Consider the following 56748-nt stretch of genomic DNA (forward strand, 5'->3'; position numbering starts at 1 on the left):
TTCTCGCGCGAGAGGACGGTTTCACCGAAGCCGTTCTCGAGGGAGTCGAGTGCGACCTTGACTTCGTCGCCCACTCCCACGTCGATTTCACCGGCGTCGTTCCGGAACTGTTCGATCGGCACGATGCCTTCGGACTTCAGGCCCGCGTTGATCACCACCACGTCGTTGCGGACTTCCACGACGACGCCGGTGACGATCGCGCCCGGCTTCAGCTTGGCCAGATGGGTCTGGCTCTGTTCAAACAGTTCGGCAAATGATTCGGTCATTGAAAAATACTCGGTTGATGACACAGACCGGGAGCACCTGAAGATGCACCGCGATCCACCCGTTGTCGGCCGGCGCGGGATTGCGTGTGGCCGTGAGTGTTGTGGTTGTTGAACCGCACGGAGGATTCCGGGCGGACCTTCTGCTGGGCGGGAGCCTAGTCCGCGCGCGCCGGCACCAAAGCCAGCACGCGTTCGACGACGGCATCGATGCCAAGGCCGGTGGTGTCGATGAGGACGGCGTCTTCGGCCGGCCGCAGGGGCGCCACCGCACGCTGGGCGTCACGGGCGTCACGGGCGAGGATCTCGCGCAGCAGACCGTCGATTGTGACGGAAACCCCTTTGTCTTTCAACTGCTTATAGCGCCTTTCCGCCCGTTCGTCGGCACTGGCGGTCAGGAACACCTTGTAAGGAGCATCCGGGAAGATGACGGTCCCCATGTCCCGCCCATCGGCCACCAGTCCCGGCGGCCGGCGAAAAGCCCGCTGGCGCTCCTTCAGAGCGGACCGCACCTCGGGAATGGCCGCAATGGCGGACGCGAGGGCGCCCGTGGTTTCCAGGCGCAGCTCGTCCGTGGCGTCCAGATCGTCCACGATGACCCGGAGGCCCTGCTCCGTTTCGCGGAAACTGACGCTGGTATCGAAGGCACACCGGACCAGGGCGGCAGGATCGGAGATATCCAGATCGGCCCAGCTTGCCGCCACGCCAACCGCGCGGTACAGCGCCCCGGAGTCGAGGTAATGCCAGCCGAGTCGGCCGGCCGCCAGCCGGCTCACCGTCCCCTTGCCCGCCCCGGAGGGGCCATCGATGGTCAGGACGGGTGAGGTATCGGACATGGGGTCTCCTGAGGGGTTTTGGGCGGCATTATGATGTCGACCATCGGGCACGGGACACCTTCGGCGCCATGTTGACGGAGGGCACAGTGCAACCGCTTGATATGCCAATGGAATTGCCGTTAGAATAGCCGGCTTCGTTCCACCCCATACTCTTTTTACGCCGAGGTTCATCTCATGAAGGTCCTGTCCTCCCTGAAGTCGGCGAAGGCCCGTCACCGCGACTGCAAGGTGGTCCGCCGCCGCGGCAAGGTCTTCGTGATCTGCAAATCCAACCCGCGTTTCAAGGCGCGCCAGCGCTGAGGAACGGCACTGCCGGCCACGGCCGGCAATGCATCAAAAGCCGCCTCCGGGCGGTTTTTTGTTGTCCTGCTTTTGTTATAAAAGGCAGATCACCCAGGGGAATCCCACCATGAGCCGTCGCGCCCTCGCACTTCCGTTGATCGCCCTGCTCGGCCTTGCCGGCCCGGCTTTCGCAGACACCCTGCTGATAGAGCGCGCCCAGGAAACGCCCGCGGCGGCGGCCCCGGTGCGTGGACAGACGGCAGCTGACGTCGAAGCCCGCTTCGGCGCTCCGCAACAGAAGCTCGAGCCACGCGGTGGCCAGAAGCGGCAGTGGCCGGTGATCCATCGCTGGGTCTATCCCGGTTTCACGGTCTACTTCGAGAAGAGCCGCGTCATCGACGTGGTGCTGAACAAGGCTACCGCCGAAGAAATCGGCCCCAAGCCCCCCATCCGCTGACCGGCGACTTTCACGCCCCGCAATCCCATGACCGATGCCTATCGCTTTCCCGCGGAATGGGAGCCCCAGTCCGCGATCCTGATCGCTTGGCCGCACGCCGAGACGGACTGGGCCGACCGCCTCGCCGATGTCGAGGAAACCTACGTCGCCCTGGTGGCCGCCATCACCCGCTTCCAGCCGGTGGTGATCTGCGTCGCCGACGACGACCTGCAGACCTATGCCGAAGCGCGACTGCGCTCGGCGCGGGTGGACATGGAACGTGTGCGCTTCGTTCCCGCCGAGTACGACGACACCTGGCTACGCGACTCCGGACCGATCACCTTGCGTGATGGCCACCGGTTCAAATTGCTGGACTTCCGCTTCACAGGGTGGGGCGGCAAGTACGAAGCCACGCGCGACGACCGTCTGGTCGGCGAGCTCTCCGGCCTTCAGTTGTTTCACAACTATTTCGTCCAAAGTATTGATTTTGCTTTGGAAGGCGGTGCCATTGAAACTGATGGCGCGGGCACGCTGCTCACCACATGGCAATGCCTGCATGAGCGTCACCCCGACGCCTCGCGCGCGGAATTGACCGAAAAGCTTGCGCGCTGGCTGAAGCAGGACCGCGTGCTGTGGCTGGACCATGGCTACCTGGAGGGCGACGACACCGACGCCCATATCGACACCCTTGCCCGGTTCGCGCCCGGCAACGCCATCGTTTACCAGGCCTGCGACGACGCGACGGACAGCCACCATGCCGAACTGCAGGCGATGGCCGCCGATATCGCCGCCCTGCGCACCGCCGATGGCCAGCCTTACCGTCCCTTTCCGCTGCCGTGGGCGCAGCCTGTGATGGACAACGACCGTCGCTTGGCAGCGTCTTACGCGAACTACCTGATCATCAACGGCGCCGTGTTGATGCCGGCCTATGGCGATGCCGCCGACAACCAGGCCGCCGCCGTGCTGGCACAGGCCTACCCGGACCGCGAGATCGTGCAGGTGCCATGCCGGGCACTGATCTGGCAGAACGGCAGTCTGCATTGCATCACCATGCAACTGCCGGCAGGGCTGCTCGGCTGAGTCCCGCCATGGCGTCACGGTTCATGGCACCGTGACGTCAGTTGGGCGCAGATTGAACGCTTCGTTTACATCTCGCCCCACACGATGCCGGATAACCACCGTTTCCCATTGATCGAGGAGACGGCCGTGTATTCACGACGCAAGTTCCTGACGACCACTGCGCTGGCCACGGCCGGCCTTGGCCTGGCCGCCTGCCGGGACGCGGCGCAAGCGGGCGGGGTTGGCGCGGCGCCCGCTGTTCCAGCGCCCGAAGCCGTTTCCGGCACGTTGAACACCCGCCTCATCCCGTCGACCAGCGAGCGGGTTCCCGTCATCGGCATGGGCACGTCCGGCAGTTTCGAAGTCGGCCAGAGCGCTGCCGAACTCGATCCATTGCGTGAAGTGCTGAAGCGGTTCTTTGCCGCAGGCGCCACGCTCATCGACACCGCACCCACCTACAGCGTCGCCGAAGATGTCATGGGCGCGCTGCTGGCCGAACAGGGACTCACCACCAAGGCCTGGCTGGCCACCAAACTGTCCGGCGTGACCGGACGCGAGGCCGGCATGGCCCAGTTCGAAGACACGCTGCGCCGGCTGAAGACCGACAAGGTGGCGTTGCTGCAGGTCCACAACCTGGGCGACCTGAAGACCCAGATGGCCGTGGCACGCGAACTGAAGGCACAGGGCAAGGTGAAGTACGTCGGCGTCACGCACTACGTGGAGCGTGCGCAGGAAGAAATCGCGAATGTCGTGCAGGCCGAGAAGCCCGACTTCCTGCAGATCAACTATTCGGTCGCCAGCCGCGGTGCGGAGAAGCGCGTATTGCCACTCGCGCAGGATCTCGGTGTGGCGGTGCTGATCAACCGCGCATTCGAAGACGGCAGGTTGTTCGCGCAGGTGAAGGACAAGCCCGTGCCCCAGGCGCTGGCAGACGCCGGTGTGACCTCGTGGGCGCAGGCGTTCCTCAAGTTCGCATTGAGTCATCCGGCGGTCACGGCGGTGATCCCCGCCACCGGCAAGCCCGACCGCCAGACCGACAATCTCAAGGCCGGTACAGGTCCGGACCTGACGCCTGCGCAGCGTGACGTCCTGATCGCTGCACTGGCCTGAATCGATGACGCCATCCTCCCCGCTTGCGCCGGGCGCCGCGTCACGGTTCGCCGCCCTGTTCAACGTCCGCCCGCACGAAGCACCGGTCGTGATGGCCGGACTGGTGATGTTCTTCCTGTTGTTCGCAGGCTACTTCATGCTGCGGCCGATCCGCGAAACGATGGGCGTCGCAGGAGGCGTGGACAACCTGCAATGGTTGTTCACCGGCACGTTCGTCGCCACGCTGGCGGTGCTCCCGGCCTATGGCTGGATCGCCTCGAAAGTGTCAAGGCGGCGCATCGTGCCCTGGGTGTTCGGCGTGGTCGTGGCCAGCCTGCTCGGCTACGGGGGCGCCATGCTCGCGCGGCCCGACGATGTGTGGCTGGCGCGCACGTTCTACATCTGGGTATCGGTCATCAACCTGCTGATGATCTCGTTGGCATGGAGCGTGCTGGCCGACGTGATGGACAGCCACGAAGCCAAGCGCCTGTTCGCGCTGATCGCCGGTGGCGCCAGCCTGGGCGGCCTGGTGGGCCCCCTGCTGACCACGCTGCTGGTCAAGCCACTGGGGCACGGCGGCCTGATGGTGCTGTCGGCCGTACTGATCGGCGCCAGCGCCGCCACCGCCACCTGGCTGCATCGCTGGCGTGATCGCCATCCGCTGCCAGCCGGCGCCCTGTCTTCGGACCAGCGACGGCGACCACTGGGAGGAAACCCTTTCGCCGGCGCGACAGCTGTGTTCCGCTCGCCCTACCTGATGGGCATCGCGTTCTTCGTGCTGCTGCTGGCGACAGTGACCACGTTCCTCTATTTCGAGCAGGCCAAGCTGGTGGCCGAGCGCTTCGCGGACAAGGAAGAGCAGACGCGGGTGTTCGGCCTGATCGACACGGCCGTGCAGACACTGGCGATCCTCAGCCAGTTGTTCATCACCGGCCGGATCGCACAGCGGCTGGGCGTGGGCGTGTTGCTGGTGGCGGTGCCGATGATCGTCGCCGCAGGCTTCCTCTGGCTGGCGTTGGCGCCGGTGTTCGCGGTTTTCGTGGTCGTGATGGTGGTGCGGCGCGCGGGCGAGTACGCCTTCGTGCGTCCGGGTCGCGAGATGCTCTATACCGTGGTGCCCGCGGAACAGAAGTACAAGGCGAAGAACTTCATCGACACCGTGGTCTACCGCGGCGGCGATGCACTCAGCGGCTGGGTCAAGCGTGCGCTGGATGTCCTGGCCGAACACCCGGCCGCAGCGATGTTCATCGGTGCGGGCGTGGCTGTTGCATGGGCGGTGACCGGCGCGGCGCTCGGACGGCGGCAAACGGAGCTGGAAGCGTCGCGCGACGCCGCCTGAGCCTCGCGTTCACCGGCGGGCAGCCTGCCGTCACGGTGGACGCGGTACCATGCGCCCCTCCCCGTCCATGCCCCTCGACGCACGATGATCAGCACCACCCTGCCCGTTGCCCTGATCCAGGAAAAGAACCACGGCGACGCCGACGCCAACCTGTCGGTGATCGAGGCGCGCGTGGCCGAGGCCGCCAAGCGTGGTGCGAGACTGGTGCTGCTGCAGGAACTGCACAACGGCGCCTATTTCTGCCAGCACGAGTCGGTGCACGAATTCGACCTGGCCGAGCCGATCCCCGGCCCGAGCACGGAGCGCCTGGGTGCGCTGGCGAAGCAGCACGGCGTGGTGCTGGTGTCGTCGCTGTTCGAGCGCCGCGCCGCCGGGCTGTACCACAACACCGCCGTCGTCTACGAAAAGGACGGCAGCATCGCGGGCAAGTACCGCAAGATGCACATCCCGGACGATCCGGGGTTCTACGAGAAGTTCTACTTCACGCCCGGCGACATCGGCTTCACCCCCATCGAAACCTCGGTCGGCCGCCTCGGCGTGCTGGTCTGCTGGGACCAGTGGTACCCCGAAGCCGCGCGCCTGATGGCGCTGGCTGGCGCGGACGTGCTGCTGTACCCGACCGCGATCGGGTGGGATCCGGATGACGGGCAGGCCGAGAAGAACCGCCAGCGCGATGCGTGGGTGTTGAGTCATCGCGGCCACGCCGTCGCCAACGGCCTGCCGGTACTGAGCTGCAATCGCGTCGGCCATGAAGCGTCACCGCTGGGCGCCTCCGGCATCCAGTTCTGGGGCAACAGCCACGTATTGGGTCCGCAAGGCGAGTTCATCGCCGAAGCCGGCACCGAAGCGACCATCCTGATGGCCGAGGTCGACATGGCGCGCAGCGAACACGTGCGCCGCATCTGGCCGTTCCTGCGCGACCGCCGCATCGACGCATACGGCGACCTGCTCAAGCGCTACATCGACTGAGGCCCGCGCGTGCCGCTGACCGTCCGTGACGCCACGCCGGCCGACGTGCCGGCGATCACCGCCCTGTACGCCGCGGAAGTCCGCGACCACGTCAACACCTACGAGTACGACGTACCCGACGAAGCCGAGATGGCGCGCCGCATGCAGGGCGTGCTCGACGCCGGCTATCCCTACCTAGTGGCGGAACTCGACGGCGAGTTCGTCGGCTATGCCTACGCCAGCAGCTACCGCGCGCGCGCGGGCTATCGCAAGACCGTCGAGAACTCCGTCTACGTCCTGCCCGGCCGGCAAGGCCAGGGCATCGGCGCTGCGCTGATGCAGGCACTGATCGACGCCTGCGAGACACGCGGCTACCGGCAGATGATCGCCGTGATCGGCGAACCCACAAACACGGCCTCCATCCGGCTGCACGAGAAGTTCGGCTTCACCCTGGTGGGTGTCTTCCGTGGCATCGCATGGAAGCAGGACCGCTGGCTGGATACCGTGCAGATGCAGCGCACCCTCGGCGCCGGCACCACCGCGCCCCCGCAAGACGAATGACACCATGACCGACACCACGACCGCCCACGCCGACCCGCTGCACGGGCAACCCCACGACATCATCGAGCGCGACGGCGTGCGCTTCACCCTGCTCGGAACAGCGCACGTCTCGCGCGCCAGCGTCGATGCGGTGCGCGCGGCGGTGGCCAGCGGCGACTACGACAGCGTGGCGGTGGAACTGGACGCCGGCCGCCTGCAGTCGTTGACCGATCCCGACACACTGGCGCGGCTGGATCTGGTGAAGGTGGTCCGCGAGGGCAAGACGCACCTGTTCGCCGCGAATCTCGCACTGGCGGCCTACCAGCGGCGCCTGGCCGAACAGCTGGGTGTCGAGCCGGGCGAAGAGCTGAAGGCCGGCGCACTCGACGCACAGGCGCGCGGGCTGCCCGTCCACCTGATCGATCGCGAAGTGGGCCTGACCTTCAAGCGCGCGCTGCAATCGCTGGGCTGGTGGCAGCGCACCAAGGTGGGCGCCGGCATCCTCGCCAGCATGTTCGGTGACGAAGAAGTCGGTGACGACGAAATCGAGAAGCTCAAGCAGGGCGACATGCTGGAGTCGAGCTTCGGCGAGTTCGCCGCCGAAAGCCCTCAGCTGTACCAGGCCATCATCGCGGAGCGCGACCAGTACATGGCCTCCGCATTGCGCCAGGTGGCCGCAGGCAAGCCAGCCGGCGCGGCATTGCCCTACCGCGTCCTCGCCGTGGTCGGTGCCGGCCACCTGCCCGGCCTGGCCCGCCACCTGCAGGACGACACCGCCGACCCGGCCGAGCTGCGCCGTTCGCTCGAAGTCGTCAAACCCAAGTCGCGCGTACCGTGGATGGAACTGGTGATCGGCGTGTTCCTCGTGGGGGGCTTCGCGTGGGGTTTCTGGCAGGGTGGCGTGGACGTCGGTTCGGATCTGCTGCTGCAGTGGGTGCTGGCCACCGGCGTGCTCGGCGCCATCGGCTGTGCGATTGCAGGCGGGCATCCGCTCAGCATTCTCGCGGCCTTCATTTCATCGCCGCTCACCCCGCTGCATCCCGCACTTGCATCGGGTACTGTCAGCGCCTTCGTGGAAGCAACGTTGCGCAAGCCCACCTATGCCGATTTCATGGCGTTGCGCGACGATGTCCAGACGATGCGTGGCTGGTGGAAGAACCGCGTGGCGCGCGTCCTGCTGAACTTCTTCCTCACCAGCCTGGGTACTGCCATCGGCGTGTGGACCGGGGGACTGAGGATGCTCGGCAAACTGGTCGGCTGAGCTGGACTCAGACGAAAAAAGAGCCGGGCAATGCCCGGCTCTTCGCTTTCCGCCTTCTTCATTCCACGTGCAGGGCAGCCACGCTTGCCGCCGCAGGCGCATCGCCACGCCGTTGCTTGGCACGGCCGATCGCACGCGAAGTACCGCTGCGCATGTCGTCCAGGATCGCGTAGATCGTGGGCAGGAACAGCAGGCTGACCACCGTCGAGAACGCCAGGCCACCGGCGATGGCGCGTGCCATCGGAGCGTAAGCCGGGCCGTCGCCCGCCATCTGGGTGTTCGCCATCGCGATGGGGACCATCGCCAGGATTGCCGTGCCCATCGTCATCAGGATGGGCCGCAGGCGCTCGCGACTGCCTTCCACCAGCGCATCCGTGCGCGACATGCCGCGCCGTCGCAGGTTGTTGATGTGCTCGACCATCACGATGCCGTTGTTCACCACCACGCCCATCAGCACCAGGATGCCGATGAAGGACATGATGCCGAACGTGGTACCCGTCAGCGCGAACAGCCAGAACACGCCGAATACCGAGAACAGCACGCCGCTCATGATGGCCGCCGGGAACAGCAGCGATTCGAACACCGCCGCCATGACGATGTAGATCATCACCAGCGCGATCAGCAGGTTGAACATCATCTGCCCCATCGCCTCGTCGTCCTCCTGGAAGGCACTGCCATCGAACGAATAGCTGTAGCCCGCGGGGAACGACATGCCCTCCAGCGCCTCTTCCATGGCCTTGCGCGCGTCCGGCACCGTGACCTTCTCGGCCAGGTTGGCCTGCACGGTCAGCGTGGTCTGGCGGTTGGTGCGCTGGATCTGCGTGGCGGAGGGCGTGATGCCCACGTCGACCAGGCTCAGCAGCGGCACCGTGCGGCCATCCGGCGAACGCACCATGAAGCCGGCCAGATCTTCGGTGCCGTAGTCTTCGGCACCCGCGAAACGCACCCACACCGGCACTTCGGTCTCGCCGCGGCGGAACTCGCGCAACGGCGCGCCACGCAGGGCCAGGCCCACGAAACTCGCCACCTGCTGGGAGGTGAAGCCGAAGGCCGCGGCGCGCTCGCGATCGACGCGCACGTTCAACTCGCTGTTCTGGTCGCCGACATCGACGCGTACGTCGCGCAGTTCCTTGCGCTTGGCGAGGATCGGAATCAGGTCGTCCGCGATCTCCGCCAGGGTCTGGGTCGAGTCACCAACCAGCTGGAACGACACGCTCTGGCCGGGTTGGCCACCGCCACCCTGATTGCCACCGTCGCCACCGATGCCGATGTTGGCGCGGGCCGACTTCGGCAGATCCTTGCGCAGCTGCTCGACGATCGGCTTGGTCTCGCTGGCCTTTTCGGTGTCGAACTTGACCTGGGTTCCACCCCAACCCTGCTCGCTGAAGTACGAATAGATCTGGCTGATCCGGTACTTCTTGCGGTTGGCGTCCAGGAACTGTTCGATCTTGAGGATCTCGGCCGACATCTGCTCCTTGGTGTAGGCGCCCTTCCACTGGTAGTAGAGCTCCGCCTCGCCGCCGCCGTCGTTGCCGAACATGTCGAACTTGGTCATCTTCATGGGCACGAAACTGACCACGATGATGAGCAGGATGCCCAGCACGCTCCAGCCACGGTGTTCCAGCGTCCAGCGCAGGAACCCCGCGTAGCGCTTCTGCATGCGCGGGATGATGCCGGTCTCGCTGCGCACCTGGGGGGGCGTCTTCAACCGGGCCGAGATCATCGGGATCAGGCTGACCGCGACCAGCCACGAAGCCAGCAGCGAGACCGAAATGGTGATCGCGATCTGGCCCAGGTAGATGCTCAGGAAGTTGCGCTCGCCGAACAGGTTGGGCACGAACACGATGCAGTGGCACAGCGTACCCGCCGACAGCGCGATCGCCACGTGGCGGGTGCCGATAATCGACGCCCAGGTGGGATTGTCCGGGTACTTCTCGCGCTCCTGGTAGATGCTCTCGACCACGACCACGGCGTTGTCGACCAGCATGCCGATGGCCAGCAGCAGGCCCATCATCGACAGGATGTTCAGCGTCACGCCGGCGAAGTACATGAAGCCCAGCGTCATCACGAAGCAGATCGGAATCGCCAGCGTCACCATCGACACCGAAGGCCAGTGGCGCAGGAAGAACCACAGCACCACGATCGACAGGACCAGGCCGATCGCGCCGGCTTCCGCCAGTTCCAGCAACGAGGAAGTGACGTTGTCGCCCTGGTTCTCGATGATCTTGACCTGGATGTCGCTCATCTCCGGCTGGGCGCGGATCGATTCGACCTCGGCCAGCGCGTTGCTGGACACCTCGACCAGGTTGGCGTTGCGTTCCTTGAAGATGTCCAGGCCGACGGCGGGCTGGCCGTCCAGCCGGCGACCGTAGTCCATCCGGGCCGGCTTCAGGCGCACATCGGCGATATCGCCGAGTCGCACGTTGCCCGCACCGACGATCAGGTCGCGCAGTTGCTGCAGGTCGGTCAGCTCGCCGACGGGCTGCACGCGCAGGCGCTGCGGGCCGTCGCTGATGACACCCGCGGAGATGGAGAAATTGACCGCCTGCAGCCGTGTCGTCAGATCATTGAGGCTCAGGTTGTGCGCGGTCAGGCGATCCTGGTTGATCGCGATCTCCACTTCGTTGGGCGGAGCTCCCGACACTTCCACGCGGGCTACGCCAGGGATGCGCTCGATGCGACGCTTGAACTCGCGCTCGATCATGTCGTACGCGCCGGTCAGGTCGGTCTTGCTGGCCAGGCGCACCCGGAGCACCGGCTGATCGGTGGTCGAGAACTTGAAGACGAAATAGCGCTGCAGATCGTCCGGCAGGTCGTCGCGGATCGCGTCCAGGCGCTCGCGCGCTTCGGACGCGGCGATGGCGACGTCGCGGTCCCAGTCCGAGAACTGGATGAAGATCTGTGCGCCGTCCGCCTTCGCGTTGGACTCCATCCGCTTGATGCCGGCCATCGTCGACAGCGCTTCCTCGGCCGGTCGCAGCACCGTGCGCTCCACTTCCTCCGGTGTCGAGCCGGTGTATGGCAGGGACACGAAGATGAAGGGCGGCGAGACCTCGGGAAAGGCTTCCAGCGGCAGCCGGATGGCCGCGATCAGGCCGATCACGAACAGCGAGATGAAGAACATCACCGCCGTCACGGGCCGCTTGATGCTGAACTCCGCGACGCTCATGCGGGTTCGCCCTCCCCGACCGGTGGCATTGCCGCACCCTTGCGAGCGCGGCGCCCGCGCTCGAGGTAGTAGTCATCGGCGCGGCGGTCCAGCAGGTCGTAGACGACCGGGATCACCAGCAGGGTCAGCAGCGTCGAGATCAGCAGGCCACCGATCACGGTGATCGCCATCGGCGAGCGCACTTCGGCACCCTCACCCATCGCGATCGCCAGCGGCAGGAAGCCGAACAGCGTGCACAAGGTCGTCATGATGATCGGCCGCAGTCGCGAACGGGCACCCTCGACCAGCGCCTCGCGCTTGGCCACGCCGGCTTCGCGCAACTGGTTGACCTTGTCGATCAGGATGATGGCGTTCTTGGTTACCAGGCCCACCAGCAGGATCAGGCCGATGAACACCACCACCGAGACCGCCGAACCGGTCAGGAACAGGGCGCCCACGGCACCGACCAGCGCCAGCGGAATGGTGAACAGGATGACGAAGGGATGCAGCAGGGATTCGAACTGCGACGCCATCACCAGGTAGACCAGAAAGATCGCCAGGCCGAACGCAAACATCAGCGAGTTGACCGATTCGGCCAGTTCTTCGCCCTGGCCACCGATGTGCATGCCGACGCCGGCGCCCAGCGGATTCTCGGACACCATCTTCTGCACTTCCTGCACCGCGCCGCCCAGGTCGATGTCGCGCAGGTTGGCCGAGACGATCGCCACGCGCACCTGGTCGGCGCGATGGATCTCGCTGGGACCCGTGGTGGCGACAACATCGGCCACGGCCGACAGCGTCACCGGCCGAGCGCTGCCCGGATTGACGATCAGCTGACGGATGCTTTCCAGGGACGCGCGATCGGTTTCGCGGGCGCGCACCAGCACGTCGATCTTGCGGTCACGGAAGCTGTAGCGCGTGGCGACTTCGCCGCGCACCTTCTTGACCACCACGTCGGCGATCTGGCGCGTGGTCAGGCCCAGCGCACCGGCGCGTTCCTGGTCGAAGCGGATCTGGATTTCCGGGAAGCCCTGCTCCACCGTCGACTTGACGTCGGCGTAGTGCGGATTCGCACGCAGCAACGCGGCGAGTTTCTGGCCTGCCTGTTCGATGCCGGCCAGGTCCTGGCCGCGCAGTTCGACTTCCAGTGGCGCCGAGAAGCTGAGCAGCTCGGGACGGCTGAAATCGACCTGGGCACCGGGATGGTCCTTCATGGACGCACGCAGGGCCTCGGTTTCGCGGCTTTCGACGTCCTCGCTGCCACCACCGGCCATCACCACGGTCAGCTTGCCGATGTTCTCGCCGCTCTCGGTGGGATTGGCATCAAGACGGGTACCGCTGCCGCTCACACCGTACAGGGCATGGATGCCCTCGTCCTTGCCGTGCTTGAGCTGCAGTTCGCGGACCAGTGCATCGGTGCGCGCCAGCGGCGTGCCCGGCGGCAGCTTGACCGTCATCTCGAAGCGGTCCTGCGCCAGCTGTGGGATCAGGTCCGCACCCAGCAGCGGCACCAGCAGCATCGCGCCGACGAACGCAGCGGCGGCAAAGCCCAGCACCAGCCAGGGACGACGCAGCGACGCGGGCAACAGGCGCATGTAGCCGGCTTCGGCACGGTTGTAGGGCGCCATCGCCAGGTCGCTGAACTTGCGCATGACCGGGCCGACCACAGCGGCCAGGCCACGCCAGGCGCGGACGACCAGCCAGGCAATGCCGAAGAAGCCGCCGCGGATCGCAGCGCCCACGCCACGGCCGGTGGCTGCCAGCGGCTTCTGCCAGCGCGAATCGGGGCGCCACTGCGGATGCGCCGCTTCGTCGGGGAACGCCAGCGGGGGGCGACCCTTCAACGAACTCAGCATCGGGATCAGCGTCATCGACACCACCAGCGAAATGCCGATGGCGATCGCCACCGTCAATGCCTGGTCGCGGAACAGCTGGCCGGCGATGCCCTGCACGAACACCAGCGGCAGGAACACGGCGATCGTGGTCAGCGTGGACGCCACCACCGCCATGCTGACTTCGCGGGTGCCGACCATCGCGGCCTCGAGGATGCCCAGGCCACGCTCGCGCGCCTTGGCGATGCTCTCCAGCACCACGATCGAATCGTCCACCACCAGGCCCGTCGCCAACGCCAGGCCGCCGAGCGACATCACGTTGAGGCTCAGGTCCAGCTCGCCCATGAAGAAGAACGTGGTGATGATGGAGACCGGCAGCGACAGACTGATCACGAACGTGCTCCAGCCATCGCGCAGGAACAGGAAGATGATCAGGATCGCCAGCACGCCGCCGATCATGGCGTCCTTCTGCACGTCCCAGATCGCGTGTTCGATGAACAGCGACTGGTCGTCGATGACGGTCAGCTCGACATCCGGCGGGGTCTGGTTCTTGATCTGCTCGAGCTTGGCCTTCAGCGCCTGCGCCGTCGCCACCGTATTGGCGTCGCCTTCCTTGTAGATCGCCAGCTCGACGGCTTCGCGGCCGCCAAGGCGGATGATCGCCTCGCGTTCCTTGAAGCCCTGGCGCACGTCGGCGACGTCCTTCAGGCGGACCGGCATGCCGCCGGCGACCGTCGAACTGCCGCCGGACGACGCACTCTGCACGGAGGCGGCCGCCGCCATCGCTTCGGCCGAGCCGGTCGAAGCCGCGATGGCGGCCATCTGTGCCGCCGCCGACGCCGCGGCGTTGTCGCCACCACTCTGGGTGGTGACCAGCATTTCGCGGATTTCGTTGACCGTGGCGAACTGGTTGACGGTGCGCACCAGGTAGCGCTGCGAACCTTCTTCCAACCGGCCGCCGGAGATGTTGATGTTCTCCTGCTGCAGACGCTGGATGACGGTATCGATCGGCAGGTTGAGCTGGGCGAGTTTCTGCTGGTCGATGTCGACCTGGATCTCGTCCTCGAGACCGCCGCCGACCTTGACCGCCGCCACGCCGTCCACGGGCTCCAGCTTCTTCTTCAGATCGTCGTCCGCGTAACGACGCAACTCCGTGAGCAGGCGTACGGCGTCCGCATCATTCTTCGGCTCCTGCTTGTTGGCCAGGGCCAGGCGCAGTATCGGCTCGGTCGACGGATTGAAGCGCAGCAGCACGGGCGCCTTCGCTTCCAGCGGCAATTGCAGCACTTCCATCTTGTCGCGGACTTCCAGGCTGGCCTGGTCCATGTCCGTGCCCCAGGCGAACTCCAGCACCACATCGCTCTGGCCGGTACGCGATACCGACTTCAACTTGCGCAGGTTCTTCACTACGCCGACGGCTTCTTCCACCGGCTCGCTGATGAGGGTTTCGATTTCGGAAGGCGCGGCACCGGTGTACTCGGTGCGCACGGTCAGTGTGGGATAGCTCAGGTCGGGCAGCAGGTTGACCTTCAGCGAGAACAGCGCGATCACGCCGAACAGGAACATCGTGATCCAGAACATCGCCACGGTGACGCGGCGGCGGGTGGAGAACTCGACCAGTCCGCCACCCATGCTGCCATCGCCGCCCGCGTGGGGCTCGTGCTCCCCGGGAACGTGGCCGGGCGCGCTCATTGCTTGGTTCCGGCAGTCTTGGCGTTTTCGGCCTTGGCGGCCACCTTGGCGGGCTCGGCGCCGATCACCTGCACCGCGCTGCCTTCACGCAACGCCACCTTGCCGGCGGTCACCACCTGGTCGCCAGGCTTCAAGCCTTCGCGCACCTCGATCCACTCGCCGTCCACGTAGCCGACCTTGACCGGCACGCGTACCGCCTTGCCATCGCGCACTGCGAACACGGCCGGGTCGCCGTCGTCGAGCAGGGCGACACGCGGCACCACCAGCGCGTCGGCACGCTGGTCGTAGTCGATCTTGATGCGGCCGAACATGCCGGGCTGCAGCACGCCGTCACTGCCGAACGAGCAGACCACGCGGAACGTACCGCTGCCGGAGTCGACGACCGGCGAAATGCGGTCCACCGTGCCCTGGAACACCTTGCCCGGCATTGCATCGACGGCCAGCGCCACCGGCAGGCCCGCCTTCAACTTGGAAAGCTCGCGTTCGGAGACGTTCAAAGTGGCTTCGAGGCGCGACTCGTCGACGATGCGGATGATCGGCGTGTTGATCTGCACGAAGTTGCCGGTCTTGATGGACCGCGACGCCACCACGCCGGAAATCGGCGCGGTCACCGTGGTGTAGGACAGCTCCAGCGCGGCCATGCGGTACATGGCGCGGGCGTTGTCCAGGTCGTACTTGATCTGGTCGACGTCGTTGGCACTGATCATCTGCTGGCCCACCAGCTGCTGCGCGCGGCGGTAGTTGTTCTCCAGCTTGCGCATCTGCGCTTCGGCCTGGGCCACCTGCAGGCGCAGGCGGTCCGGGTCCAGCCGGACCAGCGCCTGGCCGGCACGGACCACCTGTCCCTCCTCCACCATCACCGCCAGCGCGACACCGGAAGTCTTGGCGACCACCTGCGACTCGCCCAGCGCTTCCAGCGCCGCCGTGCCGCTGTAGCTGGCGGCCACCGGCCGGTGGCTGACCTTGGCGATCTCCACGGGAACGGCGTCGGGCTCCTTCGGTGCCTCGCCGTTCTTGGCCTGCGCCTCGGGCGTGGGGCCGCCCCCCTTGCAGGCGGACAGGACCAGCAGGCTGCAGAGGACAGGTACCAGCGCCAGGCGCAGGTAGGAATGACCGGAATTGGGGCGGGGTCGGGACATGGGGCGGTACCGTGGTGGTGGTGTTGTGGTGGTGTTGTATCAAGGTATATCACCCCTGAACGACTTCCATGCGCCGAAGGTCATGGTGACTTGCGTCCGGGCCTGTGCTCGGGAAATGACATTTGCCTCTGGACGAAGCGGCGTGCGGAAGTGCGCATCCCCCTCCGTCGAGGTTGCTGGCCGCGCGCGCCCTCTCTGGCGAACGCGGGAACGTACGCATCGGCGGCAACCATTCGGCGGCACGCGACTTCACGCCACCCACGCGGAAGCACTGTGCTGTGCGCGACATTCGGTCGCAGGCTATACTTGCGTTCAGCCAAGCGCTGCGGTGGTACGTGGCGCGCGCAACCTGAGAGTTTCCCGAGAATGATGCGACTGCTGCCGCTCGCCGCTTGCCTTGCCTTGGCCGCCCTCCCGCTGGCCGCCCTGACCGCCCAACAGGACACTCCTGCCACACCGGCCTCGGTCGAAGCCGCGGCGCCTGCCGCCGCTCCCGCTGCCGCGCCCGCACCGCTGGTCGGCAATGCCGACACCGGCCGCACGCTTACCTACACCTGCCAGGGCTGCCACGGCATCGTGGGTTACAAGAACGCCTACCCGAACTTCCATGTGCCCCGCATCGGTGGCCAGTCGGCCGACTATCTTGCCAATGCGCTGACCGAATACCGCAACGGCAACCGCAAGCACCCCACGATGCAGGCCCAGTCGCAGAGTTTCTCCGACCAGGACATCGCCGACATCGCCGCTTTCCTTTCCACCGTCAAGTAAGCCCACATGCCCAACGCCAAGCACGCCCAGCGTCTAGCCATCGCCCTGTTCGCTGCCCTCGCCCTGGTGGCATGTTCGAAGGTGGAAACGACGGAAACCGCCGCCGAGAATCCCGGCCACGCCAGTGGCGAGCATGGCTCCAGCTCCTCTGCCGGCCTGCCCAAGGGCCACATCGCCAAGGGCGAAGAACTGTCCAAGGCCAAGGGCCAGGCCACCGGCCAGAGCTGCGTGGACTGCCACGGCGCCGAAGGCAACGCGCCGATCGACGACACCTATCCCAAGCTGGGTGGCCAGTACGCGGATTACCTGGCGCACGCGCTGCAGGCGTACCGCAGCGGCGACCGCCAGCATGCGCTGATGACCCCACAGGCTGCCGGCCTGAGCGACCAGGACATCTCCGACCTCGCCGCCTACTTCGGTTCGCGCCCCTCGCAGCTGCGTGACCTGCACGGCGTGCACGAGTAAGTCTTCGCTCCCTCGTCGGGAATGCAGAAACGGAGCCGCAAGGCTCCGTTTTCGTTTGCGACATAAGAAAAAGATCAAGTGCGGGAGCGACGCAAGTCGCGGTGGCAGGTCGCGACGCCTCTTCGCGACTTGCGTCGCTCCCACCCCCGAATCATCCGCGCGATCAACTGTCGGTCGGGATCGGCGTGCGCTTGACCGGAATCTCCGGCGGCGGTCGCGCCTTCGGTGGTTCGGGGAACAGGCTGCCCAGGCCGCAACCACCGCCCAACTGCAGCACCGACACCGTGCACTTGAGCTTCATGTTCGTGCCGGGGATCGAGATTTCCATTTCGCGCACGTTGCGGCGCACCCATTCGGCCAGGAGGGATTCGTTCGGCACCCAGTACTTGTCGAAGGTGGTCGGTTCGTAGTCGTAAGGGGGACGCTGCAGCCATGTGCCCGCCTCCGCCAGCTGCTCGCGTGTCCACTGATCGTTCTCGCCGCCGGGGGCACCGCGCTGAGTGGTGGCATCGCCCGCGCCGCCCGGCACCCGCAGGCTGCCGTCGGCGTTGTAGAGGCCTGGCGCATCGCGACCGTCCGCCGCGCTGTCGCCTGCTGCATTGCGGGTCGAGTTTCCCCAGTCGTCGGTGCCTGCAGGCGTGTTCCATCCGCCGGATTTCGTCGCGGCCGCCGGGCCGGGCGTGGTGGATGCGCGGGAGGGCGTGCCGCGAGACGTAGCAGGCGAAGCAGACGGGTTCGGCGCCGTTGTCCTCGCCGTTGTCGATGCGGTCGTCGCGGAACCCGTGGTGGCAGGAACCGGTGCGGCGGTGGCGGGCATAGGTCTCGGTGCCGGCTCGCGGATCTCGGCTTGCCGCACGCTGCGTTCCCGCGTGGCGATGGGGACGGGCGCCACGTCGCGTGCACGCACCGGCACGCTGCGGACCTGGGGTGCGGGTGCCATCACCTCGCGCTCGCGTACCTGCACTTCACGCGCTGCCACGACAGGCACGTCCACGCCGCGCACAGGCGTGTCCCGGCGTATGACCGGCGCCGCGACCGGTGTGGGGATCTCGCGCACCGGTACGCCCGCCTCGCGCAGGGCCGGCAGGGTGACATCGGGCTGCCGCGGTGTCGGTGGTGGCAGCACGAACGCGCGGGTGGGTTCCGGCACCTCGGTGACCTGCAAGGGCTGGTGCGCAAGTTCGGGCTGTGGAACATGGCGAGACTGGATCTGCGGCATCTCCACCGCAACGTCGGGCAGCGCCGCTTCGGACGGTGGCGGCGAAGCCTCGGACGGCGCAGGCCGTGCCTGGGCCGCCGTGGCCGCCTCCTGCGCCGCGGAGTCGGCCTGCGCCGCCTGCTGCGAACCCGGTTCGGCCGCCTGCGCCTCGCCTCCCGCTTCCTCCGGACTGCCGTCGCCGATGATCTCCAGCCGCACGCGACTGGTGTCGCCGGCTTCCTGTGGCGGTGGCGGAATCTGGACCAGCGCCACCCACATCAGGAACAGGAAGAACAGCAGATGCACGGCACTGCTGGTGAAGCCTGCGAACCAGCGCATCCAGCGCTCTTCGCGTGGCGGAGGTCCCCAGCCCTGGTAGAACAGCGAGCGGAACGCACGCCACCGGCCCAAGGCGGCGGGCACGGCATCGGGAGGGCGGGGTGCGCGCGCCAGGAGCAGCGTGACGACCGCGTCGGCCTTCTCGCGCGTGATGCGGCCCAGCTTCTCGGGAAGCGCCCGCAACCACAGGCCCCAGCCGAACGGCAGGCCGGTGTGGCGTTCAACGATGGGGGCTGCCTTGCGCGACAGCAGCTGCGCGATGACGTCGGTGGCGTTCGTCACCGGCGCTCGGCTCCGTCAGGCGGCGTTGCCGCGGGGGATATACGGCGCTTCGCCGGTCCCGTGATCGGTCGCGTCGCGCACCGCAGTCACGCCGGGCACACGGGCCATCAGCGTCTTCTCGATGCCCTGCTTGAGGGTGACATCGGCCATGCCGCACCCGTGGCAGCCACCGCCGAAGCGCAGCCAGACCACGCCATCGCCGCCTACTTCCTCCACCGCCACACGCCCCTTGTGGGACGCCAGCTGCGGGTTGATCTCGTTGTCCACCACCCAGCGCACGCGTTCAACCATCGAAGCGGAATCACCGGGCGCCTCGCCCTTGATGCGCGGTGCCTTGATGGTGAGCTGCGTGCTTGCGCCCTTCATCACGTAGTCGATCTCGGCGCCGTCCAGCCAGTGCACGCTGCCCGCATCGACATAGAGCGTGAAGCCATCGCAGTCGATGGCCCATTCGTCGCCGGCCAGGTCGCGCGGCTCGGAGAACTCCAGCCGTGCGTCGGCCTGCGCCGTGCCGGGATGGACCGCACTCAGGCGCACGCCAAGGCCGGGCAGCGCCTCGCGTTCGATCAGCTTGCGGAAGTGCGCCTGCGCGCTGTCGGAAATCTGGATCATGCGGGTATTCTAGCCCCCTGCCCGACAGGCATTCACGTTCACCGGCCCGTCGTCGGTCTTTGTTCAGACTGGCCGCAACGCAGGAGAGTCCCCATGTCCGACCTTGTCCCTCTCGCCCGCGCGCACTGCGTGCCGTTGCGTGGCAGCGAGCACCGCCTGCCGCCTGCCCGCGTCGCCGAACTGCTGCCCCTGGTGCCGGGCTGGGAACTGGTGGAAGAAGGCCACGCACTGCTGCGGACATTTCCGTTCGACAACTACTACGAAACCATGGCGTTCGTGAATGCGCTCGCCTTCATCGCTCATGCCGAGGACCATCATCCCGACCTGGGTGTGCATTACAACCGCGCCGTCGTGCGCTACTCCACGCATGACGTCGGCGGCCTGAGCGAGAACGACTTCATCTGCGCGGCCAAGGCCAGCGCCCTGTTGGGAGAATCCTGATGAACCTGCGCAACGCCCGCCTCTGCTTCCTGGTTCCGCTCACCGCGCTTGTGCTGGCGGCATGCACGAAACGGGAAGAAGCGCCTGTACCCACTATCCCGCCCACCGAACTGGCGGCGACCGACACCCCGCCCCCCGTGTATCCGCCCGAAGCCGAATGCAGCAGCGAGGGCGGCACCACCGTGCTGCGCGTGACCATCGAGAAGGATGGCGTGCCATCGCGTGTTTCCCAGGCACAGGGCAGCGGCAACGCCGCCCTCGACAAGGCGGCGCTCGAAGCCGTGCAGACCTGGAAGTTCCGCGCCGCCACGCGCAACGGAAAGCCGGTGAGCCACACCATCACCGTGCCGGTGACGTTCCCGCCCGTGCTGGAAAAGCCGACCCGTTGCTTCGCCCAAGGCAACCCGGGCTGACACAGGCCGAGGTCATGACGATGGAAGGGATCAACGTCTGGGCGGTGCTGGTGGCAGCGGCCTGCAGCTTCCTGTTGGGCGGCATCTGGTACGGACCGCTGTTCGGCAAGGCGTGGAACAAGGCCGCGGGCATGGACCCGCAGAAGCAGGGGCATCCGGCGAAGATCTTTGGCGGCGCGTTCCTGTTTTCCCTGCTCGCAGCCGGCGTGTTCGCATCCTGGATCGGACCGCAGCCGGCGCTGACAACCGCACTCTGCCGCGGCGCGCTGGTCGGTTTCTGCTTCGTGGCGGCCAGCTTCGGCATCAACTATCTGTTCGCGCAGCGTGGGGCGCGGCTCTGGTTGATCGACGCCGGCTACCACACGCTGCAGTTCACCCTGTTCGGCCTCGTCCTCGGCCTCTGGCACTGACGCGATCCGTCAGCCAAGCCGTTCCAGTGCTTCGGCCAGATCCTCGGACAACGGGGCGCTGAGCACATACGGCGTCCTGCCGCCGTCCAGCGCGAACTGCAACGACGCGGCATGCAGGAACAGGCGCTTCAGGCCTGCCTGCTCGCGCAGGCGCTTGTTGACGGCCGGGTCGCCGTACTTGTCGTCGCCCGCCACCGGATGACCGATGTGCTGCGCGTGCACGCGGATCTGGTGGGTGCGGCCGGTCTCGATGCGTACCTCGCAGAACGAATGCCCTCCCCGCCTTTCCAGCACGCGGAAGTGGCTCAACGACGCCTTGCCGTCGCGATGCACCTGCACGTGCCGCTCACCGCCCTGGCGCAGGCCGATGTGCAGCGGCGCGTCCACGCTCATCACACCGTCTGGCATGCGGCCGACCAGCAGCGTCAGGTAGCGCTTCTCGATGGCACGGGTGCCGTCCTCGCTGTCCTCGCGCAGCAGCGCCTGCAGTTCCGACAGCGCCGAGCGCTTCTTCGCGATCACCAGCAGGCCGGACGTATCCCGGTCCAGCCGGTGCACCAGTTCCAGGGACTGGTGGGGCCGCAGCGCGCGCATGGTTTCGATGGCGCCGTGGCTGATGCCGCTGCCCCCGTGGCTGGCCACGCCGGTGGGCTTGTTGATGACCAGCAGCCGCTCATCCTCGAACACGATGGCCGCCTCCATCCGCTTCAGGAAGCCCACGGGGGGCGCGGATTTGTCTCCTGCATCCACGAGACTGACCGGCGGGATCCGTACCTCGTCCCCACCCTCCAGCTTCCGCTCGGCCTTCGCCCGGCCTCCGTTCACCCGCACCTGGCCGCTCCGCACCAGCTTGTAGACCAGGCTGCGTGGAGCGCCCTTCAGCTGGCCGAGCAGGAAGTTGTCCAGCCGCTGCCCGCCCCGGTCCTCCGGCACCGTGACCGTCCGCACGGCGCTCTTGGCACCCGCTGCCGGCTTGTCGGATGGGGGGGTGGGGTTGGAAGCATTCATTCTGTTACACTCGGCGGGCGAGATAAGGGTTTGATTTCGCAGGGAGTTGCAGTTGGGCCAGAAGCCCGTCTCCCCGCGATTCCGGCAAGTGCGCGGCCACCGCCCCAGGGGCGGCCATGTTAGCGGCTGATCGGCAGGCCCGGATACCGCCGGGTACGTGACGGTACCTGTAGCTGAACATGTCCCGCGCGGCGCCACCTCACCAGGGAAGCTGCCGCCGGTCCCGCAACACCTATTAGAAGAAGCGCTCCCGCGGCCTGCCGTGGTGTCGTAGCGCTGGAAACCCGATCTGCCCCGCTGCGCCTGCGCAAGGGGCGGTGCAATGTTCCAGAGGCGAAACTCCATGGCGTTCCGCGCGGTAGCAGCGCGCGAGGAACGCACAATGAAACGCATGTTGATCAACGCCACGCAGGCTGAAGAACTGCGCGTGGCCATCGTCGACGGTCAGACCCTGTACGACATCGATATCGAACAGCCGTCGAAGGAACAGAAGAAGTCCAACATCTACAAGGGCCGCATCACCCGGCTCGAGCCCTCCCTGGAAGCCGCCTTCGTCGATTACGGCGCTGACCGCCATGGCTTCCTGCCGCTGAAGGAAATCTCCCGCGATTACTTCCAGGCCGGCGTCGACCACAACAAGGCCGGCATCCGCGAACTGCTGAAGGAAGGCCAGGAAGTCGTCGTCCAGGTGGACAAGGACGAGCGCGGCAACAAGGGCGCGGCCCTGACCACGTTCATCTCGCTGGCCGGCCGCTACATGGTGCTGATGCCCAACTCGCCCACCGCCGGTGGCGTGTCGCGCCGCATCGAGGGCGACGACCGGGCCGAGCTGAAGAAGGCGATGGACGCCCTGGCCATTCCGGACGACATGGGCGTGATCATCCGCACCGCCGGCGTCGGCCGTGACGCCGAAGAGCTGCAGTGGGACCTGGATTACCTGCTCAGCGTGTGGAAGGCCATCGCCGAAGCGGCGCTGACCAAGCCGGCCCCGTTCCTGATCTACCAGGAAAGCCGCCTGATCGTGCGCGCCCTGCGCGACTACCTGCGCAGCGACGTGGGCGAGATCCTGGTCGATACCGACGAACTGTATGAAACCGCCCGCGAGTTCATGCAGCAGGTCATGCCGCACAACCTGCGCAAGCTGAAGGCGTACAAGGACGACATCCCGCTGTTCAACCGCTTCCAGATCGAATCGCAGATCGAAGGCGCGTACGAACGCAACGTCCGCCTGCCCTCCGGCGGCTCCATCGTGGTCGACCAGACCGAAGCCCTGACCGCCATCGACGTCAACTCGGCGCGCGCCACCAAGGGCGGCGACATCGAAGAGACTGCGTTCCACACCAACATGGAAGCGGCCGAGGAAGTGGCCCGCCAGCTGCGCTTGCGCGACCTGGGCGGCCTGGTGGTGATCGACTTCATCGACATGTCGAGCAACAAGCACCAGCGCGAAGTCGAGAACAAGCTGCAGAACGCGCTCAAGTACGACCGCGCCCGCGTGCAGATCGGCCGCATCTCGCGCTTCGGCCTGCTCGAAATGAGCCGCCAGCGCCTGCGCCCGTCGCTGGGCGAGTCCAGCCAGATCGTCTGCCCGCGCTGCGAAGGCCATGGCCGCATGCGCAGCGTCGAGTCGCTGTCGCTGTCGATCATCCGCGTGGCCGAAGAGCATGCGATGAAGGACAACACCGGGCAGGTGCTGATCCAGGCCCCGCTCGAGATCGCCAACTTCCTGCTCAACGAGAAGCGCAGCGCCCTGCGCGAGATCGAACAGCGCCACGACGCGCCCGTCATCATCGTGGCCGACGAAGCGCTGCACACCCCGCACTACGAAGTCACCCGCATCCGCGAGAACGAGCTGGGCGAAGAAAGCAGCAAGCCCAGCTACCACCGCGGCACCCAGCGCAAGCTGCCTGTGCATGCGTTGACCAAGGCCCAGCTCAACATCCCCGCCGCGCCCGCCGTCACGCACGTGAAGCACGCGCAGCCGGCGCCGGTACGCGAAGAGCGCGAAGCCCCCGTGGCGGCCCCCGCACCGGCTCCGGTCGCCACGCCCGTCGCGGTGGCCGCACCCGCCAGCGGCGGTGTGATCGGCTGGTTCAAGCGACTGCTCGGCGGCAGCGAGGCCACCACGCCCGCACCGCAGGCGCGGCCGCAGCAGGACAACCGCCAGCGCACCGATCGCAACAACGGTCGTCGTGAAAACCGCGACACCCGCGGCCAGCAGAACCAGGGCCGTGGCGGCAAGCAGGACGGTGGCCGCCGCGACGAGCGCGGCAACAAGAGCCAGAACGCGCAGAACGGCAATGCCCAGCAGCAGAAGCCGCGCAACGAACAGCAGGCCCCGAAGCCGCAGAAAGCACAGGGCGGCCAGCAGAACGCGCAGGGCAATGCTCCGCAGCAGAAGGCACCCAGGCAGGCGCAGCCCGGCAAGCAGGAAGGAGCGCGCCAGCCCAACGCACCGCGCACGCCCCAGCAGGAGACGGCCAAATCGGCTGCCCCGGGCGCTGACGATGCCGTGATCGCAACGGCGGCCGTGGCAGCCGTGGTCGAAACCACCCGCGTGGCAGCTGTCGTCGAGCCCGCCCTGGTCTCGTCGATCGACGCACCGGCACTGGACACCGACGTGACGGATAGCCTGGCAACCCCGGCCAACCCGGACGCCGCTGCGGATGCCGGTGATGGTGGCGAAGGTGGCAGCCGCCGCCGTCGCGGCCGTCGTGGCGGTCGCCGCCGCCGTCGTGGCAATGGCGAAGGCGCCGCCGCCGGCGAAGAAGGCCTGTCGGTCGACGACCTCGGCAGCGATGACGAAGCCCCGGTGGCCGACCGTTCGCAGCCCGAGTTCGATTTCGATGACGAAGAGCCGGCCGTCGCCGCTCCCCGTCAGCCGAAGCCCCAGGCCATCGATGCACCGGTACGTGAGCGCACCACGCCGGCTGCCATCGCGCCGGTCGCGGCCGTGGCTGTCATGGCAGACGTCCCGGCGGCCGAGGCGCCCCAGGCGTCGACGCCCGCCCCCGTCGTGGTCGAGGCCGCGCAGGCGGCCGATGTCATCGAGGACGTGAAGGCCCGGGCTGTGCTCGCCCAGCCCGAGGTGACGGCCACGGTGCAGGAAGAAGCACCGGCAGCCGTCGCCATCGTCGAGACGGTGAAGGCCGAGATCGCCGCCGAACCCGTGCCGGCGCTCGAAGCGCCGGTCGTGGTGGCGGAAGCCATCGCAGCGCCCCCCGCCGCAGCCGAGGTCTCGGTGACCGACGTGCGCAGCGAGCCCGTGCAGATCGATCTGGTCGACGCCGTGAACGAAGCCGCCAGCGAACCTGCCGCGCCAGCAGAGGTGGCCGTGGCCACCCCCGCGCCGCAGCAGGCACCGAAACCGGCCAGCATGCCGGCAACGGGTTCGCTGTTCTTCGTCGCCGACGCCGACACACCGCCGTCGGTGACGCGCAGCCTGTTCGAGCCGGTGGTGACGCCGGTCAAGCCGGCAGCGGATGACATCGCCCGCGATGACAAGCAGGACGACGAAACCTCGGAAGAACGCAGCGTCTGACGCGCTGCACGCTCCCGATGAGGTGAAAGCACACTGGCCGCGCAAGCGGCCAGTGTCGTTTCAGGCTCCGCTACGTCGCGGCATCGCAGCCTGGCCTTGAATGACCCACCCGATCTGGCGCGGACCGACCCACCTGATGTCGTCTTCGGCGACTACAACCGTCGTCCCGGCGCACGCTGGGACCCATCTTGACGTTGCTGTGGATACCTCGGCACGCACGGGCAATGGATTCCAGCGTTCGCTGAAATGACGTGGAGAAACAGCGAGGAGTTCCGTCTGCGGTCCGGTTCGTCGGATTGGACGTTCCGGGCGGGTCGGTCAGAGCGCGCGCGACGGATCCATCAGTCCCCACTGCGCCGCCAGGCGCGCCAGGGCGATGTTGTCCTGCACGCCGGTCTTCTCGAACAGCCGCGTCTTGTGCGTGTTCACCGTCTTCGCACTCAGGCTCAGGCGCTTGGCGATCTCTTCCTGGCGCAGGCCCTGCGTCAGCAGCATGGCGACCTCAAGTTCCCGCGGCGACAGCGCATCGAATGGCGACGCATCGCCGCCCACCGTATGCAGGGCGAGGTTCTGCGCCACGTTGCTGCCCAGGTAGCGCTTGCCGCGCGACACGTCGCGCACGGCACGGATCAGTTCGGCCGCATCGCCCGCCTTGCCGAGGTAACCCGACGCACCGGCTTCCAGCAACCGCTTGGGCAACGGGCCATCTTCCAGCACCGACACGATGATCACCCGCACGCCCATGTCGGCACGCACGATGCGTTCGGTCACCTCAAGCCCGCTGTAGCCCGGCAGATGTAGGTCGCACAGCACCACGTCCGGTTTGAGCTGGCGCACCATCGGCAACGCGGCCTCGCCGGTGTCCGCTTCGCCCACCACCTCGATGTCGGTTTCCGTACCGAGGATGAGGCGCATGCCGGTGCGTACGAGCGCATGGTCGTCGATGAGGAAAACGCGGATCGTCATGGGAAACGGTTGCCTTGAAGTACGGATCGAGCGTAGGTGGCCGTCCATCGCCGCGCAATTAACATTCTATCGGTTGTCGGGTCGCTACATGCAGGAAGCCACATTCGGCACACGCATCCGCTGCGGCATACTCCGGCTTTCCCAAAGGAATCCGACATGCCCGGCATCCGTCCGTATCTCCGCGCTGCCCTGTTGCTCTCCCTTGCTGCCATCATGCCCGCCTGGGCCGATGACGGCGTCTCCGATCGCTGGCACACGCAGGTCGGCGATGTCAGCGCGCACGCCGACACCACGGCGCGAGGCGATGCGATCAGCCGACGGCTCGACGCACTGGGCATCGCGTGGAAGCGCGAAGCGTTCGAGCAGGACGGCCAGGCCGGCCACAACCTCGTCGCCGATCTCGGTGGCCCCGACGGTGCGCCGCTGCTGCTGATCGGCGCGCATTACGACCAGGTGGACGTGGGCCATGGTGCGACCGACAACGCCTCGGGCGTGGCGGCCGTGCTGGAACTGGCGCAGGCCCTGAAGGCCAAACCCCTCGCCGGCCATCGCGTGCAGGTCGCGTTCTGGGATCTCGAAGAGAAGGGCCTGCTGGGCTCGCGCGCATGGGTCGCCACGCCCGGCCGCGAAAAGCCCGCGCTGTACGTCAACTTCGATGTGTTCGGCTGGGGCGACACCTTGTGGATGATGGCGCCGGACGCCGGCACGCCGCTGGTGGCCGCCCTGCGTACCGCCAGCCAGCACGAGAAGCTCGGTTTCCAGCCCGGCGACAAATACCCGCCCACCGACCACCTGGCCTTCCTCAAGGCGGGCTGGCCGGCGGTGTCGTTCTCGCTGGTCGGCGGCGACGAGATCGACCCGATCCTCGCGGTCTTCGGCGGTGCCAAGCCGGACCGGATGCCCAAGGTGATGCAGGTGATCCACAGCCCGCGCGATACCACGGCCGAGCTGGACCGTGCCCGCGTTGACGACGCCTTGCGCGTGGTGGAAGCGGGTCTGCGCGCCTGGGATGCCGCTCCGGCGCCCTGAACACACCTGCCTCAACACACATGCAAACGGGCCCTGGGGGGCCCGTTTGCATATGGACGAGAACACGCCTGGCTCTTCGGGCGGCGACGGTGTCGGACTCGCGGTCCACCGCCAGGCGCAGCAAGGAACAGGGGGTGTCCGGTGCGCTGCGTTCGGTTCTCTCGTGGCGCCCTGGGTGCCAGCCTTGCGGCTCGGAAGCAGGGTTGCGCGGGGGACGGAGGGGGTGGTTCCGCCTGCCCGACCACTGGCGACGTTTTACGTTGGCATTTGCGAAGACGGCGTGTACGGCATTCAGCTGCAGCGCACGGTTTCATGACGCCGGCTCCACATCGATGAACCCGGGCGAACGGCCCCGGGGGCGGATTCGCATCCACCTCACGGATCGCTGCGTAATTTCGTGTCAGGCACGCGCATTTCCCTAACAGCCGCCATGATGACTTTCGACCTGTTCCACGACGCCACCGATGACGGCAGCTACGAGCTTTCCATCAACGAGTCCGCGCCCCTTCACTTCGCCAGCCGCGGCGCGGCACTGGGCTACGCCATCAAGCTGGCCAACCAGCGTCACCAGCAAGGGCTCGATTACGCCATCAACATCGAGGGCGGCGACGGCCGCTGGCGCCTGTTCAATGGCTGGCGGCTCTGCGCCTGACATCGCGGGCCCGATGACGGCATTGACGTCCGCATCCGGCGAGTAGCCTGCGCGGCGGCATGGCACCCTGTATGCCCATTCCAATGCCGGCCGCTGCCCATGACCGCCTCCTCTGACGCCGTCACCCGTTTCCGCCAGCTCCATCAGCAGGGCCTGCTGCGCCTCGCCAACGCGTGGGATGCCGGCACCGCACGCCTGATCGAACACCTTGGCGCCCCCGCCGTGGCGACCACCAGCGCCGGCCTGGCATGGGCGCTGGGGTATCCGGATGGCGACCGCCTCCAGCCCGATGCACTGCTGCACGCCGTGGGCGGCATCGTGCGCGCCCTCCATGTGCCATTGACCGTCGATGTGGAAGGCGGTTACTCCGACGACCCTGCCACCGCTGCCGGCACGGTGATGCGCGTGGTGCAGGCCGGCGCTGCAGGCATCAACCTGGAAGACGGCGCAGGCGAGCCCGTACTCCTCGCCGCCAAGATCCGCGCGATCCGGACCGCTTGCGCTGCGCAGGGGCTGGACGTCTTCATCAACGCGCGCACCGATGTCTACCTGCGCGGACTGGTCACGGAAACCGCGCGCATCGACGAAACCCTCGCACGCGCCAAGGCCTACCGCGAAGCCGGCGCCGATGGCCTGTTCGTGCCGGGCCTGATCGACGCCGATGCCATCGCCACCCTGGCCGCACGCTGCGGCATGCCGCTCAACGTGATGCTGCGCCCGCAGTTGCAGGATCTCGCCGCGCTGGAACGTCTCGGCGTGCGCCGCATCAGCACCGGCTCGGCGCTAGCCGAGTCGATGTACGGACGCCTGGGTGCGCAGGTGGAGGAATTCCTGCGCGATGACCGCACCGCCCTGCCCGATCCCCAGGCAATGGGCTATGGCGCGATCAACGGCTTGTTCGCCTGACAACGCACACGGCATGAGCGGGTAGGATTTTTCCTACAGCACGTCGGGGCGACGACCGACGGCAAATGTGACGGCTTTCGACGACGATGCTCGCGTCCCCGGCAGCACGCCCTGCGCAGGCCACGAAAGGCCGCTCTGCAATGGAAACGGGCGCTGCCTTGAGCAAGCAGCACTGCCGGAGCCGGGGACTCCCCCTTCAGACCCGACCCTCTTTGGTCGGGTTTTCTTTTGGCGGCAGCAGGATCAGCCGTTGCCGCCGCCCAGCCAGAGCTCGGGCATCTGCAGCAGGCCGAACAGCACCAGCGCCGTCGCGGCGATCAGCATCCAGGCCATGCTCCGCACCAGCAGGTTGCGCATGTAAGGGTTTCCCTGTCCCGTGTGTGACACAACTATCGACGCAGGCGCGCGACGAGTCAAAGGTAAATGCATTAAGCCGCGATGGCCGTCCGCGTTTCCGCATTTACCTCACCCTCCACGCCCCGCGCTGCGGCAAGGAACTCCCTGCCCCAGCGCGACAGATCGTAGTGGCGGACGATGTCGTACAGCCTGCGCTGGCGGTCTTCGCGCTCACCCGGTGTCATCACCAGCGCGTGCCGCAATGCGCGCGCGAGATCCGCAGGATCGTGCGGATTGGTCAGCACCGCGCCCTTCAGTTCCGCCGCCGCGCCGGCGAATTCCGACAACACCAGCACGCCATCGCCACCCTCCAGGCCCTGCACGGCGACGAACTCCTTCGCCACCAGGTTCAGGCCATCGCGCAGCGGCGTGATCCACATGACATCGGCGGCGGCGTAGTGCGCCACCACGTCGGCGAATGGCAGCACGCGTGCGAAGAAACGCACCGGCGTCCAGTCCAGCTGCGACAGCCGCCCGTTGATCCGGCCCACCGCCTGTTCGATCTGTTGCTGCAGCGGGCGGTATACCGTCATCTCCTTCGCGGCCGGCACGCACACCAGTACCAGCGTCACTTCGCCCTGCAGTTCCGGGGACTCGTCCAGCAGGCGCTCGAACGCATGCAGCTTCTGCAGGATGCCCTTGGTGTAGTCCAGCCGCTCGATCGACAGCACCAGCTTGCGCCGGCCGATCTCGTCGCGGATGCGCACGATGTCCTCGGCCACCTGCTCCGTTTCCAGGCACGCCCGGATGCGGCCCACGTCGGTGCCGATGGGATGCGCGCCGATGCGCACCGTGCGGCCGTCGATGCGCAGTTCGGTCGCCATGTCCTCCACGCCCACCGCGCAGCCGAATGTCAGGAAGCGCGGCGCGCACTGGGCGCGCGCGGTGACTTCCACCGGGAACGTGCTGCGTACGGCGTCGGTGAAGTTTTCCGCGTGGCGCGGGATGTGGAAGCCCACGTAGTCGCACGCCAGCAGGCTGCCGAGGATCTCGCGGCGCCACGGCAGGATCGCGAAGATGTCGGCCGACGGGAACTGGGTGTGGTGGAAGAAGGCGATGGTCACGTCCGGACGCAGCTCGCGCAGCACCGACGGCACCATCCACAGGTTGTAGTCGTGCAGCCACACCGTCGCGCCCGGGGCGGCCTCGGCGGCGGCGGCTTCGGCAAAGCGGCGGTTGACGCGCTTGAACAGCGCCCAGTCGTCCTCGTTGAAGCGCGCGCGCTCCCAGAAGCTGTTGATCACGGGCCAGAACGCTTCTTTCGAGAAGCGCTTGTAGAACACGTCCACCTCGTGCTTGCTCAACGGCACGTGGGTCGCAGTGAGGCCGGGGTAGCGCGCCGCATCCACCGGCGTGTGCACCTCCAACGGCGGTCCCTTCGGATCGTCCACCGTCCAGGCCACCCACGAGCCGGGCTGGCCCTCGCCGAAGAAACTCAGCAGGCTGGGAATGATGCCGTTGGGCGAACTGTGCGGGCGACGCACGCGCTTGCCGTCGACGATGTGTTCTTCATACGGCAGGCGGTGGTAGACCATCACCAGTTCCGCCTTGCCGGGCGCGTGCGTGGGCGGCGCGTAATCGTCGGCCCGCAACAGGTCGAAGTGCGCCATCGCCTGCAGGATACCGCCGCAACCCGGCGCCTCCGCATGCAGCACCTGGTCCATGCCGGCGGTGGCGGCGAGCAGCGCGGGCTCGGAGTCGCCCACGCACACGCCGGGGAAACCTTCACCGTACATCGACAGGTCGTTGAGCGTGTCGCCGGCCACCAGCACGCGGCCGTGTTCCAGATCGAGTTCGGCCACCAGCGCCGTCAGCGTGCTGCCCTTGCGTGTGTCGCGCGGCAGGATGTCCAGGTAACGGTCGGCCGAATACAGCACCTCGCAGCCCAGCGATGCCGCCACGGCGTCCACCTCGGCGTGGATGGTCGACAGCTGTTCCGGATGGCAGTAGTACGAGCAGCGGCGTTCCTGCGGCACTTCCTGCCGCACCAGCGTCGGGAAGCGGTGCATCGCCTCCGCCACCACGTGCTCACCCGGCCAGCGCGCTTCGATCGCCGACTGCAGCGGCTGGATCGGCTGCATGTCGGCGGTGCGCAGCACGGTGGCGCCCACATCGCAGATCAGGTAGTCCGGCGTGGGCAGGCCGGGATCGGCCAGCAGCGGCAGGATCGCCTCGCGCCCTCGCCCGGTGACCCAGGCGAGTTGCACGCCGGGATGCGCGTCGACCAGGTGATACAGCTGTTTGCGCGCGACCGGATCGCCGGCCAGGAACGTGCCGTCCAGGTCGGTGGCCAGCAGCAATGGATCGGGGGTTTTCTTCAACAGGCTCATGCAGGTGCACTCCCAGTGGGTGGTGTGCCGCGCACGGAGGCACGACGCGACGCGTCAACGGACGCAGGCGGGGATTGATCGCATCGGAAAGGCGCTGCAAGGCAGGCGCAGGAAGAGGGTTGCCGCGTGCGGAACACGCTGCGCGCAAGCGCGCTGCAGATGCGCGTCCTTCCCCGGATGTGGACGCGGACATCGACTGATGCGATGCAGCATTGTAGTCCGCATCGCTCACGCGAAGGTCAACGCGATGTTAAGAACGTTGAATTTCGCCGGGAAATCCGCACCTTTTCCAACATCACTGCACGTGCATCACGTGCGAGCCACGCTCACGCACGCATCGTGGTCGCCGACACCAGCGCATCGATCAACGCGCGCGATGCCGCGGAGAGGCGACGGTGCGGCGCGTAGATCAACGAGAACGGACGCGTGCGTCCCGACAGGTGCGGCAACACACGCACCAGCTCCGCCCCGCGACGCGTGCAGGCATCGATGATGAAGTCGTACGTCTGGCAGATGCCCACGCCGGCCTGTGCCAGCGACACCACGCCCAGCACGTCATCGGACACCTCGATGCGCGAGCACGGCACCCAGTCCACGTCACCGCCGTCCACGCGGAACAGCCACGGCGCCACGCGTCCGCTGCTGGGCAGCACGAACGGCAGGCATGCATGCGCCGCCAGGTCGTCCAGCGTCTGCGGCGTGCCATGCGCAGCCAGGTAGTCCGGTGAGGCCACCACGCTGAGCGTCGCGTCCTCCAGCGTCCTGCCCACCAGCCCGCTGTCGGGCAGCGCGCCCAGCCGGATGGCCAGGTCGTAGCCCTCGGCCACCAGGTCCACGTTGCGGTTGGCGATGTTCACTTCCAGCCGCACCTGCGGGTGCTGCTGCACGAAGTCCCGCAGCAGCCACGGCAGCCGGTAGTGGCCGTAGGTGGTCGGCACGCTGAGCCGCACCTGCCCGCTGAGCGTGCCGGCCTCGCCCTGCACCGCGCGCTCGGCATCGTCGATCAGGTGGAACGCGGCACGCGCCTGTTCCACGTACAGGCGGCCGGCCTCGGTCAGGCTGGTCCGGCGCGTGGTCCGCCGCAGCAACTGGTTGCCCAGCCGCGTCTCCAGCCGGGCGACCGCGCGGCTGATCACCGACGGCGTGGTGGACAGCGCCACCGCCGCGGCGGTCAGCGAGCCGTGATCCACCACCGCCACCAGCGCCTCGACATCGGCCAGGTGATCGAACCGTCGCGCCATTCTTGCCTCCGGAGAACAGATGAATCCCTCTCGGACCAATTTATCGCCTCGCGCGCCGGGAATACAGTGCGCGCCATCCCGGGCTTCCCGCCCGCACCGGAGACCCACATGAAACTGCTCGCCCCCCTCGCCGCTGCCGTCCTGCTCGCCGTCGCCTCGGCCAACGCCCAGGCCGCCCACGTACTGGTGGTGCTGTCCGATGCCGACCACCTCGACCTGCGCGACGGCCAGATCTACCCCACCGGCTTCTACCTCAACGAACTGATGCAGCCGGTCAAGGCGCTGCGCGACGCCGGCCACGAGATCACCTTCGCCACGCCGGAAGGCCGCGCACCGACGGTGGACCGCACCTCGGTGGACAAGGCCTACTTCGGCAACGACGCTGCCAGCCTGCAATCGCACGCCGACCTGCTGGCGCAGTTGAAGCTGACGTCCGCCACCCAGTCGCCGGTGCTCAGCCTGGCCCGGGTGGAACAGATCGGTTACGGCGAATTCGACGCCGTCTACATGCCCGGCGGCCACGCGCCCATGCAGGACCTGCTGGCCAGCCCGGCGCTGGGCCGCCTGCTGACCGACTTCCACCAGCAGGGCAAGCCCACCGCCCTGGTCTGCCACGGCCCCATCGCCCTGCTCTCCACGCTGCCGGGCAACGCCGCCTTCGTGCAGCGGATGGAGCGCGACAACCGCGCCCCGGCGCCGGCCGACTGGATCTATGCCGGCTATCAGGTCACGGTGATCAGCAACGAGGAAGAAGAACAGGCCAAGGCTGCGCTCAACGGCGGCCGCATGAAGTTCTACCCGCAGACGGCACTGCAGCAGGCGGGCGTGCAGTACCGCAGCAATGCCCAGCCGTGGCAGTCGAACGTGGTGGTCGATCGGGAACTGATCACCGGCCAGAACCCGGCCTCGGCGGTGGGTGTGGCGAAGGTGTTGCTGGAGCGGTTGGACTGACCCTCACCGACCGGCGCCTGCCCAGCGCCTGCCTTTCCGGCGGGCGCAGGGGGCGCCCGTACGTCTCTTCTCACACAAAGAGTGTCGCGACACCCTGAAAGGTCCGTTCTTCTCACAGTAGGGGTATCGCGACACCCGAAAAGATCCGTTCTTCTCACAGTAAGGGTGTCGCGAGACCGGAAAAGATCCGCGCGACACTGAAAAAGGTCCACGCGAGACCGAAAAAGCGTCTCTCTTCTCACAGTCCGGGTATCGGGAGACCGGAAAAGACCCATGCGACACCGGAAAAGAGTGGCGCGCGACTAAAAAAGGTCCAACGACCTTCGCGACACGCTCGGCGTCAGTCGATGAACGCCTTCTTGCCGTATTCCCAGTTCCACGGCACGCCGGTTTCCCCCAGCACGAAGGCCACCAGCCGCGGGAATGCGCGCTCGGCGCGCACGTCGTTGCCCAGGATCACCACGCAGCGCCTGCGCTGCTTCACGCACACCCAGGTGTTGCCGGTGGAATCGTTGTGCCCGCCCTTGTAGAAGCCGGGGCCCTGCGGTCCCTCGAACACCACCACGCCCAGCCCGGCGGCCAGGTCCTTGCGGCGCTGCGCGGGCGGGAGTTCGTCCTGCAACGTGGGGAATTGCGAAGCCGTCGTGATCGGCCGTTGCGGCGACGTCATCGCGGCGAACGTGTCCGCGCGCAAGCCCTCGCCGTTGATGTACGCCGCGGCGACGTTCGCCATGTCGGCGATGGTGGTATCCATCGAACCGGCGGCACGCACGCGGCTACGTTCGTCGTGCGGCTCGACGGTGCCGTCTTCTGTCCAGCCATCGGCGAGGTTGGCGGCGAAGTCGGGGCGCCAGATCATGCTGGTGTTCGGCATGCCGAAACGGTCGAACACGCGCCGCTGCATCTCCGCGCCGAGGTCCAGGCCCAGCCCGCGCTCGATCACGTACTGCAGCAGGATCAGGCCCTCGCCCGAGTACGCATAACGGGTGCCGGGATCGAAGTGGAAGCGCAGCTTCCCGTCGGGTTCGAGGTAGGCGAAGTTGGCGAAGCCGCTGCTGTGGGTCAGCAGGTGGCGTGCGGTGATCGTCTTCCAGCGCGGATCGCCGGCCAGATCGGGCCACGGGCCGTAGGCGTCTTCGGCCGGGTACTCGGTCAGCGGCTTGTCGAGGTACTCGCCGACGGGACGGTCCAGGTCGAGCCTGCCCTCCTCCACCAGTTGCATCACGGTGTAGGCGAACACCGCCTTGGTCAGCGAGGCGCCGTACATCACGGTGTCGGTCTGCAACGGATCGCCTTTCGCATTGCGCTGGCCGTAGGCGGCCACGTGCACCACCTTGCCATCGTCGATCACCGCGATGGCAAGGCCGTTGGCCTGCGCGGCCTTCATCGCAGCGGCGACTTCGGCATCCAGCGCGGCGCGGGTGGGAATGGGATGCGGCGCAGGTCCTGCCGCAGACGCGGCGAACGGCAGCATGGCGAGCAGGCAGATTCCGAGCAGTGGACGCATGACCCCTCCTGTTTCAGCCCGATGATACGGACTCCAGGGAGTGGGTTAAGCGTCGGAAGTCACGGGGTTGGCAGCACCCGACGCGTCGGCCCGTCGGTTACGCCAACAGGATCTTCATCAGCGCGACCGTCGCCACGGCCGCCACCAGCCAGATCGTCACGCGCTTGAGCAACGCGGCATCCAGTGCCCCGGCCGCCCGCGCTTCGCGTGACGGAGTGAAACCCACGACCAGCACATGCACCGGCAGCGCGACCACCAGCAGGAACGCGAACACCCAGTTCAACGTCTCGTCCCCCAATCGCGGCCAGATCAACGGCATCACGATGCCGGCGAAGAGGCCGGCGATGGCGGCGGTGAGGGGGGTGGGGGTGAGTTTCATGCTGGTGGCGTTGCGTTGAGGCTTGATCGCAGTCTAACGGACGACGGGTAGAGGATCGGCTCCCGAATGGTCGTAGGATGGGTCGAGCGAAGCGACACCCATCAACACCATCCCCGAGGTCAAGGAATGACCGACTACCGACGCACCCTCATCCCCGGTGCCACCTACTTCTTCACCGTCAATCTCGCCGACCGTCGTGAAACGCTGCTGGTCGACCACATCGACCTGTTACGCGATGCATTCCGGTACGTGCGCCGCCGCCATCCGTTCGATATCGACGCCATGGTCGTGCTTCCGGATCACCTGCACGCCATCTTGACCTTACCATCCGGCGACGCCGATTTCCCCCTGCGCTGGCGCCTTATCAAGACCTGGTTTTCACGCCACCTGCCCCACGGCGAACATCGACGCGCGAGCCGTATCAACGAAGGCGAGCGCGGCATCTGGCAACGGCGATATTGGGAGCATCTGATACGCGATGAGGCCGACTTCGCGCGGCATGTGGACTACATCCACTGGAATCCGGTGAAGCATGGGCACGTGGCGCGTGATGTGGATTGGCCTTACTCCACATTCCATCGGTTTGTGCAGGATGGGGTGTTGACGGAGAATTGGGCTTGCGCTGAAAACGACGCTGGCTTCGGAGAGCGCTACTGATGGGTATCGCTGCGCTCAACCCATCCTACGGGCCTAAGTACGCGGCCTTTCATTTCCTGCGGGGGTCTCGTCCGTTGAGGTCGCAATACTAGGCAGCCCCCCATCACGTCCGGTTTGCTCTTGAAAGAGCTGAAGCCTCCGATGGACCATTTCCGAGTGCGCTTCCATCCCAAGCGCTCTCGTCGCATAGATGAAAGACAGGCCCGCTCGGTAAACCACGTTCCATACATCGTCCGCGTAGTCGACAATCTTGTGCGTACCATGCATGCCGCGCACCAGGAACATCTCGCTACGATCGTCGTAGATTTCCATGATCTGTGGCGCTGCTCCGTGCACATAGCCGGAGTAGGCTTTATGCACGACGTTCGCGACTACATTCGCGCCACTCGGATTATCTAGAAAACTAGAGTTATAAGCGTGAATCTTCTTCCTCCGCACTTGATCTCTAGTCTTGTGCGATGCAACGGTATGTTCGAAATCCTCGAACTCTTCTTCCCAAAAGCCACTCAGAAACCTTCGGTGGAGGTCTGTTTCGCCCTCTGTGATTGCAAGCGAAAGGAACAGCACATCTTCATTTGCTTCGTCGATAGTTCTTTGAATTATCGCTTGTTCCATAACGTGCCCCTCATTCAATAGAATAAAAGCGGCATGCAGGGCGCTAAGGATTTTCGCCAGCTTCAGAATGATTGCATGCGGGACATCGCGCTGCGGCAAGCGAAGCATGTAATTGTTCTCGCCCACCTCAACGGGAACAGGCTTAGTGATGCCTGATTCTATGTCCCGGAAGACACGCTCGTACGTCGTGATGATTAGTCCGTGTGGACGAAGATCGATGTATTTCTGAGCCATATGTCTTCCCGATTCTTCGAACTTAGCACCGCTAGGACGTAGGATGGGTTGAGCGCAGCGATACCCATCATCACGGACCATCCGACACAACGAACCGATGGGTATCGCTACGCTCAACCCATCCCACCTTTCTTGCGGTCAAGAGGCCGGAAGAAACGCCCCCGCCTCGACAAGCTCGACGCCCGGCGCAGACCGCAAACAGGCTGCCAGCTGAGGAACGTGTCCTTGGCCGTAGAACACCACCGCGCGATCACCGGGCTTGAGGGCCTGCAGCAGGCGCGCGCAGATCGCGAAATTGCGCTTCGCCCAGGCGGCATTGAGTTCGACACCGGGCTGTTGCTCGCCGCTTCCGTAGCGCAGGAACTCCGCGTAGAAGCTCGCGGCCTCATCGAGGGCTTGCGGGGTATTCATTTCGCGCAGCACGCCGCCGATGCTGTGGGTGGTCTGCAGTGCGGTAATGCGCGCCGTGATGCCCTGGGCCTGCGCCATCAGTGCTTGCAGATCGCCTGACTTGCCATTGGCCTGCGCCCACGCGCTCAACGGTTCGAATGGGAAGTCACCCGGGACATCCAGCCCGTGAACGCGTTCGAGCCCGACTTGCTTGGCCAAGCGGAATCCCAACTGCACAACCTCATTGCGGGAGGCCGGCAGCGTGCCGTCGAGATAACGCGCGTAGTTGTCGCGCGCCGCTTCAGCCGGCCACTCGACGCCAACGAATGTCGGCTGGAACCCGGCCAGGGCATCGGTCACCGCCTGCAGTTCTGCCTGACGCCGGGGCACCGTGACGTCCACCGACTCCACGTTGGCCTGGTCCTGACCCGGATTGCTGAAGTGGTAGGTGCCTACGACGATGACGCGCGCCGGCGGGTCGGAGGCCCACGCGGCCCCATGGAGAAGGAGCAATGCCAGCACTAGAAGACGACGCATGACCGGTTCCTCCAACACGCAGGATGGGATGAGCGTAGCGCCTTTCAACGACAAAGCCGATTACCAATCAGCGCGGAGATAAGACACCCCGAAGCGATGGGTATCGCTACGCTCAACCCATCCTACATTTCATGGTTGCCGAAGTGGCGGAGAGAGTGGGATTCGAACCCACGGTAGGCTTGCACCTACGGCAGTTTTCAAGACTGCTGCCTTAAACCGCTCGGCCATCTCTCCGTTGTCTGGAACTGCCCGCGACCCCATCGCGGTGCATCGCCACCCTGCCCCGGCGGCGCGCCCGGCCCCTTGCAGGCCGGACGGCATTTTCGCACGAACACCCTGCCCGTGGCTTACGAGGCCTTCTTCACCTTGCCCGCCTTGGTGTTGTCGATGGCCATCGCGATGGCCTTCTCCTTCTCCTCCGAACACTTGCCGCCGCAATCCAGGCGCGAAGATTCGATCTGCTGCGGCAGGTGCTCGGCCAGGAAATCGATGAACACCCGCACCGCCGGCAACATGCCCCGGCGCGAGGCGAACACCGCATGGCAGATGCCCTGCGGCAGGCTCCACTCCGGCAGCACCACCTCCAGCTCGCCCTTGCGCACCGCGTCGGCGCACACCGTCTCCGGCAGCAGCGTGATGCCGTAACCGTCCTTCGCCATCGACTGCAGCAGCGGGAAATCGAACCCCGCCAGGCGCGGATTCAACTCGATGCGGCGCACCTCGCCATTGGGCCCATGCAGCTCCCAGCGCTGTCGCGCCTCGTCCTCGCTGATGCTGAGCGTGACGTGCTCGGCCAGGTCTTCCGGCACCTTCGGGCGGCCGGCGCGGTTGAGGTACTTCGGGCTGGCCACCAGCAATTCCTGGATCTGGCCGAAGCTGCGCATCACCAGGCTGCCGTCGTCGTCCAGCTTGGCGCGCACGCGCAGGGCCACGTCGTAACCCTCGTTGATGATGTCCACGCGGCGGTTGTTGACGTGCAGCTGCAACCGCACCTTCGGATACTTGTCGAGGAAGGCCGGCAGGATCTTCGGCAACTGCATCTGCGCCACCGCCACCGGCACGCTGACACGCACCACACCACGCGGTTCCGCGCTCAGGCGATCGACCACCTCGCGCGCGGCCTGGGCTTCGGCCAGCATCGTCTGCGCATGGCGGTGCACGCTCATGCCCACGTCCGTCACCGCGAAGCGGCGGGTGGAGCGCTGCAGCAGGCGTACGCCCAGGTCGGTCTCCAACTGGCTGATGCGCCGGCTCAGGCGGGACTTGGGGATGCCCAGCGCCCGTTCCGCCGCGGCGAAGCCGCCGTGGTCCACCACCATCGCGAAGTAATAGAGGTCATTGAGGTCGTGCTGCATGAATTAGTCTCGCCTTTAGAACGATCAGTGACGTTTAACCACGTTTATCCCATCAATGCAACGACCTACAGTATTCTCCAACGCGGTTGAGGCCGCATCCCGACCGGAGAACCACCATGAAACTATTGCATATCGACAGCAGCGCCCTGGCCGACAATTCGGTCAGCCGACAGCTCACCGCCGCCATCGTAGCCCGTTGGCAGGACAGCGTGCCCGGGCTGGAGGTCACCTACCGCGACCTCGACGCCAACCCGCTTCCGCACCTGACCAACGCCGTACTGGGTGGGGGCGATGCCGCCGCCGTACAAGCCGCCGAGCAGGCGATGCAGGAATTCCTGGCCGCCGATGTCATCGTGGTCGGCGTGCCGCGCTACAACTTCGGCGTCCCGTCCACGCTGAAAGCCTGGATCGACCGCGTGGCGGTGGCCGGCCGTACCTTCAAGTACACCGAGAACGGCCCCGTCGGCCTGGCCGGCGGCAAGCAGGTGATCGTGGCCGAGGCCAGCGGTGGCGAATACGCCGGTACGGCGATCGACTTCGTGGCGCCGTACCTGAAGCAGGTGTTCGGCTTCCTCGGCATCACCGACGTGGAGTTCATTCGTGCCGAGCGCGTGGCGTATTCGCCGCAGCACAAGGCCGAAGCCATCGAAACCGCGCTGGCCAGCATCCCCGCACCGCTGCGCAAGGCGGCCTGAGCCTTCGGGTCGCGGGACGGGGCCGGTATGCTGCCGGCACCCGTTTCCGCCACCCGCCGATGCCCGCCCGGAACACCACGCCCGACGCGATCGACGCCCCAGAGGCGCTGGCCCTGCTGAAAGCCGCCGCCCGCCCGGACCACCGCGCCGGGCTGGCGCGATACGGCATTCCCGACACGCACGCGCTGGGCGTACCGATGCGCGAGATCCAGGCGCTGGGCAAGCGCATTGGCCGTCGTCACGCCATGGCCCACCCCCTCTGGGACAGCGGCATCTACGAAGCCCGCCTGCTGGTGGCCTTCATCGCCGATCCCACGCACCTCACCCCTGCGCAGATGGACCGCTGGTGCCGACAGTTCGACAACTGGGCGGTCTGCGACACGCTGTGCCTGCACCTGTTCGACCGCAGTCCGCATGCATGGGGACGGATCGATGCCTGGGCGCTCAAGCGCGGTGAGTTCGAAAAACGCGCGGCGTTCGCGCTGCTCGCCGGACTGGCGGTGCACGACCGCCACACGCCGGATGCGCCCTTCCTCGCCGGGCTGGCCCACGTGGACGCGGCGGCTGGCGATGCGCGCAACTTCGCCAGCAAGGGCGTGAGCTGGGCGCTGCGTGCCATCGGCCACCGCAATGCGGCGCTGCATGCCGAAGCGATCGACCGGGCCACCGCGCTGGCGGCGACCGACGATCCGGCGCGACGCTGGGTCGGCAAGGATGCGTTGCGCGACCTGGGCCGCGCGGCGGTGCTCGCCAAGGTGGCAAAGGCGACGAAGGGACGTGCGAAGAAGGCTTGATGCTCCCCTCTCCCCGCGCGCGGGGAGAGGGTGCCGAAGGCGGGTGAGGGGCGAGCGGAGACGGGATGCCGGAAGCGCTCACTCGCCCCCGACGTTCGATCAGAAGCAGACAGCGGGACGGAAAGACCCGAGCGAACAGCAGCCCCTCATCCGCCCTCCGGGCACCTTCTCCCCGCTGGCGGGGAGAAGGCATTTGCTCCACCTTCTCCGCGCGGGAGGAGGAACAGGCGTCAGGCGATCTGTTCCGCCCCGCCCATGTACGGCCGCAGCACCTCAGGCACGGTGATCGAGCCGTCGGCGTTCTGGTAGTTCTCCATCACCGCGATCAGCGCACGGCCGACGGCGGTGCCGGAGCCGTTGAGCGTGTGCACGGGCTCGGGCTTGCCGGTGGCCGGGTTGCGCCAGCGGGCCTGCATGCGGCGGGCCTGGAAGTCTTCGCAGTTGGAGCACGAAGAGATCTCGCGGTACATGTCCTGCGACGGCAGCCAGACTTCCAGGTCGAAGGTCTTGGTGGCGCCGAAGCCCATGTCGCCGGTGCACAGCAGCATGCGGCGGTACGGCAGGCCCAGCTTCTCCAGCACGGTCTCGGCGGCGCGGGTCATGCGCTCCTGCTCGTCGTAGCTCTCAAACGGGCGCGCGATGGAGACCAGTTCCACCTTCTCGAACTGGTGCTGGCGGATCATGCCGCGCACGTCGCGGCCGCCGCTGCCGGCTTCCGAGCGGAAGCACATCGAATGCGCCGTCATGCGCAGCGGCAGGCGGGCGTCGTCGAGGATCTCGTCGCGCACGATGTTGGTCAGCGGCACTTCCGAGGTCGGGATCAGGTAGCGCTTGTGTTCGCCCAACTGGGTGGCGAACAGGTCTTCCTCGAACTTCGGCAGCTGGCCGGTGCCGCGCATGGAATCGGCGTTGACGATCACCGGCACGCTGGTCTCTTCGTAGCCGTGTTCGTTGGTGTGCAGGTCGAGCATGAACTGCGCCAGCGCACGATGCAGGCGGGCCAGCTGGCCACGCAGCACGGTGAAGCGCGCGCCGGACAGCTTGGCGGCGGTGTCGGCGTCCAGCCAGCCGTGGCGGGCGCCGAGTTCGACGTGATCCTTCACCGGGAAGTCGAACGCGCGCGGCGTGCCCCAGCGGTGCTGTTCGACGTTGCCGGCCTCATCGCTGCCCACCGGCACGCTGGCGTGCGGCAGGTTGGGAATGCCCAGGGCGATGCCTTCGATCTCGGCGCGGATCTCGTCCAGCTTCACTTCCGAGGCCTTCAGCTCGTCGCCGAAGCCGGCCACTTCCGCCATCAGCGCGGACACGTCCTCGCCCTTGGCCTTGGCCTGGCCGATGGCCTTGGAGCGGGTGTTGCGCAGGTTCTGCAGTTCCTCGGTGCGCTTCTGGATCTGCTTGCGCGCGGCTTCCAGGTCGGCGATGCGGGACACGTCCAGGTCGAAACCGCGGGCCTCCTTGAGGCGCTGGGCGAGTTCGGCGGGCTGGGTGCGGAGCAGGACGGGATCGAGCATGGAAACAGCAGTCTGGCGTGGGAAGCCGGCATTATCGCCCATCTGCGACCGGTTGCCCGCGCGGTTAACGGCGGCTGTGCAAGAATCGGCGCGACTTCACCGGTGATTCCCATGTCGGCCCAGCAACCGCACGAACCGCACTTCACCTTCCGCCTGCCCCGCACCGCCCTGCGCAACGCCGCCATCGCCTTCGGCATCGGCCTGCTGCTGTTCGTGATCGTCTGGTGGGCGGGCCGCGACGACGGTTTCTACACGCCGGAAGCCACCGTGCCGGGAAAATCGCTGCCGGTCGAGGCGCTGCCCGAGCCCCTTTCCACCGGCGATGGCGCCAGCGGCATGGAAGAACCCGCACCACGACCGGCCGCCGAGGAGCGCCCGCAGCTGGTGGAAGAAAAGCCGATGCCCGCGCCCGTGTCGGAAACACCGATGCCCGTGGCACCGGCCGATGCCACGCCGTCGGCGGCGGGTGTTCCGCTCGCCCCCGGCGACGTGCCCGTGCCGATCCCCGGCCAGACACCCGCGCCCGAGTACCCGCCGTCTGCCATGCGCAATGGCGCGGAAGGCACGGTGATGGTGCGGGTGGAAGTGGGCGCGGACGGCGTTCCCACCGCTGTCGATGTGGCCCAGCGCAGCGGCTCCCGTGATCTGGATCGCGCTGCGGTGGACGCCGTGCGCCGCTGGCGCTTCCAGCCCGCCCAGCGCGATGGCCAGGCGGTAAGCGGTGCGGTGACGGTGCCGATCGATTTCAAGATGCGGTGATCGCGGTGCCGGTATCGGGCACGATGCCACTAGGGCGCATGCAAAACCCCGCCTGAAAATCGAGACCGCTCAAGTGTCGTTCGTGGTGAGCCTGTCGAACCACGCTCTTCGCGGGACATCGAAAAGCCAAGACAGCGCGCCTTGGTTCTAGAAGCGTGGTTCGACACGCTCACCACGAACGGAGCACGTCTTCGGAGCTTGTCATGCGCCACGAGTCTTGGCGCGATCCCGAAGCGCTTGCCGTATGCACGCGACCTGCACACACGTGAACGCGGGTTCCAGTACCTGAACTCAAACCGGCCCGTTTCATCGCGACATCACGCATCGCAAACATCGCCCCGCCAAGACTCGGCCCCGTTCCAACGCGGAACCCACAACGCGAAACGGAGGTTCACATGTCGATTCCCACAAACAACGAGTACCGCACCCCGGATACCGTGGAAGACACCACGGTGGAACCGCGCCGCACCACCTCGCCCGTACTGCTGATGCTGCTGGCCCTCGCGGTCACGGCTGCAGGCCTGGTGTGGTGGACGCAGTCGCGACATGCCGGCACCGAAACGCCGGTCGCCACGCTGCCTGCCCCGGTGGCGGATGATGCCGCCAATGCGCCGACCAATGAGCGCGCGGCCGCCACGGCCGACCGCAAGCGCGCCGAGCGCACTGCGGCCGCTCGTCCGGCTTCGATCAGCCGCGATGCCCGTCCGCTGGCCAGCAACGCCGAGCCGAAGTATCCGGCCTCGATGCTGCGCGCCGGTGTCGGCGGTACCGTCGTGGTGTTGGCCGAGGTCGATGCGCAGGGCCACCCGATCGACGTGCGCGTGGTCGAGCGCAGCGGTGAACGCGACCTGGATCGCGCCGCGCTGACCGCCGTGCGCCAGTGGCGCTTCGAGCCGGCCATGCGCAATGGCAAGGCGATCGCCACCAGCGTGAAGGTGCCGGTGGACTTCAAGCCCATCTAAGCGCTGCACCGCTCCGCACAGGGAGCTGACGAGGAGAGAAAAAGGGGGACGCGCGCGCGTCCCCCTTTCTCATGCCTGGCTTCTTGTAGGAGCGACGTAAGTCGCGACCATGGTCCTTCCGCAACAGGATCACGGCAAGCAACCGCGGGATAGGCGCGGAACGGGAGAGCAATACAGGAACCCGGGGTCTGCGGTCGCGACTCACGTCGCTCCTACAGAAAGCGAAAGCGTCACGCCTTCCGCAACGCAAACCCCGCGCCGGTCGCCAGGCCGTCGTAGTTCGGGAACGAGGTCGCCACGTTGGCGACATCGCCGATGCGCACTTCGCCAGTTGCGACCTGCCCGGCGATGGAGAACGCCATCGCGATGCGGTGGTCGCCGTGGGAATCCACGGTGCCGCCGTGCAGCGGGCCCGGAAAGATCGTCGCGCCGTCGGGCGTCTCGTCCACGCGCAGGCCGAGCGCACGCAGGCCGTTGGCCATGCTGGCCAGGCGGTCGGATTCCTTCACCCGCAGTTCCGCAGCACCGCGCACAACCGTGGGACAGTTCGCCGCTGCCGCCGCGACGAACAGCGCGGGGAACTCATCGATCATGTCCGGCACCAGCGCTTCTGGCACCTCGATGCCCTGCAGCGGCGCGTGACGCACCACCAGATCGGCCACCGGCTCGCCGCCGTGCTCGCTGGCATTCTCTTCGCTGATGTCCGCACCCATCAGGCGCAGCGCCTGCAGCAGGCCGGTGCGGCGCGGATTCAGGCCGACGGCGCGCAGGCGCAGCTCGGACCCGGGAATGATGCTGGCGGCGACCAGGAAGAACGCGGCCGACGAAAAATCCGCGGGCACGGCGATGTCGGTCGCCTTCAGGCGCTGCCCGCCGCGCAGGCGCGCGAAGCCGGGCGAGAAGTCGATGTCCACGCCGAACGCCTTCAGCATGCGCTCGGTGTAGTCGCGGGTGGGATGCGGCTCGCGCACGAGGGTTTCGCCATCGGCATACAGGCCCGCCAGCAGGACGGCGGACTTCACCTGGGCACTGGCGACTTCCAGCGTGTAGTCGATGCCCGTCAACGGCTGGCCGCCGTGGATGCGCAACGGTGGCAGGCCGCCTTCTTCGGTGTCGATGCGCGCGCCCATCGAGGAAAGCGGCCCGGTGACGCGGCGCATGGGGCGCTTGGACAAGGATTCGTCGCCGACCAGCACGCTGTCGAACGGCTGCGCCGCCAGCAGCCCGGCCAGCAGGCGCATGCCGGTGCCGGCGTTGCCGCAGTCCAGCGCACCCTCCGCAGGCTTCAGGCCATCCACGCCCACGCCGTGCACGACGCGCCGCGACGGCGACGGGGTCTCCACGCGTACGCCGAGCCGCGAGAAGATCGCGGCGGTGGCACGGGTGTCCTCGCCTTCCAGGAAACCGTCGATCGTCGACATGCCGTCCGCCAGCGCGGCGAACATCACCGCGCGGTGGGACACCGACTTGTCGCCGGGGATGTCGAGGGTGCCGCTCAGAGGTTGGCCTGCGGATGCGATCCAGTCTTGCTTGCTGCTCATTCCATCTCTCGTGTTCTGCCCCCTCCCCCGCTTGCGGGGGAGGGCTGGGGTGGGGCAAGCGGGCGCTGGGGGCAAGCATTCACGGTTCGCCCCCATCCGCCCTTCGGGCACCTTCCCCCGCAAGCGGAGGAAGGATGTGCGTCAAGGCACCGCGACCGGATACGAGCCCAGCACCTTGATCTGCGCCGAATGCTGTTTCAGTTCGGCCAGCGCCTGTTTCATCGCCTCGTCATCGATGTGGCCGGCCAAGTCGATGAAGAAACCGTACTCCCACTTGGCGTGGTGCGAGGGCCGCGACTCGATGCGGTTCATGCTGATGCCGTGGCGCGCGAACGGGCTGAGCACGTCGAACAGCGCGCCGGGCTTGTCGTGGATGAAGACCAGCACGGAGGTGCGGTCGTGGCCCGACGGCGGGAAGATGCTGCGGCCGATCACCAGGAAGCGCGTGGTGTTGTCCTTGTCGTCCTGAATCGGGCTCATGACGACCTTCTTCAGGCCGTACACGTGGGCGGCGCTTTCGCCGCCGATGGCGGCTGCGTCGTCATTGCCGCGCGCGCGGCGCGCGCCCTCGGCGTTGCTCGACACCGGCACCTTCTCCACCTTCGGCAGGTTGGCACGCAGCCAGCCCGCCGTCTGCGCGAAGGACTGCGGGTGCGCGTAGATGCGCTCGATGTCGTCGATGCGGCCCGTGCGCGACATCAGGAACTGGTGCACCCGCAGCTCGACTTCGCCGCAGATCTTCAGGTCCGAGGTCAGGAACATGTCCAGGGTGATCTGGATCGTGCCCTGCCCCGAGTTCTCCACCGGCACCACGCCGAAATCGGCATTGCCGCTGGCCACTTCCTGGAACACTTCTTCGATGCTCGCCAGCGGCAGCCCGTGCGCCGAGCGGCCGAAATGCTTGAGCACGGCCTGCTGGCTGAAAGTGCCTTCGGGGCCGAGGTAGCCAATCTTCAATGGCTCCTGCTGCGCCAGGCAGGCCGACATGATCTCGCGGAACACATGCACCAGCACTTCGTCGCTGAGCGGGCCTTCGTTGCGGTCCACCACCATGCGCAACACCTGGGCCTCGCGCTCGGGACGGTAGTAGTCGACGGCGGCGGCGAGCTTGCCCTTGGCCTTGCCGACCTGGTGGGCGAAGCGCGCGCGCTCGGCGATCAGCGACTGGATCTGGCGGTCGATGCCGTCGATCTTGGCGCGCACGTCGGAGAGGGCCGGAGCGGGCGTGGCTTCGGTCTTCTTGCTGGCTGCAGGCTTCTTGGTGGGTTTGCTGGGCTTGGAGGCCATGTTTCAAGTTTCCTGGGGAAGCTTTCTGTAGGAGCGACGTGAGTCGCGACCTGAAGGTTGGCGGTCGCGACTCACGTCGCTCCTACAACAGCTTTGATCATCCGTTACGCTGCTGGAAATCCTGCATGAACTGCACCAGCGCCTGTGCGCCTTCCACCGGCAGCGCGTTGTACAGCGAAGCGCGGATGCCACCGACCGCCTTGTGCCCCTTCAGCGCCAGCAGGCCGGCGGCCTTGGATTCGGCCACGAAGCGCGAGGTCAGCGTCTCGTCGGGCAGGAAGAACGGGATATTCATCCGCGACCGCACGGCCGGGGCCACTTCATTGCGGTAGAAGCCGCCCGACGCATCGATGGCACCGTAGACCAGCGATGACTTCATCGCGTTGCGGCGCGCGAATTCGGCCACGCCGCCTTCGGCAAGCATCCACTTGAACACCAGCCCGGCCAGGTACCAGTTCCAGGTCGGCGGCGTGTTGAGCATGGAGTCGCGTTCGGCATGCGAGCGGTAGTCGAAGATGTCGGCCCGCGGCTGCCCGCTGCGCTCGAACAGGTCCTTGCGGATGATGACCACCGCCACGCCGACCGGGCCGAGGTTCTTCTGCGCACCGGCATAGATCACGCCGTACTTCGATACGTCCAGCGGCTCGGAAGCGATCGAGGAGCTGAAATCGGCGAACAGCGGCACGTCGCCCACGTCCGGGGTGTCGCGGAACTCGACGCCGTGGATGGTCTCGTTGGCGGTGATGTGCACGTAGGCCGCATCCGGCGTGAGCTGCCAGGTACTACGGGCCGGGATGTCGTGGAAGCCGCCGGCCTCGCCATCGGCGGCGATGTTGACGGTGCAGTACGGCCTGGCCTGCTTGATCGCGGTCTTGCCCCAGTGGCCGGTCACCACGTAGTCGACCACCTGGCCTGGGGCGGCGAAGTTCAGTGCAAGCAGGGCCTGGTGGGTGGTGGCACCACCGGACAGGAACAGCACGGCGTAGTCGTCCGGGATGCCGACCAGGGCGCGCAGGTCGGCCTCGGCCTGTGCGGCCACGGCGATGAAATCCTGGCTGCGGTGGCTGATTTCCACGATGGACGCGCCGATGCCGTTCCAGTCGAGCATCTCGGCCTGGGCCTGCCGCAACACCGACTCGGGCAACGTGGCGGGACCGGCACTGAAGTTGAACGCGCGCGTCATGGGGCACCTGGAAGAATGAACGGCTAGTATGCCGCAGGGCATCCGTTGCATGGGCAACCATGCGCAAGTTGGGGCATGAAATGCGGGCGGACTGCATCCCGCACCGGGCCATGGACGTATAGGCTTGCAGCAGATCCTCCCCAGGCCGGGAATTTTCCCGCCGCACAGGCGTCCAAGAACACCTGCAACGTTCCGGAGTTTCCCCATGTCCCTGCGCGACGCCTTGCGAATCCCCTCCTCCGAGATCACCGACGAGTCCGTATACCGGGAGCGGCGCGCCCTGCTGCGTGCCTTCGCGATGGCGCCGGCGCTGGCCCTGTCCGGTTGTGCGGAGGCCGAGCCGCCTCCGCCCCCCAGGATGACGGTGACGCCCGAGCAGGCCCGGTCCGGATTCCGCACGACAGAGGAACTGACCCGGTACGAAGACGTGGCGAGTTACAACAACTTCTACGAGTTCGGCACCGGCAAGGCCGACCCGTCCACCGCACGCAAGACACTGAAGACTTCGCCGTGGTCGGTGGTGGTGGGCGGCGAATGCGCGAAGCCGGGCCGGATCGCGCTCGAAGACCTCCTGAAGGGGCTGACACCCGAAGAGCGCATCTATCGCCTGCGCTGCGTCGAAGGCTGGTCGATGGTGATCCCATGGCTGGGCGTGCCACTGGGCGAGGTGCTGAAGAAGTTCCAGCCGACCGCCAAGGCCAAGTACGTCGCCTTCACCACACTGGCCGATCCGGTGCAGATGCCCGGCGTGCGCTACCGCTCGATCAACTGGCCCTACCGCGAGGGCCTGCGCATCGACGAGGCGATGCATCCCCTCACCCTGCTGGCCACCGGCCTGTACGGCAAGCCGCTGCCGCAGCAGAACGGCGCGCCGCTGCGCCTGGTGGTGCCGTGGAAGTATGGGTTCAAGAGCATCAAGTCGATCGTCGAGATCAAGTTCGTCGAAAAGATGCCCGAAACCGCGTGGCATGACCTGCAGCCGTCGGAGTACGGGTTCTTCTCCAACGTGAATCCCAGTGTCGACCATCCACGCTGGAGCCAGAAGACCGAGCGCCGCATCGCCGGCAAACAGAGCAAGCTGTTCGCCGAGCGCATCCCGACACGCATGTTCAATGGCTATGCCGACCAGGTGGCGTCACTGTATGCAGGCCTGGACCTGAAGAAGTGGTATTGATGGCCCGATCGTGCCGGGGCCTCAAGACCCGTTCGTGGTGAGCCTGTCGAACCACGCCCTCCGAAACCTCGTGGAAATCCGGGCCGCGCATTTCGACGCGACACAAGCAGGTTCTTCAAACACTCCGCAAAAAGCGTGGTTCGACAGGCTCACCACGAGCGCCCGTGCCCGCAAGCAGGTCCTTGGGGGGCGCTGCGATCAAGGGCGGTCCGGCGGGCTTGCAACCCACGGCATCCTGAATTCCGGTTCCTGCCCTCCCGCACCCGATCACCGCATCGCCCTCCTCCTGACATCGACCTGACCCCTGCATGACCAAGACAACCCCGCGCATCATCGCCGCCAAGACCCTGGTCCATGCCCTGGCACTCACTCCGCTGGCGATCCTGTCCTGGCAGTTCTTCGACGTATGGCAGACAGGAAGCGATGCACTGGGCGCGGACCCGGTGGCGGAGATCGAGCACCGTACCGGCCTGTGGGCGCTGCGGCTGCTGATGGTGGCCCTGGCCATCACGCCGCTGCGCCAGTTGACGGGCAAGGCCGTGCTGCTGCGCTTCCGGCGCATGCTGGGCCTGTACGCGTTCTTCTACGCCACGCTGCACCTGTCGGCCTACCTGGCGCTGGACCTGCGCGGCTACTGGACGCAGATCTTCGAAGAGATCGTCAAGCGTCCCTATATCACCGTCGGCTTCACCGCGTGGCTGCTGCTGGTGCCGCTGGCGATCACCTCCACCCAGGGCTGGATGCGTCGGCTCGGCCGGCGCTGGGGCCAGCTGCACAAGCTCGTCTATGCGATCGGAGTGCTCGCCGTGCTGCACTTCTGGTGGCTGGTGAAGTCGGACATCCGCGAGCCGCTGCTGTATGCGGGCATCCTGGCCGCGCTGCTGGGGTGGCGCGCCTGGAAGAAGATCAGCCTGCGCCGAACAGCAACAGCGCGCTGAGCGCGCCGGCCATCAGCAAGGCTGCCAGCAGCAGCCAGGGCCAACGCAACACGGATGATGACGACGCCGGGGCGATGTCGCCGGCTGCGGGTGTCGGCCCTGTTTCGTCCTGCTGCGCAGGCTCGTCCGACTTGGCGCTGGGCGCCCACGGCACCTCCAGCACGAAACGATGCTGTGCATCGAAGACGATCTGGTCGCCGGCCACGAGCAGCGCATCGCGCACCGCCACACCGTTCACCCGGGTGCCATCGGCGGATCCCAGATCGCGCAGCAGGACGCGTTCACCGCGCAGTTCGAGCCGGGCATGGCGCTCGGCGAACGCCGGGTCGTCCACGCGGATATGGGCATCGCGCGCACGTCCGACCACGCGCGGCTGCTCGAGGGACACACTCTTGCCGTGGTACTTGCCGCCCAGGCCCCGCAGCACCACACGGACATCGCCCTGGCCGGCGTCGCTTTCCCGCAGGTCCGCGGCCGACTGGTAGCCCGACTGCAGCAGCAGTTCCACGCCTTCCACGTAGACCGCATCGCCCGGACGCAGCACCGCCATCCGTTTCACCGGACGGCCGTTGATGTGCACGCCCCGCATGCCGTTGGCCACCTGCAACCACAGGCCGCGCCGGTCCACGCAGATCTGCGCGAGCAGCGCACCCTGCAGCGCATCGCCGACACCGACCGTGCCCGCCGCTTCACGCACGATGCGGTGCACGCCGGTGGTGAGCGGCCGGTCGGGCGAAGGGCGATTTGCGAAGTGAAGTCTGAGGTTCTGCACGCCCCGCGAGCCTATCAGGTTGAGGCGCATCCGGCAGCCCCGGCTTGGCACATGCCCATCACGCTGCGCAGAATAGCGCCGGACAAAGGGAGCCCCGCATGGCCAGCATCGATATCCTGCACCCGCATTCCAAGTCGCCGAAGCAGGCGCGCAAGGCGGTCGAAGACGTGGCAAAGAAACTGTCCGAGCGCTTCGACATGGAGTACGGCTGGGACGGCGACACGCTGAACTTCAGCCGTTCGGGTGTGGACGGAAAGATCGCCCTGCTCGCCGACACGCTGCGCGTCACCGCCAACCTGGGCTTCCTGCTGTCGGCGATGAAAGGCCCCATCGAAGCCGAGATCCGTCGGGTCCTGAGCGACAAGTTCGACTGAACGTCAGTCGCGGAACGGGTCGGGTTCGTCCTCGAACAATCGCTGCGACACGGCGCGCTCTGCCCGCTCGATGTCGCGCACGAAAGCCTTGCCGTCGCCGAGTGCGGCGAAGGCCGCGAATCCCCGTTCCAGGAATCCCTGTAGCTCACCCAGCCCGGTAGCCTTTGCCGGGCCGCGCGACAGCTTGAGCAGGGTGGCGACGCCGGGCGTCTTCACCGCTCGCGCCAGGCCCACTCCCACCTCGGCGATCAGGTCGATCTGGTGCCCGCGCAAGCGCGGCAGGCCCACCTCACGATAGGCACGCCCGTACAGTCCGGCGTCCAGCTTGCGGCGATTCGGCGCCAGCCGATGCAGCGCCTCGGCCATCCGCATGTCCAGCGCGTGCGTCAGCACGCCCAGTTCGATCCCGTGCGCCACGGTCTCCAGCACGGCGCCTGGCAGCAGGCGCTGCATCATCGGCATCACCTTTGCGACATTGGCGTCGCGCTTGCTGAAGTCATGGTCGCCATAGACGTCGGTCAGGAAGAACATCGCCGCCGCGCGCCGCGTCGGGTCGTTCAGGAAATGCTCGAAGCTGGTCTCCAGCCGTGCCGCCTGCCAGCGCCGCAGCTCCGGCAGCCAGCGCAGCCGATTGCGGGGCTCCTGCACCGGATCATGCAGGGCCTGGTGCCAGGCCAGGCGTCTGCCAACGCGTTCGATCAAGGGATTTCCTGAGGCCATGCCGGCCATGATCCGGGGCCGCTGCGGGCGCCGCAACCCGGCGGCGGGTCGGCTACACTCGGGCGGCAAGGTCACCACGGGTAGTACATGCTTTCGATCCACAGTGCGCGGCGGCGGGGCCACAACGGCAAGATCGGGCTGGCCATCGCCGGCGGCGGTCCCATCGGGGGCATGTACGAGCTGGGCGCGCTGCGTGCCCTGGACGAAGCCCTCGACGGCCTGGACCTGACCCGGATGGACTGCTATGTCGGCGTCAGTTCCGGTGCATTCCTCGCCGCCGGGCTGGCCAACCGGATGGGCACGGCCGAGATGTGCCGCATCTTCATCACCGGCACCAGCGACGATGCGGAATTCCGGCCCGAAACCTTCCTGCGCCCGAATGTCGGCGAGTACCTGCGCCGTGCGGCCAGCCTCCCCGGCCTGTACGCCGACTGGCTGAACCGGCTGGTACGCAATCCGCGCCGCGCGACGCGCTGGTCCGACATGTTCCTGCGTTTTGGCGGCCTGGTACCCACCGGCATCTTCGACAACGAGGAAGTGGAGCGTTTCCTGCGCGACATCTTCAGCCGCCGTGGCCGCAGCAATGACTTCCGCACGCTCGACGCGGATCTCTTCGTCGTCGCGGTCGATCTCGACAGCGGCGAGGCCGTGCGCTTCGGCGAGGAAGGCTGGGACGACATCCCGATCTCACGCGCCGTGCAGGCCAGCTCCGCCCTGCCCGGCCTGTATCCCCCAGTGGAGATCGGGGGCCGGCATTTCCTCGATGGCGCCCTGCGCCGGACCATGCATGCCAGCACGGTCCTGGACCGTGGCATCGACCTGATGATCGGCATCAACCCGCTGGTGCCGTTCGATGCGAACCAGGCCACGCCCCAGGCCGACGAAGCCGAACAGGTGGGCCTCGCAAGCGGCGGCCTCCCGGCCGTGCTGTCGCAGACCCTGCGCACTCTGCTGCAGTCGCGCATGCAGATCGGCATGGAGAAATATCCGCATCGCTACCCGGATATCGACCAGCTGGTGTTCGAGCCCAATTCGGACGACAGCGAACTGTTCTTCACCAATCTCTTCAGCTTCTCTTCGCGCCACCGGGTCTGCCAGCTGGCCTACCGCAACACGCTGGCCGACCTGCGCAAGCGCGCGTCGGTGCTCAAGCCCATGCTGGCCGCGCACGGCATCCGCTACAACGAGGACATCGTCAACGACCGCCACCGTTCCATCCTCGACGGGCTGGACGTGATGCCGCGGATGACCGAAACCACGGCGCGCCTGCGGCGTGCCCTGGACGACGTGGACCAGCTCGTGTCGCGGCATCGCGCGGCCCGTCGCGGCTGATGTACTCACGGCCGCGTCACCGGCTGGTGTGAAAACTCTAGACAGCACGCCGATTCTGGCGCGCAATCCCCGACACCACCCACCGACGGAACGCCATGGCCACGCTGAAGAAATCCGCACGCAAGAAGACCGCTTCTGCATCCGCTTCCAAGAACGACAACCTGCAGGCCCAGGCCGAGCAGATGTCCAAGCGCCTGGGCGAATCCGCACAGCAGGTATGGCTGGCAGGCGTGGGCGCTTTCGGGCGCGCGCAGGCCGAAGGCACCAAGCTGTTCGAAACGCTGGTGAAGGAAGGCCTGTCGCTGGAGCAGACCACGCGCAAGGTGGCGGGCGGCAAGGCCCAGGCCATGCGCGATGCGATGGAGACCACCGTCGGCCAGGCGCGCGAACGCGCGTCGGATACCTGGGACCGTCTGGAGAAGGTGTTCGAAGAGCGCGTGCATCGCGCGCTGCGCCGTCTCGAGGTGCCCAGCCGCGAGGATCTGTCCGCGCTCATCGATCGTGTTGACGCACTGAATGCCCAACTGCGCACGATGGGCGGTGCACCGGCCACCAAGCCGTCCCGTGCCAAGCGCAGCACCAAGCCGGCCGTCAAAAAACCGGCGCCTGCCGCGAAGAAAACGCCCGCGAAACGTGCAGCGCGCAAGAAGGCTGCACCATAAGGTTGCATGCGCATTTTCATGCGTATTTCTGAATAAAATTTTGTTGCGCGGCAACATCGAATGGCGTAACAATCATTCCAGCCCGCCAGTCCATCGAAGTTCGTTTGCTCCCCTCCCCTTACGGCTTCGGACTGGCGGGCTTTTCTTTGCCTGCCGCCCGGCGCGGGCACCCGCCAGCACAGACAGCCGTGGGTGCGGCCCGGTAGAATCGCGGGCCTAATAACAACAACGCACCCGCGACGCATGTCCATTTGGCTCCTCGGTTTGGCGGTCACCCTTGTGACCGGTGCGGCAGCCACCGCCTATCTCTGGCTTGTGCGGCGCCCCAGCGACGAAATGTCCTACGGGCTGCATGCCCTGTCCGGATTGCGCTGGAGGGAATTCTCGAAACTCGTCCTTGCCGCGATGGCAGGCCGTGGCCTGGTCGAAACCGGCCCCGACCCCCAGGAGTCCCGCGAACCCCAGACGACCTTCCTGCTCGCGCGCGGCCAGGAAAAGTGGCTGCTCTCGTGCAAGCACGGTTCGGCCTACCGGATCGCCGCTGCCCCGGTACAGGAACTTGCGGCCAGCATCCGCCTGGGTGCGGCCAGCGGCGGCATCCTCGCCACCGAGGGCAAAGTGGAAAAGGAAGGCCGGGAGGCGGCCCAGGGCAACAACATCGAGTTGCTCGACGGGCCGCGGCTGTGGCCGGAAGTCCGACACCTTATCGAGCCGAGCCTGCGCGAGCAGATCGTGACCTATGCATCGGCACGCGCCAAACGGCATGTCGGCATCAGCTGGCTCGGGGCGGTGACGCTCGGTGCCCTCGCCATGGCGGGATGGGCCGGCAGGCAGGCGGCGGACACGAGCGTCGATGCACGGCCGGCAGCAACCGTGCCGGCACGAACGGTCAGCGCACCTGCACCCGCCACGCCTGCGCCGCAGGAAGCCTTCCGCGAACCGACGCAGGAAGAACTGGAAGCACAGATGCGCAGCGTGCTCCAGGCGCTGTCGAAAACCCCCGGCATTACCCGCGGCGTCTGGCAGACCAAGCTGACGCTGAGCATCGATCGCATGGGCAGCGAGAAGGAAATATGGCCGTGGATCTGCCTGGAACTGGAGCGCTACCCGGCGCTGCGCGCCACCCGCGTGCAGCTCAACCCGCCACCGGGCAGCAGCGAGCCGGTGCGCTGGCGCCAGTGCAAGACGATGTGATTCCGCCGCGACACTTCGTCGCTGTGCGCCCGGGCAGCGCTGCAGGATGATCGTGCTGCCGTCGACCCACGTCCCGTTTCAATGAACGATCCTGCCGCTCCTACGCCTTACGACCGCATCGGCGGTGAAGCCTGCCTGCGCCGGATAACCCAACGCATGTACGCGCTGATGGACACGTTGCCGGAAGCCGCCGCCGTCCGCGCGCAGCATCCGGCCACGCTCGACGGCAGCGAGCAGAAGCTGTTCGAGTTCCTCAGCGGCTGGCTGGGTGGCCCACCGCTGTTCACGCAGAAGCACGGTGCTCCCATGCTGCGCGCCCGCCACCTGCCCTTCCGGATCGGCATGGAGGAAGCCAGCGGCTGGCTGGCCTGTTTCCATGGTGCGATGGTCGAGACAGTCGAAGACGCCGAGCTGCGTGACTTCCTGTGGTCCCGGATCGAACCGCTGGCGCTGCATATGCGAAACATGCAGGCGGTGCCGTTGCGGTGGGCGGACCCCCAGGACGCGTAGAGCGGGGTTTGTTCCGCTGCTCCTGTGTCAGTGACGTGGCGGCATAGAGCCGAGCAGGCTCGGCTCTATGCAAAGCGCTACCAGTGCACGCCCCGCATCAACGACGCGAACGCGATCTGCTCCTGGCTGGGCGCTGCTTCCTTCAACGCCTTGCGGTCGCCCTTGGCTGCGGCCGAATCCGGGAACAACTCGAACGCAGTGTTCATCACCACCTCGTAGGCCTTCGGCGCCACGGCGTTGACCAGCGCCGCGAAGATGCCCAGGCGCGTGGCGATGCGGCTTGGCTTCTCGATGATGGCCTTCACCAGCAGGTCGGCCGCCTCCTCCGGCGACAGCGTCGGCACGCTGTCGTACATCTTGGTCGGCGCGATCATCGGCGTCTTCACCAGCGGCATGTTGATGGTGGTGAAGCTGATGCCCTTGCCCGACAGCTCGCCCTGCGCGCAGCGGCTGAACGCATCCAGCGCCGCCTTCGATGCGACGTAGGCAGAGAAACGCGGTGAATTGGCCAGCACGCCGATGGAACTGATGTTGATGATGTGGCCCTTGCGACGCTCGGTCATCTTGGGCAGGAAGCCCATGATCAGGCGGATGCTGCCGAAATAGTTCAGCTGCATCGTGCGCTCGAAATCGTGGAAGCGGTCGTAGCTGGCCTCGATGGAACGGCGGATCGAGCGACCCGCATTGTTGATCAGGATGTCCACATGGCCATGCTCGTCCAGCACGGTCTTCACCAGCCGGTCGCAATCGGCCATGTCGGCCAGGTCGGCGGTGTATGCGAACACCTTGCCGCCCGCCTTCTTCATGTCGTCGCGGGCCTTGAACAATTCTTCCTCGCCACGCGCCACGATGAT

53 protein-coding genes and 1 tRNA gene (2 of these 54 cut by a window edge) are annotated in these 56748 nt (G+C 66.8%); 30 read left to right on the forward strand and 24 right to left on the reverse strand.

Annotated elements, in window-relative coordinates; translation table 11 throughout:
• Both rpsA and cmk read right to left on the reverse strand, forming a co-directional pair.
• Positions 1-266, reverse strand: the 5' end (the start) of a protein-coding gene (gene rpsA / locus IB223_RS15035; protein ID WP_192202581.1) for a 30S ribosomal protein S1. 1426 nt of this gene lie to the left of the window's left edge; the window shows 266 of its 1692 coding nt (coding positions 1-266); it begins with the start codon at positions 264-266; its stop codon lies beyond the left edge, outside the window.
• 155 nt (positions 267-421) lie between these two features.
• The gene (gene cmk / locus IB223_RS15040; protein WP_142124762.1) at positions 422-1099 is read right to left on the reverse strand and encodes a (d)CMP kinase; all 678 of its coding nucleotides are present in this window, start codon (positions 1097-1099) and stop codon (positions 422-424) included.
• Positions 1100-1273: 174 nt separating this feature from the next.
• Between cmk and ykgO the strand changes: the two genes are divergently transcribed.
• From ykgO to IB223_RS15080, 8 genes are all read left to right on the forward strand, one after another.
• A complete protein-coding gene (ykgO, locus tag IB223_RS15045) occupies positions 1274-1399 on the forward strand; it encodes a type B 50S ribosomal protein L36 (protein ID WP_010342887.1) in 126 nt (41 codons plus the stop codon).
• Positions 1400-1508: 109 nt separating this feature from the next.
• Positions 1509-1838, forward strand: a complete 330-nt coding sequence (locus IB223_RS15050) for a hypothetical protein (protein WP_192202582.1) — start codon at positions 1509-1511, stop codon at positions 1836-1838.
• 27 nt (positions 1839-1865) lie between these two features.
• Positions 1866-2897 (forward strand): agmatine deiminase family protein, encoded by a 1032-nt coding sequence (locus tag IB223_RS15055; protein ID WP_192202583.1) that lies wholly within the window; start codon positions 1866-1868, stop codon positions 2895-2897.
• A 126-nt stretch (positions 2898-3023) separates the two neighbouring features.
• Positions 3024-3986 carry an aldo/keto reductase gene (locus tag IB223_RS15060; RefSeq protein ID WP_192202584.1) on the forward strand — a complete coding sequence of 321 codons (963 nt, stop codon included), beginning with the start codon at positions 3024-3026 and terminating at the stop codon, positions 3984-3986.
• A gap of 4 nt (positions 3987-3990) precedes the next feature.
• A complete protein-coding gene (locus tag IB223_RS15065) occupies positions 3991-5304 on the forward strand; it encodes an MFS transporter (RefSeq protein WP_192202585.1) in 1314 nt (437 codons plus the stop codon).
• Between the two features lie 84 nt (positions 5305-5388).
• Positions 5389-6273 (forward strand): carbon-nitrogen hydrolase, encoded by an 885-nt coding sequence (locus IB223_RS15070; protein ID WP_192202586.1) that lies wholly within the window; start codon positions 5389-5391, stop codon positions 6271-6273.
• Between the two features lie 9 nt (positions 6274-6282).
• Positions 6283-6813 (forward strand): GNAT family N-acetyltransferase, encoded by a 531-nt coding sequence (locus tag IB223_RS15075; protein ID WP_192202587.1) that lies wholly within the window; start codon positions 6283-6285, stop codon positions 6811-6813.
• 4 nt (positions 6814-6817) lie between these two features.
• Positions 6818-8053 carry a TraB/GumN family protein gene (locus IB223_RS15080; protein ID WP_192202588.1) on the forward strand — a complete coding sequence of 412 codons (1236 nt, stop codon included), beginning with the start codon at positions 6818-6820 and terminating at the stop codon, positions 8051-8053.
• Positions 8054-8111: 58 nt separating this feature from the next.
• On the opposite strand, the gene IB223_RS15085 is transcribed toward IB223_RS15080, so the two are convergent.
• The 3 genes from IB223_RS15085 to IB223_RS15095 are packed head-to-tail and all read right to left on the reverse strand — an operon-like array spanning position 8112 to position 15864.
• Positions 8112-11222 carry an efflux RND transporter permease subunit gene (locus tag IB223_RS15085; protein ID WP_192202589.1) on the reverse strand — a complete coding sequence of 1037 codons (3111 nt, stop codon included), beginning with the start codon at positions 11220-11222 and terminating at the stop codon, positions 8112-8114.
• Positions 11219-14725 carry an efflux RND transporter permease subunit gene (locus tag IB223_RS15090; RefSeq protein ID WP_192202590.1) on the reverse strand — a complete coding sequence of 1169 codons (3507 nt, stop codon included), beginning with the start codon at positions 14723-14725 and terminating at the stop codon, positions 11219-11221. The genes IB223_RS15085 and IB223_RS15090 overlap by 4 nt, the downstream gene beginning before the upstream one ends.
• Positions 14722-15864 (reverse strand): efflux RND transporter periplasmic adaptor subunit, encoded by a 1143-nt coding sequence (locus tag IB223_RS15095; RefSeq protein WP_192202591.1) that lies wholly within the window; start codon positions 15862-15864, stop codon positions 14722-14724. The genes IB223_RS15090 and IB223_RS15095 overlap by 4 nt, the downstream gene beginning before the upstream one ends.
• A 369-nt stretch (positions 15865-16233) precedes the next feature.
• On the opposite strand from IB223_RS15095, the gene IB223_RS15100 reads away from it, so the two are divergent.
• Complete coding sequence (locus IB223_RS15100) at positions 16234-16632, forward strand: c-type cytochrome (RefSeq protein ID WP_192202789.1); 399 nt, start codon at positions 16234-16236, stop codon at positions 16630-16632.
• A gap of 6 nt (positions 16633-16638) precedes the next feature.
• Positions 16639-17097, forward strand: coding sequence for a cytochrome c (locus IB223_RS15105; RefSeq protein WP_192202592.1), 459 nt, complete (start codon positions 16639-16641; stop codon positions 17095-17097).
• A gap of 163 nt (positions 17098-17260) precedes the next feature.
• Here the strand turns inward: IB223_RS15105 and IB223_RS15110 are convergent, their stop codons facing one another.
• Both IB223_RS15110 and IB223_RS15115 read right to left on the reverse strand, forming a co-directional pair.
• Entirely contained in the window at positions 17261-18916 is a 1656-nt protein-coding gene (locus IB223_RS15110; RefSeq protein ID WP_192202593.1) for a hypothetical protein, read from the reverse strand.
• Between the two features lie 15 nt (positions 18917-18931).
• Positions 18932-19528 (reverse strand): NfuA family Fe-S biogenesis protein, encoded by a 597-nt coding sequence (locus IB223_RS15115; protein ID WP_192202594.1) that lies wholly within the window; start codon positions 19526-19528, stop codon positions 18932-18934.
• Positions 19529-19621: 93 nt separating this feature from the next.
• Here IB223_RS15115 and IB223_RS15120 point away from each other — a divergent pair, with 93 nt between their 5' ends.
• Genes IB223_RS15120 through IB223_RS15130 form a run of 3 tightly spaced genes read left to right on the forward strand, consistent with a single transcriptional unit; the run spans position 19622 to position 20792 of the window.
• Complete coding sequence (locus IB223_RS15120; RefSeq protein ID WP_192202595.1) at positions 19622-19969, forward strand: 4a-hydroxytetrahydrobiopterin dehydratase; 348 nt, start codon at positions 19622-19624, stop codon at positions 19967-19969.
• Positions 19969-20382 carry an energy transducer TonB gene (locus IB223_RS15125; RefSeq protein ID WP_192202596.1) on the forward strand — a complete coding sequence of 138 codons (414 nt, stop codon included), beginning with the start codon at positions 19969-19971 and terminating at the stop codon, positions 20380-20382. Before IB223_RS15120 ends, IB223_RS15125 begins: the two co-directional genes overlap by 1 nt.
• A gap of 20 nt (positions 20383-20402) precedes the next feature.
• Positions 20403-20792, forward strand: coding sequence for a DUF1761 domain-containing protein (locus IB223_RS15130; RefSeq protein WP_192202597.1), 390 nt, complete (start codon positions 20403-20405; stop codon positions 20790-20792).
• 9 nt (positions 20793-20801) lie between these two features.
• Here IB223_RS15130 and IB223_RS15135 read toward each other — a convergent pair whose 3' ends face one another.
• A complete protein-coding gene (locus IB223_RS15135) occupies positions 20802-21800 on the reverse strand; it encodes an RluA family pseudouridine synthase (RefSeq protein WP_192202598.1) in 999 nt (332 codons plus the stop codon).
• Between the two features lie 382 nt (positions 21801-22182).
• Between IB223_RS15135 and IB223_RS15140 the strand changes: the two genes are divergently transcribed.
• Positions 22183-25341: an Rne/Rng family ribonuclease gene (locus tag IB223_RS15140; protein WP_192202599.1), complete on the forward strand. Its 3159-nt coding sequence runs from the start codon at positions 22183-22185 to the stop codon at positions 25339-25341.
• Positions 25342-25659: 318 nt separating this feature from the next.
• Here the strand turns inward: IB223_RS15140 and IB223_RS15145 are convergent, their stop codons facing one another.
• Positions 25660-26307, reverse strand: a complete 648-nt coding sequence (locus IB223_RS15145) for a response regulator (protein WP_192202600.1) — start codon at positions 26305-26307, stop codon at positions 25660-25662.
• Positions 26308-26463: 156 nt separating this feature from the next.
• On the opposite strand from IB223_RS15145, the gene IB223_RS15150 reads away from it, so the two are divergent.
• The 3 genes from IB223_RS15150 (at position 26464) to IB223_RS15160 (ending at position 28894) form a co-directional block, all read left to right on the forward strand.
• Positions 26464-27336, forward strand: coding sequence for a M28 family metallopeptidase (locus tag IB223_RS15150; protein WP_192202601.1), 873 nt, complete (start codon positions 26464-26466; stop codon positions 27334-27336).
• A gap of 430 nt (positions 27337-27766) precedes the next feature.
• Positions 27767-27988, forward strand: coding sequence for a hypothetical protein (locus IB223_RS15155; protein ID WP_192202602.1), 222 nt, complete (start codon positions 27767-27769; stop codon positions 27986-27988).
• Positions 27989-28087: 99 nt separating this feature from the next.
• Positions 28088-28894: an isocitrate lyase/phosphoenolpyruvate mutase family protein gene (locus IB223_RS15160; protein ID WP_192202603.1), complete on the forward strand. Its 807-nt coding sequence runs from the start codon at positions 28088-28090 to the stop codon at positions 28892-28894.
• A gap of 428 nt (positions 28895-29322) precedes the next feature.
• Here IB223_RS15160 and ggpS read toward each other — a convergent pair whose 3' ends face one another.
• Positions 29323-31620, reverse strand: coding sequence for a glucosylglycerol-phosphate synthase (ggpS, locus tag IB223_RS15165; protein ID WP_225591122.1), 2298 nt, complete (start codon positions 31618-31620; stop codon positions 29323-29325).
• A gap of 326 nt (positions 31621-31946) precedes the next feature.
• Positions 31947-32861, reverse strand: a complete 915-nt coding sequence (locus IB223_RS15170) for a LysR family transcriptional regulator (RefSeq protein WP_192202604.1) — start codon at positions 32859-32861, stop codon at positions 31947-31949.
• A 108-nt stretch (positions 32862-32969) separates the two neighbouring features.
• Here IB223_RS15170 and IB223_RS15175 point away from each other — a divergent pair, with 108 nt between their 5' ends.
• Complete coding sequence (locus tag IB223_RS15175; RefSeq protein ID WP_192202605.1) at positions 32970-33812, forward strand: type 1 glutamine amidotransferase domain-containing protein; 843 nt, start codon at positions 32970-32972, stop codon at positions 33810-33812.
• A 340-nt stretch (positions 33813-34152) separates the two neighbouring features.
• Here IB223_RS15175 and IB223_RS15180 read toward each other — a convergent pair whose 3' ends face one another.
• On the reverse strand, positions 34153-35286 hold the full coding sequence (locus tag IB223_RS15180) for a serine hydrolase domain-containing protein (RefSeq protein WP_225591147.1): 1134 nt from the start codon (positions 35284-35286) through the stop codon (positions 34153-34155).
• Positions 35287-35416: 130 nt separating this feature from the next.
• Positions 35417-35698, reverse strand: coding sequence for a hypothetical protein (locus tag IB223_RS15185; RefSeq protein ID WP_192202607.1), 282 nt, complete (start codon positions 35696-35698; stop codon positions 35417-35419).
• A gap of 126 nt (positions 35699-35824) precedes the next feature.
• Here IB223_RS15185 and IB223_RS15190 point away from each other — a divergent pair, with 126 nt between their 5' ends.
• Positions 35825-36355, forward strand: a complete 531-nt coding sequence (locus tag IB223_RS15190; RefSeq protein WP_192202608.1) for a transposase — start codon at positions 35825-35827, stop codon at positions 36353-36355.
• Between the two features lie 33 nt (positions 36356-36388).
• Here the strand turns inward: IB223_RS15190 and IB223_RS15195 are convergent, their stop codons facing one another.
• The 4 genes from IB223_RS15195 to IB223_RS15210 form a co-directional block, all read right to left on the reverse strand.
• Positions 36389-37204, reverse strand: a complete 816-nt coding sequence (locus tag IB223_RS15195) for a hypothetical protein (RefSeq protein WP_192202609.1) — start codon at positions 37202-37204, stop codon at positions 36389-36391.
• Positions 37205-37342: 138 nt separating this feature from the next.
• Positions 37343-38131 carry a DUF5694 domain-containing protein gene (locus IB223_RS15200; protein ID WP_192202610.1) on the reverse strand — a complete coding sequence of 263 codons (789 nt, stop codon included), beginning with the start codon at positions 38129-38131 and terminating at the stop codon, positions 37343-37345.
• 144 nt (positions 38132-38275) lie between these two features.
• Positions 38276-38365: transfer RNA gene (locus IB223_RS15205), tRNA-Ser, on the reverse strand.
• Positions 38366-38478: 113 nt separating this feature from the next.
• Positions 38479-39486 (reverse strand): LysR family transcriptional regulator, encoded by a 1008-nt coding sequence (locus IB223_RS15210; RefSeq protein ID WP_225591123.1) that lies wholly within the window; start codon positions 39484-39486, stop codon positions 38479-38481.
• A gap of 116 nt (positions 39487-39602) precedes the next feature.
• Between IB223_RS15210 and IB223_RS15215 the strand changes: the two genes are divergently transcribed.
• Together IB223_RS15215 and IB223_RS15220 are read left to right on the forward strand one after the other, a co-directional pair.
• The gene (locus tag IB223_RS15215) at positions 39603-40181 is read left to right on the forward strand and encodes an NAD(P)H-dependent oxidoreductase (RefSeq protein WP_192202611.1); all 579 of its coding nucleotides are present in this window, start codon (positions 39603-39605) and stop codon (positions 40179-40181) included.
• A gap of 59 nt (positions 40182-40240) precedes the next feature.
• Positions 40241-40975 carry a DNA alkylation repair protein gene (locus tag IB223_RS15220; RefSeq protein ID WP_192202612.1) on the forward strand — a complete coding sequence of 245 codons (735 nt, stop codon included), beginning with the start codon at positions 40241-40243 and terminating at the stop codon, positions 40973-40975.
• A 230-nt stretch (positions 40976-41205) separates the two neighbouring features.
• Here IB223_RS15220 and serS read toward each other — a convergent pair whose 3' ends face one another.
• A complete protein-coding gene (serS, locus tag IB223_RS15225) occupies positions 41206-42486 on the reverse strand; it encodes a serine--tRNA ligase (RefSeq protein WP_192202613.1) in 1281 nt (426 codons plus the stop codon).
• Positions 42487-42597: 111 nt separating this feature from the next.
• Between serS and IB223_RS15230 the strand changes: the two genes are divergently transcribed.
• Both IB223_RS15230 and IB223_RS15235 read left to right on the forward strand, forming a co-directional pair.
• Positions 42598-43245 (forward strand): energy transducer TonB, encoded by a 648-nt coding sequence (locus IB223_RS15230; RefSeq protein WP_192202614.1) that lies wholly within the window; start codon positions 42598-42600, stop codon positions 43243-43245.
• Positions 43246-43640: 395 nt separating this feature from the next.
• Entirely contained in the window at positions 43641-44207 is a 567-nt protein-coding gene (locus IB223_RS15235; RefSeq protein ID WP_192202615.1) for an energy transducer TonB, read from the forward strand.
• 230 nt (positions 44208-44437) lie between these two features.
• Here IB223_RS15235 and aroA read toward each other — a convergent pair whose 3' ends face one another.
• The 3 genes from aroA to serC all read right to left on the reverse strand — a co-directional run bounded on the left by aroA (position 44438) and on the right by serC (position 48218).
• On the reverse strand, positions 44438-45748 hold the full coding sequence (aroA, locus tag IB223_RS15240) for a 3-phosphoshikimate 1-carboxyvinyltransferase (protein WP_192202616.1): 1311 nt from the start codon (positions 45746-45748) through the stop codon (positions 44438-44440).
• 141 nt (positions 45749-45889) lie between these two features.
• Positions 45890-47035, reverse strand: a complete 1146-nt coding sequence (gene pheA, locus IB223_RS15245; RefSeq protein ID WP_192202617.1) for a prephenate dehydratase — start codon at positions 47033-47035, stop codon at positions 45890-45892.
• Positions 47036-47132: 97 nt separating this feature from the next.
• Positions 47133-48218 carry a phosphoserine transaminase gene (gene serC, locus IB223_RS15250; protein WP_192202618.1) on the reverse strand — a complete coding sequence of 362 codons (1086 nt, stop codon included), beginning with the start codon at positions 48216-48218 and terminating at the stop codon, positions 47133-47135.
• A gap of 205 nt (positions 48219-48423) precedes the next feature.
• On the opposite strand from serC, the gene msrP reads away from it, so the two are divergent.
• Together msrP and msrQ are read left to right on the forward strand one after the other, a co-directional pair.
• Positions 48424-49392 carry a protein-methionine-sulfoxide reductase catalytic subunit MsrP gene (msrP, locus tag IB223_RS15255; protein ID WP_192202619.1) on the forward strand — a complete coding sequence of 323 codons (969 nt, stop codon included), beginning with the start codon at positions 48424-48426 and terminating at the stop codon, positions 49390-49392.
• Between the two features lie 308 nt (positions 49393-49700).
• Positions 49701-50330: a protein-methionine-sulfoxide reductase heme-binding subunit MsrQ gene (gene msrQ, locus IB223_RS15260; protein WP_192202620.1), complete on the forward strand. Its 630-nt coding sequence runs from the start codon at positions 49701-49703 to the stop codon at positions 50328-50330.
• Here the strand turns inward: msrQ and IB223_RS15265 are convergent.
• Positions 50299-51102: an FHA domain-containing protein gene (locus IB223_RS15265; RefSeq protein ID WP_192202791.1), complete on the reverse strand. Its 804-nt coding sequence runs from the start codon at positions 51100-51102 to the stop codon at positions 50299-50301. The two genes, msrQ and IB223_RS15265, sit on opposite strands and share 32 nt — an antisense overlap.
• Before the next feature lie 98 nt (positions 51103-51200).
• Here IB223_RS15265 and IB223_RS15270 point away from each other — a divergent pair, with 98 nt between their 5' ends.
• Positions 51201-51476: a polyhydroxyalkanoic acid system family protein gene (locus IB223_RS15270; protein WP_192202621.1), complete on the forward strand. Its 276-nt coding sequence runs from the start codon at positions 51201-51203 to the stop codon at positions 51474-51476.
• 3 nt (positions 51477-51479) lie between these two features.
• On the opposite strand, the gene IB223_RS15275 is transcribed toward IB223_RS15270, so the two are convergent.
• Entirely contained in the window at positions 51480-52178 is a 699-nt protein-coding gene (locus IB223_RS15275; protein WP_225591125.1) for a hypothetical protein, read from the reverse strand.
• A gap of 105 nt (positions 52179-52283) precedes the next feature.
• On the opposite strand from IB223_RS15275, the gene IB223_RS15280 reads away from it, so the two are divergent.
• The 4 genes from IB223_RS15280 (at position 52284) to IB223_RS15295 (ending at position 55894) form a co-directional block, all read left to right on the forward strand.
• Positions 52284-53528: a patatin-like phospholipase family protein gene (locus IB223_RS15280; protein WP_192202623.1), complete on the forward strand. Its 1245-nt coding sequence runs from the start codon at positions 52284-52286 to the stop codon at positions 53526-53528.
• Positions 53529-53623: 95 nt separating this feature from the next.
• Complete coding sequence (locus IB223_RS15285) at positions 53624-54190, forward strand: phasin family protein (RefSeq protein WP_192202624.1); 567 nt, start codon at positions 53624-53626, stop codon at positions 54188-54190.
• A 243-nt stretch (positions 54191-54433) separates the two neighbouring features.
• The gene (locus IB223_RS15290) at positions 54434-55384 is read left to right on the forward strand and encodes a restriction endonuclease (protein ID WP_192202625.1); all 951 of its coding nucleotides are present in this window, start codon (positions 54434-54436) and stop codon (positions 55382-55384) included.
• Positions 55385-55465: 81 nt separating this feature from the next.
• Entirely contained in the window at positions 55466-55894 is a 429-nt protein-coding gene (locus IB223_RS15295; RefSeq protein ID WP_192202626.1) for a group II truncated hemoglobin, read from the forward strand.
• Positions 55895-55971: 77 nt separating this feature from the next.
• Here IB223_RS15295 and IB223_RS15300 read toward each other — a convergent pair whose 3' ends face one another.
• Positions 55972-56748, reverse strand: the end of a protein-coding gene (locus tag IB223_RS15300; RefSeq protein ID WP_192202627.1) for an SDR family oxidoreductase. The gene runs 1212 nt beyond the window's last position; the window shows 777 of its 1989 coding nt (coding positions 1213-1989); the start codon falls outside the window, past its right edge — the gene reads right to left on this strand; it ends in the stop codon at positions 55972-55974.

It is taken from the genome of Pseudoxanthomonas sp. PXM03 (assembly GCF_014852005.1).
Lineage (GTDB): Bacteria > Pseudomonadota > Gammaproteobacteria > Xanthomonadales > Xanthomonadaceae > Pseudoxanthomonas_A.

Bases quoted from the DNA above. Each gene is read 5' to 3' on its own strand.
- cmk (WP_142124762.1), bottom strand. From the start codon at position 1,099: ATGTCCGATACCTCACCCGTCCTGACCATCGATGGCCCCTCCGGGGCG.
- ykgO (WP_010342887.1), top strand. From the start codon at position 1,274: ATGAAGGTCCTGTCCTCCCTGAAGTCGGCGAAGGCCCGTCACCGCGAC.
- IB223_RS15050 (WP_192202582.1), top strand. From the start codon at position 1,509: ATGAGCCGTCGCGCCCTCGCACTTCCGTTGATCGCCCTGCTCGGCCTT.
- IB223_RS15055 (WP_192202583.1), top strand. From the start codon at position 1,866: ATGACCGATGCCTATCGCTTTCCCGCGGAATGGGAGCCCCAGTCCGCG.
- IB223_RS15065 (WP_192202585.1), top strand. From the start codon at position 3,991: ATGACGCCATCCTCCCCGCTTGCGCCGGGCGCCGCGTCACGGTTCGCC.
- IB223_RS15070 (WP_192202586.1), top strand. From the start codon at position 5,389: ATGATCAGCACCACCCTGCCCGTTGCCCTGATCCAGGAAAAGAACCAC.
- IB223_RS15080 (WP_192202588.1), top strand. From the start codon at position 6,818: ATGACCGACACCACGACCGCCCACGCCGACCCGCTGCACGGGCAACCC.
- IB223_RS15085 (WP_192202589.1), bottom strand. From the start codon at position 11,222: ATGAGCGTCGCGGAGTTCAGCATCAAGCGGCCCGTGACGGCGGTGATG.
- IB223_RS15090 (WP_192202590.1), bottom strand. From the start codon at position 14,725: ATGAGCGCGCCCGGCCACGTTCCCGGGGAGCACGAGCCCCACGCGGGC.
- IB223_RS15095 (WP_192202591.1), bottom strand. From the start codon at position 15,864: ATGTCCCGACCCCGCCCCAATTCCGGTCATTCCTACCTGCGCCTGGCG.
- IB223_RS15100 (WP_192202789.1), top strand. From the start codon at position 16,234: ATGCGACTGCTGCCGCTCGCCGCTTGCCTTGCCTTGGCCGCCCTCCCG.
- IB223_RS15105 (WP_192202592.1), top strand. From the start codon at position 16,639: ATGCCCAACGCCAAGCACGCCCAGCGTCTAGCCATCGCCCTGTTCGCT.
- IB223_RS15115 (WP_192202594.1), bottom strand. From the start codon at position 19,528: ATGATCCAGATTTCCGACAGCGCGCAGGCGCACTTCCGCAAGCTGATC.
- IB223_RS15120 (WP_192202595.1), top strand. From the start codon at position 19,622: ATGTCCGACCTTGTCCCTCTCGCCCGCGCGCACTGCGTGCCGTTGCGT.
- IB223_RS15125 (WP_192202596.1), top strand. From the start codon at position 19,969: ATGAACCTGCGCAACGCCCGCCTCTGCTTCCTGGTTCCGCTCACCGCG.
- IB223_RS15130 (WP_192202597.1), top strand. From the start codon at position 20,403: ATGGAAGGGATCAACGTCTGGGCGGTGCTGGTGGCAGCGGCCTGCAGC.
- IB223_RS15135 (WP_192202598.1), bottom strand. From the start codon at position 21,800: ATGAATGCTTCCAACCCCACCCCCCCATCCGACAAGCCGGCAGCGGGT.
- IB223_RS15140 (WP_192202599.1), top strand. From the start codon at position 22,183: ATGAAACGCATGTTGATCAACGCCACGCAGGCTGAAGAACTGCGCGTG.
- IB223_RS15145 (WP_192202600.1), bottom strand. From the start codon at position 26,307: ATGACGATCCGCGTTTTCCTCATCGACGACCATGCGCTCGTACGCACC.
- IB223_RS15150 (WP_192202601.1), top strand. From the start codon at position 26,464: ATGCCCGGCATCCGTCCGTATCTCCGCGCTGCCCTGTTGCTCTCCCTT.
- IB223_RS15155 (WP_192202602.1), top strand. From the start codon at position 27,767: ATGATGACTTTCGACCTGTTCCACGACGCCACCGATGACGGCAGCTAC.
- IB223_RS15160 (WP_192202603.1), top strand. From the start codon at position 28,088: ATGACCGCCTCCTCTGACGCCGTCACCCGTTTCCGCCAGCTCCATCAG.
- ggpS (WP_225591122.1), bottom strand. From the start codon at position 31,620: ATGAGCCTGTTGAAGAAAACCCCCGATCCATTGCTGCTGGCCACCGAC.
- IB223_RS15170 (WP_192202604.1), bottom strand. From the start codon at position 32,861: ATGGCGCGACGGTTCGATCACCTGGCCGATGTCGAGGCGCTGGTGGCG.
- IB223_RS15175 (WP_192202605.1), top strand. From the start codon at position 32,970: ATGAAACTGCTCGCCCCCCTCGCCGCTGCCGTCCTGCTCGCCGTCGCC.
- IB223_RS15180 (WP_225591147.1), bottom strand. From the start codon at position 35,286: ATGCTGCCGTTCGCCGCGTCTGCGGCAGGACCTGCGCCGCATCCCATT.
- IB223_RS15185 (WP_192202607.1), bottom strand. From the start codon at position 35,698: ATGAAACTCACCCCCACCCCCCTCACCGCCGCCATCGCCGGCCTCTTC.
- IB223_RS15190 (WP_192202608.1), top strand. From the start codon at position 35,825: ATGACCGACTACCGACGCACCCTCATCCCCGGTGCCACCTACTTCTTC.
- IB223_RS15195 (WP_192202609.1), bottom strand. From the start codon at position 37,204: ATGGCTCAGAAATACATCGATCTTCGTCCACACGGACTAATCATCACG.
- IB223_RS15200 (WP_192202610.1), bottom strand. From the start codon at position 38,131: ATGCGTCGTCTTCTAGTGCTGGCATTGCTCCTTCTCCATGGGGCCGCG.
- IB223_RS15210 (WP_225591123.1), bottom strand. From the start codon at position 39,486: ATGCAGCACGACCTCAATGACCTCTATTACTTCGCGATGGTGGTGGAC.
- IB223_RS15215 (WP_192202611.1), top strand. From the start codon at position 39,603: ATGAAACTATTGCATATCGACAGCAGCGCCCTGGCCGACAATTCGGTC.
- IB223_RS15220 (WP_192202612.1), top strand. From the start codon at position 40,241: ATGCCCGCCCGGAACACCACGCCCGACGCGATCGACGCCCCAGAGGCG.
- serS (WP_192202613.1), bottom strand. From the start codon at position 42,486: ATGCTCGATCCCGTCCTGCTCCGCACCCAGCCCGCCGAACTCGCCCAG.
- IB223_RS15230 (WP_192202614.1), top strand. From the start codon at position 42,598: ATGTCGGCCCAGCAACCGCACGAACCGCACTTCACCTTCCGCCTGCCC.
- IB223_RS15235 (WP_192202615.1), top strand. From the start codon at position 43,641: ATGTCGATTCCCACAAACAACGAGTACCGCACCCCGGATACCGTGGAA.
- aroA (WP_192202616.1), bottom strand. From the start codon at position 45,748: ATGAGCAGCAAGCAAGACTGGATCGCATCCGCAGGCCAACCTCTGAGC.
- pheA (WP_192202617.1), bottom strand. From the start codon at position 47,035: ATGGCCTCCAAGCCCAGCAAACCCACCAAGAAGCCTGCAGCCAGCAAG.
- serC (WP_192202618.1), bottom strand. From the start codon at position 48,218: ATGACGCGCGCGTTCAACTTCAGTGCCGGTCCCGCCACGTTGCCCGAG.
- msrP (WP_192202619.1), top strand. From the start codon at position 48,424: ATGTCCCTGCGCGACGCCTTGCGAATCCCCTCCTCCGAGATCACCGAC.
- msrQ (WP_192202620.1), top strand. From the start codon at position 49,701: ATGACCAAGACAACCCCGCGCATCATCGCCGCCAAGACCCTGGTCCAT.
- IB223_RS15270 (WP_192202621.1), top strand. From the start codon at position 51,201: ATGGCCAGCATCGATATCCTGCACCCGCATTCCAAGTCGCCGAAGCAG.
- IB223_RS15280 (WP_192202623.1), top strand. From the start codon at position 52,284: ATGCTTTCGATCCACAGTGCGCGGCGGCGGGGCCACAACGGCAAGATC.
- IB223_RS15285 (WP_192202624.1), top strand. From the start codon at position 53,624: ATGGCCACGCTGAAGAAATCCGCACGCAAGAAGACCGCTTCTGCATCC.
- IB223_RS15290 (WP_192202625.1), top strand. From the start codon at position 54,434: ATGTCCATTTGGCTCCTCGGTTTGGCGGTCACCCTTGTGACCGGTGCG.
- IB223_RS15295 (WP_192202626.1), top strand. From the start codon at position 55,466: ATGAACGATCCTGCCGCTCCTACGCCTTACGACCGCATCGGCGGTGAA.